The organism is Moraxella sp. CTOTU48268, assembly GCF_032069585.1.
Classification (GTDB): Bacteria; Pseudomonadota; Gammaproteobacteria; order Pseudomonadales; family Moraxellaceae; genus Faucicola; species Faucicola cinerea.
In genome coordinates this window covers 1-57,671 of the sequence record NZ_DAMALV010000004.1, presented here as the reverse complement: position 1 = coordinate 57,671, position 57,671 = coordinate 1, and the positions used below count along the sequence as shown (strand labels likewise).

Here is a 57,671-nt window from a genome sequence, read left to right as displayed (position 1 = left end):
TAGTAAAAATAAAACTTTAAGGATAAACCCATGGAAATCAAAGTTCCCGACTTAGGCGTTGATAGCGCTGAAGTCAGCGAAATTATGGTCAAAGTCGGCGATGTCATCAATGTGGACGATAACATTGTCTTATTAGAGTCTGACAAAGCTTCTGTGGAAGTGCCTGCAACATCAGCAGGGACTATCACAGCGATTAATCTTCAAATCGGCGATAAGGTCAAAGAAGGTGATGTGATTCTCACCATCGACAGTGTAGACAATAGCCAATCAAACACTACACCCGTAGAGCAATCTGCGCAACAGACAGACCAACAAGCAGCCCAATCTCACGAAGCTGGAGAAAAAGAAACTAAAGACGCTAAAGCGACTTCATCGCAAGCGCCGTCTATGGCTGCGTCAAACCAATCACAGCCCACATCTACATCAGCTGAAGCAACTTATACATTGCCAGATTTGGGTGTCGATAGCGCAGAAATTAGTGAGTGGTTGGTCAAAGAAGGCGATACTGTCACTGCTGAACAACCGCTAGTATTGGTTGAATCCGATAAAGCATCGGTCGAAGTACCGGCACCTGTTAGCGGAAAAATTGTCAAATTTTTAGTCAATGCAGGGGATACGGTCACCAATGGTCAAGACTTTATCGTGATGGCCTCCCAATCAGCTACGCAACAGTCATCATTAGCCAGTGACTCATCAGAACAAGCCGCCAGTCAAGCCAATTCAGCGACAAATCAAAATGAGCCACCCGTTCAAACAGTATCTGCCCCTCAATCATCCACGCCCGCTGGTAAACAAACTTTTGGTTTGCCTGATCTCGGGGTAGAGTCGGCACAGATTAGTGAATGGATGGTCAAAGTAGGCGATGAGGTCACAGCAGAACAACCCCTGTTGTTGGTAGAATCTGATAAAGCCTCGGTGGAAGTCCCCTCGCCAGTTGCCGGTAAAGTGGTTGAATTACTAGTTAACCCTGGCGATACCGTCACCAATGGTCAAGACTTTGTCGTGATTGAAGCGCCGGGGTCAGTGCAATCCGCATCAAGTTCAGCATCACAGCCACAAGCGACCACCCATACTGCTCAGCAAGAAGTCGCTAAAACGCAAAATACTGCACCGACTTCAACTAGTAGCGCTACCACAACAGCTAGCCAGTCAAATTCACAGTCAAAACTGTCTGAAGCGCAAATCAATGCCAAAAATACCGCGGTTTATGCAGGTCCTGCGGTGCGCAAACTTACGCGCCAATTGGGTGTTGATGTCAGTGAGGTGACTGGCACGGGCGCTAATGGGCGTATTATCAAAGAAGATGTGTTTGCTTATGTCAAGAATATGATAAAAGCAGTTAGCACGCCTGCAGCAGCAAATAATATCTCTGCGCCATCAGCGGCTCGCTCAGGACTCCCTAATTTACCCGATATGAGTAAAACGGAAATTTGGGGAGAAATTGAGCGCCAAGATTTGACCCGTCTACAAAAAGTCTCAATTCCGCAGCTTAATTACAATACCTATTTGCCACAAGTGACCCAGTTTGATTTGGCAGATATTACCGATGTTGAAAAATTGCGTGGTGACCTAAAAGATGAGATGAAAAAAGAAGGCGTGAGTTTAACTATTCTGGCTTTCATCATGAAAGTAACTGCTTATGCGCTGATGCAACATCCAAAATTTAACAGCCATTTAAGCGATGACAACACCCAAATTATCATCCGTAAATCTGTGAATTTAGGCTTTGCCGTAGCAACCGAGGATGGTTTAACAGTCCCAGTCATTCAACGTGTAGAGCGAAAAGGCATCAAGCAACTAGCGATTGAAATCGGTGAGCTTGCCAAAAAAGCGCGTGATAAAAAACTATCTGCCAAAGAGTTAACCGGCGCGTCATTTACGATTTCAAGTCAAGGCAATCTTGGCGGTACTTACTTTACGCCGCTGGTCAATTGGCCACAAGTTGCGATTTTAGGCATCAGTGAATCTAGTATTCAGCCACGTTGGAATGAGATTAAAGGCGAGTTTGAGCCACGTTTAATGCTACCGTTGTCATTATCGTATGACCACCGTGTGATTAATGGTGCGGACGCTGCGGTATTTACCCGATATATTGCAAAATTACTAGCAGATCCACGCCGCGTGTTGTTATAAATTGCAGCGCAAAAAAACCTAGCGGGTCATCTCCATGCTAGGTTTTTTAATGACCAAAAAAAGCCCTTAGTCAAAACTAAGGGCTTTATGAATGCCAACAAGCTTATTTTTCGGTTTTTGCTAAGAAGAACCAAGTGTCTAAAACCGAATCCGGATTCAATGAAACAGAAGTAATACCTTGTTCCATTAACCACATCGCTAGATCTGGATGGTCAGAAGGACCTTGTCCACAGATACCGATATACTTGCCTTGTGCGTTACAGGCATCGATAGCCATTTTCAGTAGTTTTTTAACCGCTGGGTCACGTTCATCAAATGATTGAGATACGATACCCGAATCACGGTCAAGACCAAGGGTTAACTGGGTTAAATCGTTCGAGCCGATTGAGAAACCATCGAAGTATTGTAAAAACTCTTCTGCTAACAAGGCATTGGTTGGCAACTCACACATCATGATGACGCGTAAACCGTTTTCACCACGTTTAAGACCATTTTTCTCAAGTAGCTCTAATACCTTACGCGCTTCTTCCGTCGTACGTACGAATGGAATCATAATCTCAACGTTGGTTAAGCCCATTTCATCACGAACACGTTTTAATGCACGACATTCTAATTCAAAGCAGTCACGGAAATTTTCTGACACATAACGGCTGGCACCACGGAAACCGAGCATTGGGTTTTCTTCAGATGGTTCGTATAGTTTACCGCCGATTAAGTTTGCATATTCATTCGATTTAAAGTCAGACATACGTACGATAACTTTCTTATCTTTAAAAGCGACCGCTAGGGTTGAAATACCTTCAACTAATTTATCAACGTAGAAGTCAACCGGTGAAGCATAACCTGCCATACGCTCTTGAATCGCTTGTACGATTTCGCGTGGTAGGGTGTTCATGTTAAGCAGTGCCTTTGGATGCACGCCAATCATACGGTTGATGATGAATTCTAACCGTGCTAGACCCACCCCTTCATTAGGGATTTGGGCAAATCCAAAGGCGCGGTCAGGGTTACCGACGTTCATCATAATTTTAAATGCCAAGTCTGGCATTGACTCAATTGAGTTGTTTTGGATTTCAAAGTCCAATTGACCTTCGTAGATATAACCGGTATCACCTTCTGCACAAGATACAGTGACTGCTTGACCATCGGTCAATAGGTCAGTGGCGTTACCACAACCCACGATGGCAGGGACACCCAATTCACGCGCGATAATTGCCGCGTGACACGTACGACCACCACGGTTAGTGATGATAGCAGCCGCACGTTTCATGACGGGTTCCCAGTCTGGGTCAGTCATATCAGACACAAGGACGTCACCTTCTTGTACTTTATCCATTTCATGGATTGAATTGACCACGCGTACAGTACCTGCGCCGATACGTTGACCAATTGAACGACCTTCACAGATGACATCGCCTTTTTCTTTAAGGATGTAACGCTCCATGACATTTTGACTTTCACGGCTTTTTACTGTCTCTGGACGGGCTTGCACAATGAATAATTTGTTACTGTCACCATCTTTTGCCCATTCGATATCCATCGCATGACCATAATGTTTTTCGATGATTAACGCTTGTTTGGCAAGTTCAACCAATTCTTCATTGCTCAGTGAAAATTGGTTGCGTTCTGCTTTGTCTACTGGGACTATTTTGACTGATTTGCCAGCTGAGTGCTCGTCTGCATAAACCATTTTTTGTTGTTTGCTGCCGAGGTTGCGACGGATTACCGCAGGTTTGCCGGCATTTAATAAGGCTTTCGAAATGTAGAATTCGTCAGGGTTCACCGCACCTTGCACCACCATTTCACCCAAGCCATAGCTTGCTGTGATAAATACCACGTCATTAAAACCACTTTCGGTATCAATGGTGAACATCACACCTGAAGTGCCTGTCTCTGAACGTACCATACGTTGTACGCCAGCTGATAACGCAACACCTGCGTGCTCAAAACCTTTGTGAACGCGGTAAGCGATGGCGCGGTCATTATATAAAGAAGCAAAGACTTCTTTAATAGCAATCAAGATATTGTCAATACCACGGATATTGAGGAAAGTTTCTTGTTGACCAGCAAATGAGGCGTCTGGTAAATCTTCGGCAGTCGCTGATGAACGAACCGCAACAGCGATGTCCTCGCCTTGGCTCATCTCGGCAAAGGCATCACGGATTTCTTGTTCTAGATCTTTAGGCAACTCTTGCTCAATAATCATGTCACGGATTTTTTTGCCCGTGGCAGTCAATGCCGCAACATCATCCACATCCAGACCTTGAAGCGCGTCTTTGATTTTGTCTTGAAGACCTGTACCGATTAAGAATTTGTTAAAAGCTTCAGACGTTGTTGCAAAGCCACCTGGTACGCTTACCCCTAAATCTGTTAGGTGACTAATCATTTCACCTAATGAAGCGTTTTTACCGCCTACTTTGTCAATGTCGTTTTTGCCTAACTTGTCGAGTGAGATAACTTGTGCGTTCAAGGTGATAACTCCGTGAAATAAAGATTATTTTGAAAAGATTATAACGGTATTTCGTAGAAAATTCATCTTAAAAAATGATTTTCTAGCAAAAAATTTATAATTTTAAAAAAACTGTCAGCGATTAACAATTCAACTAAAATTTTGCTTGGATATCTTTGAGTTTAAGGGGATAAAAAATGTAGATAAGCCTTTAATGACAATAACTAATGGCTAATTAAGGCAAATTAAGCATCGATTTGTTAGATTAAAGCCTACAAGTCACGTATAATAACAAACTCTCGACCTGTAAGACAAACGCCTGTAAGACAAATGCCTCTGAGACAAACGATAGTGTCTGCGCTAATAACGACATTAATAGAGGACATTCACTGCCAAAAACGCAGTGAATGAGTGAGGTTAACCCCAATGTCAGTAGTGTCAGTTTAAACCAGTGTTAATTTAAATTAGTATGGACGCTTCTTGTCATTTTTTTGGATAATTTTTCATGACCATTGAGCAAATCAAAGCCACGATTCAAAATAAAGACGCCTTAAATTTTGCAAATTCGCAGTCGTTGCGAAGTGTGTTTTTTATCTCTGATGGTACCGCGATTACGTCTGAAACCCTAGGTCGTTCTATTTTAAGCCAATTTCCCACGGTACCATTTGAGACCCGGGTTATTCCTTATGTTGACACCCTCGATCGCGCCGATGAAGCGGTCAATCAAATCAATCTTGCCCACCAACGTGATGGGGTAAAGCCGCTAGTCTTTGATACCATCGTTGACCCTGTGATTCGTGAACGAATCAATGGCGCAGATGCCTTTAACTTGGATATTTATGAAGGCTTAATCAGTAAAATTGCCGATGAAATCAAAGTACAACCTGCACCGCATACCGGTCATGCGCATGGGGATGTCGATTCTGAGAACTATAAATCGCGTATCGATGCGGTGCATTTTGCTTTAGACAATGATGATGGCGCGCGTACCACCCATTATGATGCGGCAGATATTATTTTGATTGGGGTGTCACGTTCGGGCAAAACGCCCACCTCTTTATACCTAGCGTTGCAATTTGGTATTCGTGCGGCAAATTATCCGTTGACTGAAGATGATTTATATGAAAATTCGTTGCCCAAAGCGTTAAAGCCCTACCGTGACAAACTGTTTGGTTTGGTGATTGACACCGATCGACTGGTAAAAATTCGTAACGAGCGCCGTGCGGGTAGCCGCTATGCAAGTTATCAGCAATGTCAGCAGGAGTTGCGCGCCATTCAAGGTATTTATATTTCTCAAGGGATTCCAAATATTGATGTATCAACGATGTCGATTGAAGAAATCGCGACGCGTATTTTACAGATGACGGGGTTAAAACGCCGAATTGGTTAATGTAATCTCTTAACATACGGTTGGTTTGTCGTATTTTATATTTAATTTAAAAATTTTTTATTCATTATCAAGGCTTAAAATATGGGAGCTAATATGCCAAAAAAACGGATTAATGACAAAGTCACTCAAATTCCCCCTACAAACAATGACAACGAAAACATGTGTGATTCCAATACGCAGTCAATTATTGAGCACCAAGAAAATATTACCGAAATTTTGGCAAAACCAACCAAAACTGAAATTTCGGATTCTGATAAAAAAGCCAATACCGTCAGTATCAGTGAAGACGATGATAAGGTAAAACATTTTGATGATGCATCGGTGCATTTTGATTTGATTAGCCCGCTGGATAACACCCGTATCAATTTAAAGCGTTACAAGCGTCAAGATGCCGTTAGCCATGCCTATGATTATGATGCTATTGTGATTGGCGCAGGACCCGCGGGTGAAGCAGCAGCGATGAAAATCGCCAAATCTGGGCAAAAAGTTGCCGTGATTGATCCACGCAAACAAGTGGGTGGTAACTGTACGCACGTAGGCACAATTCCAAGTAAAGCATTGCGTCAGTCAGTGTTTAATATTATCGGTAATCGCCGCGATCCTATCTTAAACCAAGGCATTGACTATCACCAGATTCCACTCAATAAAGTATTAACCAAAGCGCGTGAAGTGGTACGTAATCAGGTGGAAACGCATACCCGTTTTTATGAGCGCAATCAAATTGATTTAATCAATGGTTGGGCAAGTTTTAAAGATACCCATACCATTCATGTTGATATGAGTGATGGTACCGAGCAAGACATTACCTTTGAACAAGCCATTATTACTGTGGGTAGCCGTCCTTATCGCCCAGATTTGTTAGATTTTAGCCATCCTCGCGTGTTTGATTCCGATAAAATCTTGCAAATGGATTATGTGGTACAGCGTATTATCATTTATGGTGCAGGTGTGATTGGCTGTGAATATGCGTCTATTTTTACCGGTCTTGGCTATAAAGTAGATTTGATTAATACCCAAGAGCAGTTGCTGAGCTATCTAGATGATGAGATTTCTGACGCATTGTCGCATGACTTCAGACAATTTGGCGTGTTGATTCGCAACAAAGAAGAAATTGAACGGCTAGAAACTTATGATGACTGCGTGATTTTATATCTAAAAAGTGGTAAACGCATCAAATCTGACGCTATTTTATGGTCAAACGGTCGCTCAGGTAATACCGACAGTCTCAACCTTGCCGCCATCGGACTCACCGCAAACAGCCGTGGTCAACTTAAAGTCAATGAGCATTACCAAACCGATATCCCAAATATTTATGCAGCAGGGGATGTGATTGGCTGGCCATCGCTTGCATCGGCAGCTTATGATCAAGGACGCTGCGCCGCTGCTTATATGGTGGGCGATGAAAACGCACAACCTGTTCGCAGTGTGCCAACGGGTATTTATACCATTCCTGAAATTTCAAGTATTGGTAAAAACGAACAAGAATTAACGGCCGAAAAAGTGCCGTATGAAGTGGGGCAAGCTTTCTTCAAACACCTTGCCCGCGCACAAATCATCGGTGAGCGTAGTGGGGTGTTAAAAATACTGTTCCACCGTGAAACCTTAGAGGTTTTGGGTATCCATTGCTATGGCAATCACGCCTCTGAGATTATTCATATCGGACAAGCAGTGATGGAAAGTAAGGGCAGCAATACGCTAGAATACTTTGTCAATACTACCTTTAACTACCCAACGATGGCAGAAGCCTATCGCGTTGCTGCGCTCAATGGTCTTAATCGGGTGTTTTAATGGCGCAAATTAATGTAAAGCTACAACCCCAGTACGTAAAATTACAACCGCAGTTGCAACAAGCGCTCTCTGAGTTAAAGTTGCCACTATCGGATGAGCAGCAATTACAGCTCCTGTACTATCTACAGCAGCTGTTATTTTGGAATAAAGCGTATAATTTGACCGCTATCAAAGATGACCAACAAGCGTTAATCAAACACATCTTTGATAGTTTGTCGATTGTGCCATTTTTGCCAGCCGGTGATTTGCTAGATATTGGGACGGGCGCGGGTTTGCCAGCAGTGATAGTTGCCATTTGTCAGCCACAACGTACGGTGACAGCACTCGATAGTAACCAAAAGAAAATTCGCTTTATCAAACAAGTCGCCAGTGAAATGGGGTTAAAAAATCTAACACCGGTTGCCAGTCGTATTGAAGCGCATGCAGGTACTTATCAAGTCATTACCTCAAGGGCGTTTGCATCACTGGTGGATTTTGTCACCCATAGTCAAAGCAAATTGGCAGACAATGGTATCATTTGTGCCATGAAGGGGGTTGAACCTGTTGATGAGATTCAAGCCCTTCAAACTGAGTGGCAAATTAACACCCAAGTGTTAACCGTGCCAGAGCTCTATGAATCACGCCATTTGATTTATTTGCAAAGATAAACACCCCATTTCAGCCAGTTTTACCGGTATTAGGGTTTGAAAAACTGGCTGTTTTTGACTACAATTTTCAACCTTTTTATCAACACATTGCGAGACAGTTCATGGATATTTTAGCCATTGCTAATCAAAAAGGTGGGGTGGGCAAAACCACCACCGCGGTTAATTTGGCAAGTGCACTGGCACATCGCCGCAAAAAAGTTTTACTGATTGATCTGGATGCGCAAGGCAATGCGACCACGGCATCAGGGCTGGATAAACGCGAGTTAGAGTACAGTATTGCTGATGTGCTATTGGATGATTTACCAATCCATGAGGCGATTGTCAAAACCCCAAATGGGTTTGATATTGTCGGTGCCAACAATGAATTGTCAGGCAGTGATCTGCATTTAAGTCAAAAGCCTGAGAATCATGCAATTTTGTCAAAAGCCATGCAGCAGCTCGCTGATATGCCTGCCAAAAACGGCCGCGCGCCGAAACCTTATGAGTTTATCGTGATTGACTGCGCCCCGAGTTTAAGTTTACTTACCATCAATGCTATGTGTGCCACATCAGGGGTGATTATCCCAATGCAATGTGAATATTTTGCATTGGAAGGATTGGCGGATTTGTCGCAAACCATTGAGCGTTTGAAGTCGCTAAACCCAAAACTGCATATCCGCGGTGTGTTAAGAACCATGTTTGACCCGCGCAACACCTTGGCAAATGATGTCTCTATGGAATTGATTGAGCATTTTGGTCCGATTTTATTTAATACCATTATTCCCCGTAATATTCGTCTAGCAGAAGCACCGGCGCACGGCATTCCTGCGCTTGATTATGAGATGAATTCAAAAGGCTCACAAGCGTATATTCGCCTTGCCAATGAAATTATCAAGCAAAGTCGCCAATTTCAACTTGCCTAAATTAAGCTGTTTAGGCACTTTTTTTGTTAACTTGTTGGCAAGTGCGCACTGGCAAAAGCAATGAAACTATTTTTCAAGCTATGGCGAATCTGCTAAAATAGCCAGTTCAAAAATGGCGGCATTGGTTTAATTTTTTTATCAGTCATTTTTAACTATTTAATGGCATTGGGAATTTCAACATGGTTAAAAAGCGTGGATTGGCATCAAATCGAGGACTTGATGCGTTACTCGGCTCAATCAAAACAGAAAAATTGATTACCGGTAATCTAATCGATGCGAGTGTTCGAGCCTCTGTCGACGACGCTAAAAGCGCTGAAAAAATAAATACTAAGTCAACCGATGATGGGCAAAATGTCTCAGATGATGAATCATCCAAAGCTAGCGCCACTATAGCCGTAGCCAAAAAATCGCCTACAGCGGCGGTAACCCCCAAACCATTTACCCCAAAATCCACCAAAACACTAAAGTCCAGTAGCCATAACGCACCCATCAATAATGATGCCAATGATCATAGTAATGTCGCTGGCTTAAATTTGATGCATATCAATGTCGCGTATTTGCAGCGTGGCAAGTATCAGCCGCGCATTGATTTAGACGAAGATGCCTTGCAAGAGTTGGCAACCTCTATCAAGCAGCATGGCGTGATGCAGCCTATTGTGATTCGACCCTTAGCCAAAGTATTGCCCAATTCCCCCATTACCCATGAAATTATCGCGGGTGAGCGTCGCTGGCGTGCGGCGCAAATTGCAGGTTTAACCCATATACCCGCCATCATGCGCCCCATGTCAGATGACTTGGCAATTGCCTTGGCATTGATTGAAAATATACAACGGGAAGATTTGAGCGTCATGGAACAGGCTGCCGCATTGCAGCGTTTTCATGATGAATTTGGCATGAGTCATTCGCAAATTGCGGATGTTGTGGGTAAGGCGAGAACAACGGTTTCTAATTTGTTGCGTTTGAACCAATTACATGACGATGTCAAACAGGCGCTAAACGAAGGTCAGATGGACATGGGGCATGCCAGGGCATTATTGGCGCTGTCACCCAAACAGCAGCCTGTTATTGCCAAAAAAATTATACAGGGTCAACTGACCGTCCGTCAGACTGAAGCCTTAGTCAAAGACATTTTAAATCCAAAAGCGCCGACACAAAGCCAAGAAATTGATTATGATAGGCTGCGACTGAACCAACACCTCTCTGAACAACTCGGTGCCGTGGTAAAAATCAAAGGCTCTTCAAAAGGTAAGGGCAGTATTGAGATATTTTTTCACAATGAAGAGGAATTACAAGCTTTGATTGTGCAGTTCCAGTCGCAACTTGAGCATTAATCTTGCGCATTAGATTAGTTTTCTCAATTTATTAGTCATTGACATGCAAAGGCAGTATAACGGATGTGGGAATTAGTTAAAGCAGGCGGTTGGTTGATGTGGCCCATTGTCCTATGTTCGATTTTGATGTTGATTATCATCATTGAGCGCGCGATAAAACTTAAAGTCAGTACAGTGACACCCGCTCATCTGCGTGAACAATTGATGCAGCGGCTGATTGAGCAGGGCGACATTGATCGTGAATCGCTTGAGAATGTCAAACTCAATTCGCCTTTGGGTGATATCCTCGCTTCTGGACTCATGAATCGCCAGCATGGGATTGATTCAATGACCATGCATATGGAAAATCGAGCCAGTATTACCATCCACCAATTAGAAAAACATATCAATATGCTGGGTACCATCGGTGCTATCGCCCCATTGTTGGGTCTTTTAGGTACTGTATTGGGGATTATTTCATCCTTTTTAGCCATTACCGAAGGCGCAATGCAAGATCCGACCATGCTGGCAGCTGGCGTATCGCAAGCGCTGATTACCACAGCGGGGGGTATGCTGGTTGCGATACCTGCGGTGATGGCGTACCGTATTTTTCAGCGCCGTATTATTGATATTAATGCGGCGTTTGAACAAGAAGCGGGTTTGATGATGCAAGAATTACTGGACAATGGTCTAATCACGCCTCGTTAATGGCGTGTAGCTGTGTATAAGAGTCAAACCATGCGATTTCGTAAACCTACGGTCGAACCTTTAGAAATCAATCTTACCCCAATGATTGATTGCTTACTGTTTTTGATTGTTTTTTTACTGCTGTCGACCACCTTTAACCATTTTAGTAAACTCAATATCATTTTGCCGCAAGCAGAGGGCGTACCGATTACCGAGAAAAGCAAACGTATTGAAGTCGCGGTGCAAAAAGATGGTAGCTATCTGGTCAATGGCATTGCTTTATCTGGCAATGGCGAAGCTGAATTGACGGCGATGATCCGCCAAGAAGCAGGTGAAGACCGAAAGCAGCTATTTGTTATCTCTGCTGATGCCGATACCAGTCACCAATCGGTGGTTAAAGTGATGGATATAGCGGGTAAAATGGGCTTTATGAATTTAAATATCAGTACCGTGATACCCGCCACTTCGCTCGATAGTAATATTGCCCCAGATGCCAAATAATTTTTATTGTTCAATTTGCTGATACAATAGCTATTAAGTCGTTCTTTTATATATTGAGATGCCATGACTGTTTCAAAACCTTCCAATGCTCACCCACGTTGGCAGACCTATCGAAGATTGCTAGGTTATCTCAAGCCGTATTGGTGGGCGATGACGCTAGTCGTTATTGGCTTTACCTTAAATGCAGGCACCGAAGTCGGCATTGCCAAGCTGGTCAAATTCATTATTGATGCGATTAATGAACGTGATCAAGCGCATATCAATCTTTTTCCAGCCTTAATCGTGTTGTTGTTTTTACTGCGAGGTCTTAGCTCATTTTTGGGTAATTACTTTAGTGCAGTGATTTCACGCAATGTCGTCTATCAGCTGCGTATGCAAGTGTTTTCAAAATTGCTCAGATTACCCAGCCAATTTTATCTCAACCACAATGCCGGTCAGATTTCTGCAAAATTAATCTTTGATGTCGAGCAGGTGACTGCCGCGGGTACCGATACGCTCAAAACCTTGTTACGCGATGGTTTAACCGTGATTGGGTTGTTGGCGTTTTTGCTTTACAGTAATTGGAAATTAAGCCTGTCGTTGTTTGTGGTATTGCCGCCAATTTTATTGTTGGTTGGTAAAGCCAGTAAACGCTTTCGTAACCTGTCGCGCGGTATTCAAAAGTCCATGGGTGAAGTCAGTCATATTACCAATGAAGTCATCACAGGCTATCAAGTGGTCAAAAATTATGGCGGTCAGCAAAACGAGCTGACGCGGTTTAATAACGCCTCTTTAACCAATCTGAAACAAGGGCTAAAGGTGGTGGTGACCAATAGCATCAATACGCCATTAATTCAATTATTGATGGCGTGTGCGATGGCGGTGGTGGTATGGATTGCGTTAAGACCCAATGTATTAGGCGACACCACCGCAGGCGAGTTTATCGCTTATATCAGTGCAGCAGGGCTACTGAGCAAACCCGTGCGCTCGTTGACCGATATCAATCAAGGCTTACAAAAAGGTTTGGCGGCGGCGGATTCTATATTTGAGATGCTTGATGAAGCCGAAGAAAAAGACACAGGCAAGATTGAAAAAACCCTGACCGGTAAAATAGTACTTAACAACCTAAGCGTCACTTTTGAGGATGGAAAACAAGCGCTCAATAACGTAAATTTGGTGGTCAATCCCGGTGAAACCGTGGCATTAATCGGTCGGAGTGGCGCAGGTAAAACCACGTTAGTCAACTGTCTGATGCGTGCGCTAGAGCCCACAAAGGGCAATATTTATCTTGACGATGTCGCTATCGAAGATTTGACATTGCATTCACTGCGTAGTCAGATTGCCAGTGTCAACCAACAAGTGGTACTGTTTGATACCTCTATCCACAACAATATCGCCTATGGCGAATTATCTAACCGAACTTCAGAGCAAGTGATTGATGCCGCAAAATCAGCCTTTGCGCACGATTTTATCATGCAATTGCCGCAGGGTTACCAATCAAAGATAGGCTCACAGGGTCTGCAGTTATCTGGCGGACAACGCCAACGCTTATCCATTGCACGTGCCCTGCTAAAGGATGCGCCTATCTTGATTTTGGATGAAGCCACAAGCGCGCTAGATAACGAATCAGAATTTTATATTCAAAAAGCGCTGGAGCGCGTCATGCATGGCAGAACCACCATCGTTATTGCTCACCGATTAACCACCATCCAAAATGCCGATAAAATCGTGGTTATGGATAACGGTGAAATTATTGAAGTCGGTACTCACGACAGTTTGCTAGCAGCGCAAGGTATGTATGCCAAGTTGTATGAGCGTCATTTTGAAGAGGATATATTGTCAAGCTAATGCAACAAACTCTACTACAGGCGTGGCGCAACAAATCTCTCTGGCTATGGTTGTTATTGCCCGTGTCTTGGTTGTATGGGTTGGTTTTTTGGCTCAATAAAACTATGTATCGATTAGGGCTAAAACCCGTTTATTATCCCAACGTGCCCGTCATTGTAGTGGGCAATATCACGGTTGGCGGTAGCGGTAAGACGCCGCTAATCATTGCGGTGGTAACTTACCTGCAGCAAAAAGGGCTGACGGTCGGCGTCATCAGTCGTGGCTATGGCGGACAACCCAAGCTCATGCCTTGTATCGTGACAGCAAATTCAAAGCCCAGTGACGTTGGTGATGAGCCGTGTCTGATTGTCCAGCGTACAGGTGTGCCAATGGCAGTCTGTCCAAACCGGGCTCAAGCAATTGAGTTATTGCTTGAGCAATTCCCAAGCATTCAACTTATTTTGGCGGATGATGGACTGCAACATTTTGCCTTGGATAGGGATGAAAACTGGATTGTCGTCGATGCCGATCGCGGCTTTGGTAACCGCCAGCTATTGCCCACAGGCTTTCTGCGCGAACCGATTAAACGCCTGTATCAGCCCAATACCACCGTCATATTTCATCAAAGTGATTGGCAGGATACGCAGACTTTAACCAATTTTTCAAATAGCCTAAGCAAAAATTGCCATAGCCTATCACCCGATGTTCGCATGCGTTTGCTACAAAAACCGCTAGTACCTTTATTTAAAACGCCTTTATTTAAAACCTATTCGCAAAATAGCTTACCTGCCCAACAAGTGATTGCCATGACGGGGATTGGATTGCCGCAGCGTTTTTTTAATAGCCTAAGTGAATTAGGATTTGACATCATACCGATGCCATTGAATGACCATCACACTTATAGTTTGCAAGATTTTGCCAACTTGCCAAAGTTACCGATTATAGTCACCGATAAGGATGCGGTCAAATTGCGTGTCATGTTCGCCCAAGGTCATGAGAAAAATGACATTGCAACAAACATCTGGGTGTTACCGGTAGAAGCTGAATTATCACCCGCCTTTTATACGTTAATCGACCAACAAATCGGTAAATTGGTTACCCTTGCTGACAATGCTGACAATGCTGACAATGCTGACAATTAAAAAACTCGTAGGAAATACAATATGTTAAAACATTTGGTCATACCAGCCCGTCTAAAAAGTACCCGACTACCCAACAAACCGCTGTTAGAAATTCATGGCAAACCGATGATTCTATGGGTGATTGATCGTGCCAATGCGGTGAAATCGGCGGGAATTGCCGATGATATTTTTGTGGCAACAGATGACGATAGCATCGCTAAACTGTGTCAAGACTATGGGGCAAATGTCATGATGACTGACCCCAATCATGCTTCTGGCACTGATAGGCTTGCTGAAGTAGCCAGGCTTCAGCAATGGTCAACTGAAGATATCGTGATTAATATGCAAGGCGATGAACCACTTGTGCCTGCAGGACTTATCAAACAAGTGACTGAGCTACTGCTACAAAAAAAAGATTGCGTGATGGCGACTTTGGCTGAACCCATCCAAAGCGTTGAAGAGTTTTTACGGCCATCGGTGGTCAAAGTCGTCAAAAATGCCCACAAGGAAGCCTTGTATTTTAGCCGAGCGCCGATTCCTTGCGATCGTCATACAGTGTTGACCGACCTGCCAATCAATGATGAAAATAGCGCGCCAAAAAATGCTTACCGACACCTAGGCATCTATGCTTATCGGGTCAGTTTGCTACAACAATTTAGTGTTTGGCAGCAAGGCGAGCTAGAGCAGCTTGAATCATTGGAACAATTGCGTATTTTGGAGCAAGGCATGCGTATCGCCATTGATATCGCTTCCGAATTGTTGCCGCCCGGTGTAGACACGCAAGAGGATTTGGATCGGCTCAATGATTTGACGTTATCAGAATTATTGAAATAATCAAAAAGCCCAAGTTAATCTTGGGCTTTTTTGTGTTTTGCGTTTTTAGGGTTTTGATTAGCTATTTAAGCTAAATAAATCAAGCCCTTTCACCAAAGATAAGGATTTGAGGCGGGCTTGTTGGTCATAAATATTACAAGTGACAATCAATTCATCAGGGCGGATAGTTTCAAGAAAATGCTCAAGTTTTGGTTTGACACTGTCAGGTGTACCGACAAACGAGATTGCCAACGACGATTCAACCATATATTTCTCTGCAGAGGTCCAAAAAGCATCAATATTCTCAATCGGTTTTGGCATCTGTGAGGGTTTACCACGGCGCAAATTGACAAAACTTTGCTGTGCTGAGGTGAATTGGTAAGCGGCTTCCTCATCGGTATCGGCCAATAGCAAGTTACTTGCTACCATCACATAAGGTTGTTGCAAGTAGCGAGACGGCTTGAAATTCTCACGGTACAATGTCACCGCTTGCGATAACATCTGCGGCGCAAAATGAGACGCAAATACATAAGGCAAGCCTAATGCAGCAGCAAGACTGGCACCAAATAAAGACGACCCTAAAATCCACACAGGGACATTCAAGCCATTAGCCGGCATGGCAGTCACTGTCTGACTATCGAGCGGGTCAAAATAATGCATCAGCTCTTGCACATCTTGCGGGAAGTTTTCAGCATCATTCATGGTGCGGCGCAAGGCACGGAAGGTTGCCCCATCCGTACCAGGGGCACGGCCGACGCCAAGATCGATACGTTCGCCATACAAAGTGGCTAACGTACCAAACTGTTCTGCAACCACTAAGGGCGCATGGTTAGGCAGCATGATACCACCCGAGCCAATTCGTATCGTTGAGGTATGAGCGCCAATGTGAGATAGCAACACACTGGTTGCAGTACTGGCAATGCCGCGCATGTTATGGTGCTCAGCCAACCAATAGCGGTTAAACCCTACTTGTTCGGCAGTTTGGGCAACAGTCACCGCTTGCTTAAGCGCGTTTTTAGCGTCACTGCCTTCAGGTACAGGAACAAGGTCTAAAAATGAAATAGGGATTTGTTTGGTCATCTTTGTCATCACTGTAGTCATCATAAAAAGAATAGTAGTCCCTTTATAATGGCGAATCCAAAAAAATCAATCACCCAAATTGTTGCTGACAAATATCAATGAAAGCTTTGCCAAAATTACGGATATCCCCATCGACACGGGTGGCTATCCACGTCACATGTTTTCCAAAAATCTTCGTTGGAATTTTGACAAGATTGCGATAATGCTGACCTTCAAATGCCATTTCAGCAATCGTGCCCACGCCCATACCAATACCGACATAGGTACTAATCACATCGGCATCCAAAGCAGTAAGTACAATATTGGGCGTCAGTTCTGCCGCGCTAAAGGCTCTATCAATCGCACCACGACCCGTAAAACCGCCGTGATAAGTGATAATCGGATATTTCGCTAAGGTTTGGATATCAATCTCAGTGCGATTCTCAAGCTCATGTCCCACGGGCACAATCACATGATGATACCAATCATAATAGCGAATACAGTGTAGATTATCGTGCGCAAGCAGCGATTCAGTTGCGATGCCAATATCGGCTTGACCTTGTGCTACCATATTGGCAATCGACTCAGGGTCAGCTTGATGTAAAATCAGATGGACATTGGGGAATTGTTGTTTAAAGCGCTGTACCACCCAAGGTAACACATAACGTGCTTGGGTATGCGTCGTGGCAATTGATAACTCACCCTGATGGGGATTTTGAAAATCTAAAGTTAAATTTTCAATCGACCGTACTTCCACAAAGATTTTCTCAATATGCGGTAGTAGCAGCTCACCGATAGGGGAGAGACCCACCAATCGTTTACCTTGACGTACAAAAACTTCTGCCCGAAGCTGACTTTCGAGCGCGGCAATATGCTTACTAAGACTGGATTGACTGGTGTGTAATACTTTGGCAGCTTGGCTCAGATTGTAATTATTAATCACAGTCTGCCAAACGGTTTCAAGTTGTTTGAGTTGGATTTGTAAATAACGTTGATTGATGACAACATTGATTGCCATAAAATGACCTTAATAAAAAAACGAAATAAAAATGCTCGCTATAAGCGCTTGATTGAAGTTAAATCTTAACAAAACTAGGCATTACCGCCATATCTGTGTTAGACACCGCGCCTGCCATGCTACTATCGACTACAGATAAGCTTTCATTATCAACGACCGTGACATGACAGGCATTATTTTGCTGATAGATAGCAATCGGCTATTGCATAATTTGCCCCAAAGCCGTCAACAGCTAACAACTGACAAAAAGGTTGAAAGTCATCGCAGGGTGTCAAGTATAGCATATTACCATAAAATAGCAGGTTCAAAACCTAGCTGCTTACGTCAGGCATATTTAATAGGCTTAAAATTTAAAAAATTGAAATATGACAAGTCTGCAAACATTGACTTAGTTATTGATTCAGTTGCAGCGCCAACTTGTTTCAGATATCGACGTTTCAGACAGCCATAATAATTTTAGTTTGTCTAGACCTAGAAAACCGCTACAATAGCAAGATTTTAATGAAGTTTTGTGGTAAATCGTGCGTGATGAGTGAGAGGTAACATGCAAATATCAAAACAACCTGTGTCAAACGACCAAGCGGCGCTACCAAGCGAAAGCTCAACAGGCACAAAAAAGTCTTGGGGCGAAGCCATCAAAGCCTATATGGACAAGCGCGCTTGGGTGATGTTGCTTTTGGGTTTTTCTTCAGGGTTGCCTTATCTATTGATATTTTCTAGTTTATCAATTTGGCTCAAAGAAGCAGGGTTTGATATCAAAATTATCACCATGTTTAGTTGGGCGATGCTGGGGTACTCGTTTAAGTTTGTTTGGTCGCCACTCGTCAATGCCGTGCCGATTCCATTGTTAACCAAAATGTTGGGACAACGCCGTAGTTGGCTGGTTGTGGCACAAATCGTGGTTGCCTTTGCAATTTTTATGCTTGGTAGTTTCAATCCTACCAGTGATGTTGTACTTGATTACATGGCATTTTTTGCCGTGTTATTAGGTTTTTCAGCGGCGACACAAGACATCGTGATTGATGCCTATCGCATTGAAATTGCTGAAAAATCCATGCAGCCCGTACTCTCTGGTATGTTTATGGCAGGCTACCGAATCGGTCTGATTGTTGCAGGGGCGGGGGCGCTGTTCTTGGCAGAATATTTTGGCTCGACCAAAGCCACTTACAACTACGCTGCTTGGCAACAAACCTATTATATTATGGCATCTTTGATGCTAATAGGGGTTGTCACCACCCTTTTGATTAAAGAACCCACCGTCACCCGTGAGCAGCATGAACGCCCGATGTCGGATTATTTTCAACTGTTTTTACTATTTTTAATTTCAGTGATTGCGCTGATTGCCAGTTTTATTGTCATCGGTCACGTGCTTCCAGAGACTGAGTCAAAATTTTTGGGCTTTATTTATGAGAGTATTAAATTTATTGGCGCTGTTGTTATTGCCATTGGCACCGCTTTAGTGTTATTAAAAGCCAAAATCATCAAAAAGCAAGTCGCGGTTGACATGTGGGTCGCGCCGATTCAAGACTTTTTCATTCGTTATGGTAAAAAAGCCGTATGGCTGATTTTATTGATAGGCTTGTATCGTATTTCAGATATTGTGGCAGGTACGACGTCAAACTTGTTTTATGTCAATTTAGGCTTTAGCAAAACCGATATCGCCTTGGCGGTCAAAACCTTTGGGATGGGGATGTCAATTGTAGGTGGCATTCTAGGGGGCTTGCTTGCCGAGCGTTTTAAAATCATGAATGCTATGTTGATTGGTGCTATTTTAGCGTCAGCCAGTAATTTATTGTTTGTGATTTTGGCGGGCAAGGGTCATGATTTTTTTTATATGTACTCGGCGGTGATGTTTGATAATCTCGCATCAGGTTTAGCAAGTGCCATCTTCGTCGCCTTTTTATCGGTATTGACCAATATTCGCTTTAGCATGGTACAGTATGCACTGCTTAGTTCATTGATGACGTTAACACCAAAAATTTTAGGTGGCTACTCAGGTGCGATGGTAGAAACCATGGGGTATCCTGCTTTCTTCACCTTTACCGCATTGATTGGGATTCCTGTGCTGTTGTTGATTTATATGGTAGATAAGCATGTGATGAGCCAAGATGCGACAAGAGGCGATAACATCACCCATGAATAACCCAATGTCATCTTACACCATTCAATCATTGTTGGCTGTGCCAAGCACAGTTGAAAAACACATCCGCAAACAGTTGCTGGGTGAGTATCTTCATGTAGGGCAAACTTATCTTATTACCCATGATAGCGAAATGGTAGCTGCAGCAATAGCCACTCAATATTTTGCAGCGCTAGATGAGTTGATAGCCGGTAAACCATTCGCTTATGTAGTAGGTAAACAAAGTTTTTGGCAGCATGATTTTTTAGTCAATCAGCATACTTTAATACCGCGTCCTGATACCGAGCGGTTGATAGAGGCGGTGCTTAATCACCATAAAAATAGCCTAAGCAAACCAATGAATATTTTAGATTTAGGCACGGGGTCAGGTTGTATTGCCATCACGCTGGCAGAGGAATTTAAAAATTCATCCGTTAGCGCAGTAGACAAGTCACCTGAAGCACTGAAGGTGGCAGTACAAAATGCTAAAAGACTAGGGGTTAATAATATCGCGTTTTTTGAAGGCAGTTGGTATGAACCCTTTGTGACAACCCATGCAGATGAAAGCAATAAATTTGATATCATCGTATCTAATCCACCTTATATCGATCCCAACGATCCCCACTTGGCAGGCTTAACCGATGAACCTATTAGCGCGCTAATCGCGGATAATAAAGGTATGGCGGATATCTGTCATATTGTCAAAACTGCGCCACAATTTTTACAGCCTCATGGGTTATTAGCGATTGAACATGGGTATGATCAGGGTGAACAGGTTAGGGGCGTGTTTTTATCAAATGGTTTTGACGAGGTAATTACCGTCAAAGACTATGGGAATAATGAACGGGTAACGCTAGGTGTACTAAATTAATGGGCTAAAATAGCCTAAGTAAATATGTGAAATTTAACTACTATGTCAAAACAAACAGAATTAACCGATGCAGAAATGCTACGCTATGCCCGCCAAATATTGCTAGAAGGGTGGGATATAGAAGCACAAACGCGGCTAAAAAATAGCTGTGCGATTATTATTGGCATGGGTGGGTTAGGTTGCCCACTTGCAGAAACCTTGTGCCGTGCTGGCATTGGCAAGCTACTGATTATTGACGATGATACGATTGATGAGAGCAATCTGCAGCGGCAGTCATTATTTACCCCTAACGACATCGGTCAATCTAAAGCGCTGGTAGCCAAAGCTAAATTACATGAAATCAATGCATTTTGTGATGTTATCGCCATACGAGCACGTTTAACAGCAGATAATTATCAACAAATGGTTGAACAAGCAAAAATAAATAGCCTAAGCAAAATAATATGCGATTGTACCGATAACTTCAAAACACGAGACCACATTAATACCATCGCTGTCAAGTCAAATTTATCATTATTATCAGCCTCCGCCATTGCGCAAACCGGGCAACTGGCATTATTTACGCCGCAGCAGGGTTGCTATCATTGCTTATTTCAAGGGGCAGGGGATGATGAGCGAACGTGTGCCACTAGCGGCGTACTTGCCAGTACCACCCAAATCATCGGCAACCTTCAAGCCCAAGCGGCTTTAAGTTTTTTGGGACTGGGCATCAATCCTATAGCGCAAACGTTATTGCTATGGAACGGCAAAACCATGAATCTTAAAAAACTTCACTATCGTAAAGACGCTAACTGCGAGATTTGTAGCCAACCATCCGCTATCACAGACGTCATGTAAACTAGAGTCAATCATGCAAAAAAATCACTTTTTGAAAAAATCCTTAAATGTCATTCAGCGGGTCGGCAAGACGGCAACCGTTGCTGGCAAAGCAGGTCTGCGTATCGCCCAAGGTGAAAAAATAACCCCAACGCTGCTGCGTCAAAGCTTTGAAGAGTTGGGTACTACCTATATCAAAATCGGTCAGTTTATTGCCAGTACCCCGTCCATCTTTCCCCGCGAATATGTGACAGTATTTCAAGGCTGTCTGGATCAAACCACGCCCATGCCTTATAGCTATATTGAAGGCGTCTTAAGAGAGGAACTGGAAAAAGATGGGCAGACATTGGAAGATATTTTTCAAAGTATTGAGGTCAAACCGCTAGCGTCTGCATCCATCGCCCAAGTCCACAGTGCTATTTTAAAAAATGGCGATAATGTGGTGTTGAAAGTGCAAAAACCTGAAGTAGATACCATCATTCAAACCGATTTAGGCATGATGGTTGGGTTGACTAAACTGATTGATAGTATCGCACCATCGTTAAAATTTGCCAGTATTTCACCCATTATTGATGAAATCCGTTTGCGTATGGCAGCAGAAACGGACTTCTTACAAGAAGCCAAAAACATTGATGATTTCCAAGATTTTTTGAAAAAAACCGATAATCATAAAGTAGTCGCACCCGATGTTTATCATGATATCAGTACCAAAAAAGTACTTGTCATGACACGGTTTTTTGGGGTGTCGATGATTGATGATGCCGCCATGCGTCAATATTGCAAGTACCCAGCACAGGTGATGACAGATACTTTAAATACGTGGTTTTCTAGCTTGATGCTGTGCAATAGTTTTCATGCCGATTTGCATGCAGGCAATTTGATGTTATTGACCGATGGTCGTATTGGCTTTATTGATTTTGGGATTGTAGGCAAACTTGAACCCAAAGCCTGGCAAGCCAGTATGGGAATGATGGATAGTTTTGCTAAAGAAGACTATCGCGGCATGGCGCATTATATGGTTGAAATGGATATGACCCATGCGCGAGAGCAAGTCAATGTCGATGTCCTTGCCCAAGATCTTGAATCATTGATGAAAAAAATCTTGGCGGAAGATAGTTTGTTTATGGGAAAAACCATTGACCAAACCATGCCAAACCGATTAAAAGATCATACTGATGAAATCAACCAAATGTTGCTTGAAATGGTGGAAGTCGGTAAACGCCATGGTATTCATTTCCCAAGAGATTTTGCGCTACTGACCAAGCAACTGTTATATTTTGACCGTTTTATGAAAGTACTTGCCCCTGAGATGGATATGTTTCATGATGCGCGGATTAAAATGGCATAAACACGCGATGAATTAATCCTCTTTGCGCTGTAGCCATGTTCTAAGCCAAGTTAAAATCGCTTGGTGATGTTTGATACATAAGCTCAGCGCCTTCAAGTCTGCTTTTAGGGTTTTTTGTTGGCGCTGTAGGCTTTCTAACATCAGTTGAACCACCAACTCTGTCACCAGATCTGAGATATCATCAATATTGCGCTGACTAAGTTCCTTAAAAAACCGCGCCCAATGCTTAATAAGTTTGTTTTGCTGCTCTGATGTCAAGCCCGCCAGTATAAAATGTGCTTTGGCATTAATTCGCTCGTAAGTTGACCATTTTGGGTTATCAAAATCCTGCAATCTTGACTGAATGGTTTGAATCCAAGTAATCAACTTCAATAATTCTTCATCGGCAATGGCTTGCCAAGTTAGGCAGCAACTTTCATCATAGTTTTTGCAGGGCGTATCCATGGCATGAGTGATACCCTCAGTGTCACCCGTTAAATTTTCGTCCAATCGAATAGGTGCTGTTGCTTTGGTAGATGGGTGTTTCGGTTTAAAAACATTAGCCGCTTCGCTGCGCTGATAAATATCGCGGATGACAGATTGGCTAATACGGTTATTTTCCAGACTGCCTAACAGCTCTGGTTGAAACAAAAAACACAACTGCAGATGCAGTTGTACCGTCAATTCGCTATCAAAATTGAGCAGGGCATCTTGCGCTTGCCGTGCTTGGTTTTTTCGCCCCAATCCCATTTTGTTCTTGATGTCTTCACGCAGCAACCAGCCATAACTGCCTTTTGGCAGTTTTTGGGTCAGCGCAGAGAGTTGCTGCAAAATCTTGCTGCGGTTTTCAGGGGTATTGGTAGGATATTGACGCGTCAGACTTGAGTACAAATAGGCTGATAGGGGAACGGCTTGGGCGATTTGTTGCTGCATCGCTAACAAACCATGCGCTTTGACATAACTATCCGGGTCATGATTATCTGGCAGTGTCAAAAAATGCAATTCCTTGCCATCAGTGAGCGCAGGCAACCCAACTTCCATGGCACGCCAAGCGGCTTTTTGTCCTGCACTATCACCATCAAAACTTAAAGTAAGTATGGGATTAAATTGCAGTAATCTTTCGATTTGTGATTGCGCCAGCGCTGTTCCCATAGAGGCAACTGCGCCATATACGCCCGCTTGATGAAGGCTTATGACATCCATATAACCTTCAACCACCAGCCAGTCTTTGGCTTTGGCTTTGCGACCTTCAAAAAGACCATACAACACGGCTTGTTTATGAAATACCGGTGAATCTGAAGAATTGATATACTTGGGCTGCTCATCATCGGATAGGGTGCGACCGGCAAAGCCAATTACGCGCCCTTGTTGGTCGCGAATGGGAAAAATCACCCGATTGCGCAGCAAATCAAAATCACGCCCATTTTGCGAAGTGCGTACCAATCCCAAGATTTTTAAACCTTCGATATCTCGGGGGAAGGCTTCCTCAAGATGTTGCCAACCGTTTGGGGCAAAACCTAAGGCAAATTCTTCGATAGTGTGCGGCGTCAAACCACGTTTGAGCAAATAATGTTGGGCAAAGCTATTTTGCTGTAATTGATGCTGATAAAACTGGCATATTTGGGTCAGTAAGTCGTATAAACTTGATGAACTATCCTGTAGGCTGTTATTAGTCAAGTCATCAAAGGGTGAAAACCCACTAACGCTTGCGTCATCATAATCAGCAAAAGGGATGAAGCTTGCATCTAAGTTATCAGACGTTTGAAAATCATCAAAAGCGTCTATCCACAAAGACTCTGCATCGTCAATAGACGGACGCTCGGCAACATCTGATTCAGAGAGGGCTTGAGCGGGACTTTGAGCCAGATTTTGATGAGATGATGCCCTTGCTTGCGATACAGCAGGTTTGGATGCAACGGGTGTTTTTTTATAGGTATGTGATTTATTGACAGGTTCTTTGGGCAACTCAATCCCCGTTTGACGGGACAGTTCTTTGAGCGCTTCGCCCGCGGTGAGGTTTTCATACTCTTTTAAAAAGGTGAGCGCATTGCCTGCGACACCACAGCCAAAACAGTTATATAGCCCTTTTTGCGGATTGACAAAAAATGAGGGCGTCTTTTCTCCATGAAAAGGGCAACAGCCTTTGAATTCATTGCCCGAACGTTTGAGCTCCACATGCTTGCCAATAATCTTGACGATATCAGCATTGGCAATGATTTGATCAATGATGGCATTGTTACTCATGGTAAAAAGCGCATTTCCAGTTAAAAATTAGCTGATTGAAAAAAAATAGCTAGGATAAACCTAGCTAATGTTAACAGGGTTTATAGATTATTTGACTTGACTGGTATTGTCAGGTGGCAGACCCAAGCCAATTGTAGTCTCACGTGGTCTTGTCGGTGTTTCATCATTTGCCGTGGTAGCCGGACTTGGCAGGCGCATTGCCGCAGCTTGCTGAATTGAGGTCTGAATCACTTGCGGCTTGGTGTTGCCTGAGTATTGACCCGACTGCTGGGCTAGCCCTTGAACAGCAGCATTTTGTGAGCTTTGACCCAACACGCCCAATGTGGCTTTATTTAACCAGTTTGAACCGGTACGGGTATTATCAAGTCTGACGTTGCCACGCGCATCAATCAGACCAGGATAGTTGATACGAAGGAGTTGTTTATATTGATTGGCAGTATCGGTCATTCCCAGTTTGTCATAGCTATAGGCGATGGTTGCAATAGACTCTGGAATCGCTTCGCTTTGTGGATAGTACTGAAACACCCATTTGGCACGATTGGCGGCTGCCACATAGGCTTTGCGTTTAATATACCAGCGCGCTACATCCATCTCACTTTCTGACAATTGGTTATAAATATAACGCATACGTAGCGCAGCATCTGGGGCATACGCACTATTGGGAAAGCGATTAATCAATTGCTGAAAGTTATTAAACGCAATGCGCGAATAGCCCATATCACGGTGTGCAGGATTAAGCTTGGTGTACTTCATCACGCCACCTGATGCCGCCTGCATATTTGAGATGCCGCGAACATAGTACGCGTAGTCAACTTGCGGGTTGGATGGGTAAGACTGGATGAAACGATCAGCACTGGCAATCGCATCCAAATAGTCACCATGTTGGTACTGCGCATACATCAAATCAAGTAACGCTTGCTCGCTGTAATCACCCACAGGATAGAAAGTCCGCAAATCGTTCAACTGGCTAATTGCTTTAGCAAGGTTGCCTTTTTTGATATTGTCAGACGCCGCTTGGTAGTAGCCTTGTTCGCTTTTTTCAGCTTTGGTCGCGACGACTTCGTCTTTGCCACCCAACAATTTTGAATTTTTTAGCGTTTGACAGCCAGATAAAGTGGTCAAAGCCAGAGTAATTGCGGTGACACCCACAACTTTGGAAAGATGATGCATACAAACCTCAAATCTATTGCAAAAATATTTGCCCATCATAATACTTATTGTTCAAAACTGAATGCAAAATATTGTATTAAAAATTTCACTAAGTCTATCACGAAACGTTATACTTTGTGACCTATCCGCGCATATTAATTTTGCAAATCCCTATACCCTAAGTCTGAACTGTTTATGACCACGCCAATCGCCTCACATCCAATCGAATCAAACATTGAATCTATGACTCAAAACAACACCAATCAACTCGAAGAAGAATGGGAAAACCTGTCACAACCACACCCAAGCACTCAAACCCTGCAGATCCACGATGCTGGCAGTCATCAAATTATCCAAAATTATACAGTCAACTCTGAGCAAATAGGGGAGCGCATTGATAAAATTGCTGCCTTGGTATTTAGCGATTATTCGCGTGAGCAAATTAAAAATTGGCTTGAGTCAGGCGAACTAACCGTAAACGGCGCAGCGCAAAAACCCAAATATCGTCTTAAACCCAACGATGTACTAATGCTCAAAGCGAATTTGACCGCTCAACAGCAAGATTTGCCCGAGAATATCCCACTTGATATCTTGTATAAAGATGAGGCGGTGCTGGTCATCAATAAGCCAGTAGGCTTGGTCGTTCATCCTGGCGCGGGCAATGGCTCGGGTACGCTAGTCAACGCGCTGCTTTTTCATTATCCTGACAGCCGCACGCTACCTAGAGCAGGATTGGTACATCGCATCGATAAAGAAACATCGGGTTTAATGGTGATTGCAAAAGACAGTCAAAGCCAGTTGCATCTAATTAATCAGCTTAAAGACAAATCCGTGTACCGGCTTTACCAAGCAATTGTGTTGGCGTCCGCGGCTGAGCTTGCCCGCCATCGCACTATTGATGCACCCATTGGTCGCCATCCGACCCAGCGCACCAAAATGGCGGTGGTGGGTAGTGGTAAACCTGCTGTTACCCATCTTGAGAAAATCACAGCGATAAGCGACGCTGTCTCATTGGTCAGCGTCCGTCTTGAAACAGGGCGTACCCACCAAATCCGCGTACACTTATCAAATTTGGGCTTCCCATTGCTCGGAGATCCGCTATATGGCGCTGCGCGTAAAAATGCAATATTGTTAAAAACCTTGGATGACGACCAAAAACAAATCGTACAACAGTTCCAGCGTCAGGCGCTACATGCTTATGAGCTTGGCTTTATCCACCCAAAAACAGGCGAGCCTATTAAAGTGCAAGCACCCTTGCCCGAAGACATGCAAAAATTACTCGACACCCTAAAGCCCTAGCAAAGCCATAACTTTTTACCGTACTACTATTTTTAGTCAACTTATGACCAATACCCAAGTTATCAGTGCCGAGTCCTTTTTACGATTTAATGGAATAACCGATTAAGGATTAACAATAATAGCCGGTGCGGTCGTGACAGGCACGGTGGTCATTGTCGCTACCGCGGGCGTTGATGCGGGTAGCAATACAGGGGTTGTCGTGGTAGTAGAAACAACCGTAGCAGGTTTTGACACGGTTACTGTCGCGCCTGAGCCTGTTTGTACCGTCACTGGGGTGGTGGTATTGACATTCGATGTTGATACTACAGTTGTACTAGGCAGTGTTGTAGTAGGTGCTGTTGTTACCACAGGGGCTGTGGTAGTGACGACAGGCGTAGAGGTAGATGTAGAGACAGTGCGATAAGTCGGCGTCGTGACAATTTGTGTCGGGTAAAACGGCATACCATCAACGATGGTAAATCCATTGGGTCGAACCATTACCGTATCGCTAGTGCCATCGATATGTTGATTGACAATTGTTGTGGTTTTTGGTGCCACGCGGGTCGTCGTTACTGTTGTCGTTTTCTTAGCGGCGGCTTTAACGGTGCGCGCATGACTGGGCGTTGCCACGGCACTCATGGCAATCATCGCAACTGTCGCGGCAACGATTTGGGATTTTTTTATAGCGGTCATCATCATGTTGTGTTTCCTCAAAAATATACACCGAATTGATAAAATTATTATGCGCATATTGTTGATAGAAATATAAGTTATAAATGTAAATAACACGCAAAATTTGCAATTTATGCGCTAACTGCTGTGAAAAAATGTAACTCCATGGGTCAATTAATTCATCAAACGAGCCACTTTGACAGGCTTGAATTTTTGCTAATTTAAGCGCTTAGACAAGCAAAAAAATAGGCGTGACGGTTGTTTTATTGGGTTACAAGGTTTATCCTTATCCGTTGACATTGAATATTTGGGCAATGCCACGTTAGCGTAAATTTTTTAGCAGTCAAACTTATCAATTAAATGTAGGAGCTATTCATGTTTTCACATGTAGAACCGTATGCGGGTGACCCGATTTTGGGGTTGATGGACAAGCATAAACAAGACCCACGTGCCGACAAAGTTAATTTGGGTGTGGGTGTATATTTTGATAATGACGGTAAATTACCCGTCCTCAACTGTGTGCAAAAAGCTGAAGCACAAATCGCTAATCCACCAAAACCACGTCCCTATCTGCCAATGGACGGTCTGCCAGGTTATCGCGCTGCTTGCCAAAACCTATTGTTTGGTAAAGACGCACAAGTATTAAAAGACAAACGTGTAGCAACCACAGCGACCATCGGTGGTTCAGGTGCACTAAAAGTCGGTGCTGATTTTATTCATGCTTGGTTTCCACAAGCCAAATGCTATGTGTCTGACCCAACGTGGGCGAACCATATCGGCATTTTTGAAGGGTCTGGTTTTGCGGTGGGCAAATATCCCTACTATGATGCAGCGACCAATGGCATCAAATTTGATGAGCTGATTGCCTTTTTAAACACCTTACAAGCCCATGATGTGGTGTTGCTGCATCCCTGTTGTCATAACCCAACGGGCGTTGACTTGACCCAAGCGCAATGGGATAAAGTCCTTGAAGTGGTAAAAGCGAAAAACTTGCTTGCCTTTATGGATATTGCCTATCAAGGCTTTGGTGAAGACATGGATGCAGATGTCTATGCGATTCGCAAAGCAGTGGACATGGGCTTGTTGTTCTTTGTCAGTAACTCTTTTTCTAAAAATCTATCACTGTATGGCGAACGCGTTGGCGGTTTATCTGTGGTGTGTAAAGACGAAGCACAAGCCAAAGCGGTACAAGGTCAACTGCAGTTCAATATCCGCCGCATTTACTCAAGCCCACCTTCGCATGGCGGTCACGTGGTTGATATCGTGATGAATGACGAAGCGTTATTCAATGAATGGGTACAAGAAGTGTATGTGATGCGCGATCGTATCAAAGACATGCGCCAAAAACTGCGCGACAGTTTAGAGGCCAAATTACCCGGTCGCAGTTTTGAATATATCACCAAGCAAAACGGTATGTTTAGCTATACTGGTCTCACCCCTGAGCAAGTAGCGCGCATTATCAAAGATTTTGGTATCTATATGGTCGCTAATGGGCGTATCTCGGTTGCCGGTCTAAACGCTAGCAATATCGACTATGTAGCCAATGCCATGGCAGAAGTGTTAAAAGACTAAGCTTTTTAAATGCGCTTATTAAATAAGCCTGTTAAGACACTAAGATAGCTTAAATCATCAAAACCCTTAACCGCGTGTTAGGGGTTTTTTATGACTTATGGCTTACGATTTATAACTTATGGTATATGACATATGATTAACGGGGCGGGGGAGTATTTAAGCCTGTCTTTGTAAGATTGTAGAAATATTTTTGAGGGTTGTTAATCAAATCCCCACAAAAAACCTTGCTTTTCGTATCGGCTTTTGCTGAGATACCGATTACAATAATTTTTATAAAAATAGGATATCTTTATGGTCGCCCACAACCCCATACCCAATTTTCAAAACCCAGCTGAGTCTACGCCGCCATCCATCCCGCAAGCCCTCACCCCCCAGTTTCGAGAAATCGACTATGGCAATAACGTTGCCCAGCGTACCCTGTGCGTTTTGGTGTTGGATTTGTCAGGCTCAATGGCGATACGCTCAGGCAATGGTGACAAACGCCGTATCGATATGCTCAATGAAGGGATTGAAGCGTTTTATCATGATTTGATGAAAGATGAAACAGCGCGTAACCGTGTACGTTTAGCCATTGTTATCGTGGGCGGGGTCAATGACACTGCAGAGCTGATGATGGACTGGACGGATGCGATTGATTTTTTCCCCATTAAATTTCGTGAAAATGGCATGACGCCGCTCGGACAAGGGATGCTGTTGGCGCTCAATTTGATTGAGCAAGAGCGTATCAATCTACGCGATAACGGTATCAATTATACCCGTCCTTGGGTTATTGCCATGACGGATGGTCTGCCCACCGACAGCCAAGATGTGTGGCAGGCGGCTATCAATCAATGTCACCAAGCCGAGCAAAATAATCAATGTATTATTTATCCGATTGCCATTGATGCGGGCGTGCAAGAAGTTAAGATGCTCAAGCAACTGTCGATTTTAACCCCGCCCGTGCATCTCAACTCCGTTAAATTTGTCGAATTTTTTGTGTGGTTGTCCGCGAGTCTTAAGACCGTCTCACAATCTGCGCCTGGAGAAACCGTGCAATTAGGGAGCATCTCACCGTGGGCGACCATTCAAAGTTGATGGTAAAGACAATCACCTTCAACGCTCATAATAATAAAAAACCTAAAAAATTGGGGATAATGATGAACCAAACCACGGATTTGTTAGCGCAATCATCAGTCCAATCATCTTGGCAAATGTATGGCGCATCCAGTATTGGTAAATCCCATATCGACAGCAACCTGCCCAATCAAGACAGTATCTATTTGCAAAAAACCCAAGACGGTATGGTCGCCGTGGTATGTGATGGGGCAGGCTCGGCAAAATTTAGCCAAGCGGGGGCAGCGTTTTTTAGTCAATCGATTGGAAAAATGCTGCTCAGTCTCGGTGTTAGTCGCAGTGTCAGTAGCAGCGGCATTGCGTTTGATTTAGGACAAGTCAAACAGCAAATTATCGAGCAATTATCACAAATACGCCTCGACCTGCAGTCACAGCTGAACGCCGAATCGAGCCTAAGAGATTATCATACCACCTTTACTGGGCTGCTCATCCATTCAAATCATCAAGCGCTATTGGTGCAAATCGGCGATAGTCCCCTCATCACTAGCCAATTTGTTGTCCGCCATCCTCACGTTGATTATTTTACCAACTTGCAAGTGTACGGGGATGATAGCAAGAATGAATACGTCAATGAGACGCATTTTATCACCCAAGACAATTGGCAATCCTTTTTAAGGGTTGAGCCCATTGATTTATCGCAAGTGGATTGCCTTGCACTGATGTCGGATGGCTGTGCGGACTTGGTATTTGAAGGCGCAAGTGTTACGCCCAAAATTTACCGCCCTTTTTTTGGCAACTTGCTATTTAATTTAACCCAAAGTCAAAGCTCACAGCAGGGCAGCGCGATTATTGAACAGGCGCTTGGCAACCCTGCGACCTATCGATTAACCGGTGATGATAAATCCTTGGTGGTTTTATTAAAAAATCAACAGCATTATCAAAACCTTGAACCGATGGTTGAGGGGCAAAATGAAACCCTAGCGACTGAAATCATAGCGACCGCACCAAACAACTCTACGGTTTGGCATACTGATGCTGTCAATCAAAAAAATACCCGCGTCACTAGCACGCCTGATGACGTAGCATTTAATGACATAAGTAATAACATCAATAACATAGCGCCTAACCCAAAGCCGCACGCCAGTGTTGTACATACTGCTCCTGCAACGCCAGCGGCCACAACGTCACAGGTGTTGCCCCCTTCGCAGTCCGTCAGTGACTCAACCAGACAGCGGCGTAATACCGCTATGATGGCTGGCGCCGCGATGCTCATTGGCACAGGTGTATTGGGCTGGATAAATAAAGATCGATTGCTGCCGACGCAAACTGTCAACAATGCCAATACTGCGGCATCGGTGGCGAGCGCAACGCCCACCTCGGCTATAACGCCCCCACTGACCGCGCACGCACTGGGTGATTCCTATGCCATTGATTTGAGCAAAGCTACAACGGTTACCGATAGTGGCAATCCGAGCGATGATCCCATCCTAAAGGTAATAATAGCCAGCCCGCAAGGTGGGTCTATCGATGTCATCGAGCAAAAATCTAAACCAACAAGCAGCGCTAAAACTAAAAACAACAATAAAAACGAAAACAAAAATAGTGTGAATCAGGCCTTATTATCCGCCACTGTTACCACGTTAGTCGCTAATAAAAACCCATCGGCTGCAACGGTTGCCAGTGGCGCAGCGAGTACAGCGTTGCAAAACCAACATACCGAGACTGAGGCTAATTTGACCGATTCACAATTTAACAATCATGCTGTCAAACTTGCGGCTAAAGCGAGCTGTTTGCCAGTTACCGATGCCCATGATTTGACAAATTTAGGGGTCACCATCCAGCCCACGATGAATTACTACAATTGCCAAATTAGCTTGCCTATCAAATCGATGACGAGCCAAATAGCGGGGTTAAGCAAAAAGACGGAAATCTTGGATAGTCTGACGCTCGATAAAGGGTTGTCAGAAGTTTTAACCGGCTCTATCACCAATACTGCAGCTACTGCCTCTACGGGTTTGCCTGTTAGCACAGTCAGCGATTCTAGCGGCAATCAGCAAATACAGCTATACTATTTGGGTATTACTGACCCAGTAAATCATATGAGTGCCACTGCTAGCACCGCTTTACCCGCCTCATCTGCCCATCTGAAGAGATAGTCCATGCCGTATTTAATTGCAAACAATCAGCGTATCACCATTGATTTGCCTATCTCTCATGAGATCGGCTCTGGCGGTATGGGCATTGTCTACCGTCTTGGTAATTTGTTAGGCACGGGCAATTTGGTGGCAAAAATCTTTAAAAATCCCACCGATCCCAAAAACCCCAGCCTTGCCAAACTACAAGCCATGATGGCGCGCCCGCCTGAGCATATTTATGAAGTGATTAATGGGGTAGGGTATACCCAGTTTGCTTGGGTGAGACATCTGATTGTCGGCGAGCATGACGAACTTATTGGCTATGCCATGCCAGAGCTGGATTTTGATAGGTCGTTATCGCTCAATCCTTTTATGTACCCAAGAGAAGCAGCAAAACTGACCGCATATCAGCAGAGTCTCAATTATCGTGTGCAGCTATGTGCCAATATTAGCGCCTTGATGGCGGATTTACATGGTCATGGGCATGCCTTTATTGATTTTAAAGAAGCCAATATGCGCCTGATGCCAGAGCCAAGTACGGGCATGGATGATGATTATAAAGGCTTTATCGTTGGGTTTATCGACTGTGATAGCTATCGTATTACTGCCAGTGATGGCAGCGTTTATCCAAGTCCTGTCATCTCACCTGAAATGACCAGTCCTGAGTATCATGAACACAAAGATATTGGTTTATTGGATGAAAAACACGACCGTTTTGTACTGGCGATTGAGCTGTTTAAAATTTTAAACAATGGTATTCATCCATTTTATTTTATTCCTGTGTCAGACCGATTAAAAAATGCGGCCCATCGCAACACCGACCAATTTATCAAAGAGCGGCTATATGCTTATGGCTTGCAGCCAAATTCAGAAATTGCACCGCTAAAAAACAGCATTCATGTGTGTTGGGATGACCAAACTCGTGCGATGTTTGATAAAGCGTTTTTATCCACCCATGCAACTGATCGCCCAAGCGCCGCCGAGTGGGAAAACCATCTACGCGGATTGGTTCAACACCGCCAGTTTAAAGTGTGTGAAAATTATCCCAATGATGCCAGCCACATTCATTTTGTTGGTAAACCCTGTCATCGCTGTCTGTTTTTAACCGTACCCAATAACCCGTTAACCACGCCCGTGACACCTGTACCCGCAATCAGCGCTGCAGCGACAACCAGCGTCTGGCAAACCACGCCCACCCGTGGTTCTGTAGCGTCCACTGCTGCAAATCAGCCAAATCATCAGCCAAGCGCGGCTTTGACCGGTTTGATGGATGATGAAACATTGGCAACTAATCGTCGGCTTGAGCAATCGCTCAATACTCAGGCAAGCAGTCACAGGGTCACACCGAGCCAGCCCATCAATATAGTCAATGCAAATGTAGTCAATGCAGGGGATGCAGTCGATGACGCTAGCCAAACACCGGATACTTATTCAATGGCGATGCCAGATACAATGACAAATACGATGACAGCACCCGCGCATCACACTGATACTACACAGACGACACCCACTTCGCCACCGCATACCACTGTCACCGGTGAGGTATCTGTCAAAAAGTCCTCTAAAGGGTGGTTGATAGCGATGATTGCTGCCCTAGTAGCAATCGGTGGCTATGGCGTATCAAGGTTAAAATCCGCCCCAACACTCACAACATCTCAATCAGCCACTAACAATCAGTCCGATAATACCAAAGCGGCAAGTACCGATGACAATCCACAAAAAAAACCCAAAAGCCAAAATAGTTACACTACCATCATCAAATCGCTGCCGACTGCAAAAGCCACTATGACGCAAGCGCTTAAAGCGCAAAATGGCTTTTTTTCTTCTTCATCGCAAACTAGCGTAGCCAAGCTGTATCAAGACACGCTCGGTATTAGCCCTGAGTTTTTTGATAACGTAGTCAAGGTGGGTGAGTTTGCCGAGCCATCGCTCAAACAGCTGCAAGAGCTGGGTTACAGCCAAGATATCAATGCGACAAAGCAATACTCGCTTGAAGCCTTTCGCAACGCGGATATGGGCTATTTTAAACAGCAGCCCATGAATAAAACGCTCGCCAAACAACTCAATGAAGCGGCAAAAAGCTATTACTGGCGCAAAAAAGACCCAAAAGCCGCCGTTTATCTTCAAGCGCAAGCAGTGAAATACAATCCCAACCAAGGCGAATATGTCGCCAATTTCGCTTATTATTTATTTAAAAACAACTATCCTTATAGCAAATCTTTTTTGCTTTATGCGCTACAAACGCCGCGTGATAGCAGCAAATACCCCAATACTTATATGATTGAATTGGCAGCGGCAATGGCACTGCAAGCGGGTGATGACAAAGGCGCAGTGGGGTCGTTATTGGCACAGTTTTATACCACGGACGATCAACAAAAACGTTGCCAAAACATGTTAAATTATCCGCAAACCTATCCAGAACTGGTACCCATCGCCGAGAAAGTGTTAGCCATTATCGACCAGCAAAACAGTAGCGGCGCCAATCCTGTACCTGCTGAGTGCTTGCCGCCATACAACTGGGTGGTTGGATCGTCAAATTAGTTTATCAAATTGAAAATATGAAAATAGGGTAGTAAACATCTATGATTATTGTCTGCCAACAATGTGGTCAAAAATTACCAAAAACTGCGGTTATGTGCCCAAATTGTGGCAGTCGTCAGTTTGCGCAACAATCTGATAATCATACTCAGCCGCCAAGTGCCTATAATGCCTATGACGCGCCTCAGACCTCTCAGGTGACCCAGCCAGAACATTCTACTTGGCAAAGTTATACACCAAATCCATCTGCAGGCAATTATCAACCGACCGATATGCCAGCTGTGCAGGCTAGTCAACCCATGCAGCAACCTGCTCAAGCAATCTATGCGCAGCCTAATTATGAACAGCCTGATATTGCTCAGGCGTCAAATCCACCCGCACAACCCACTGACTATGCGACTTCTTATGTCGCTCCTGCAGTGCAACCCCAACAACCTAGCCAATACCCAACACCAGCAGTCAGTCAACTCCCTTCGACCGCGCTGCAGACTCGTAAGCCGGCTTATACCATGCTGTATGCAGGTTTTGTGCGCCGCGCATTGGCGTATCTATTTGATTTAGCGTTAGTGAGTTTATTATTGGGATTGGCTTACCAATTATTGTTGCCGCAGATTTTACCGCAGCTTGGCATTCGTGGGTTTACCGATAAAACGCTTGCCTTGATAGCGTATGGATTTTATTTGTTTTATATGACGTTATTGACCTGTTTGGGACGACAAGCAACGGTGGGCAAGGTGATTATGGGTATGTGGGTGTTTGGTATGCAGGGTCAACGGGTTAATTTTTTCCATGCGCTGATTCGAGAAACGCTCAAACTGATTTTGCTGCCATTTGGTTTTTTGATGTGGTTTACCGCCCGTAAACAAACGCTGCATGATTTAATCGCACGCACGGTGGTGTTGTATGACCCCAATTAATTTTTAAACAGGGATAGCAATAAAAAAGTTAATCAATTTGGAAAACCCCATGCTAAACATAGTGAGTCGTACAAAAGCCAGCAAAAAACCCAACGCCAAAGCGCAAACGTTGAGCGAAATCATGATTTTAGCGGTGGTATGGCTCCTGTTAATTGGGGCGTTTTTACTGGCAGATTACGCCCATTCGCCCAAACTGCAGCGTTATCAACTCGAATTGATGAGCTATACTGAAGGCATCGCCAAACCGCAACTGCTCAGCAAGTATTGTGGCGACAACGTTATTACTAATCTGTATGACAACCGTAATGACCCCAACTATGGCATGACTCAAGCCTGTGCCCAAGCCAGTCAGCCCACACAATTAATGAGTGAGGCAAAGCAACATTTTGCCAAAACCCAACAATCCTTAGCGGCCGCATGGCAAGCCCAAGGCAAACAGCAACGCCAAACCGAGCTGGTTGAAAATGAAACCGAAGTGAATTTGGGTGGCGACAAACTCAGCAATCGCCAAGATTGGCTACACCTTAATGCTAGTGGGCAACTCGATAGTTTAAACAACCTAATGGCGGTGAAAACCGATAAATTATCCCCTGCCGACCAAGCCAATTTTGCGGTGTCATTGCTTGCGGTCGCCGATGGCAATCGACGTTTTGCCTACAATCGCCTGTTTAGCAATCAGCCTACTATTGCCAAACTGTTAAATCAATCAGCAAACGATGTTGCTAGTATCTATGACGCCAATAACAACCAACAAAAAGCCCTGCAAGCGAACAATTTACTGCCGTTAATTGGTACGCCCAAACACTTAGGCATGCTCACTCAGGTGTGTATTTGGTCGTGGGTGACGTGGGGCTTGCTATGGCTGTCGCGGCGTAAGCATTGGCTGGAAGTATTACCGATAGCCATCACTGTGTGGGGGTTGGTCATTGCCGGCGTTAGCCATACGGTGATATTGCCGATGATGGTGGGGGGCGTACTGTTTTGCGTCGGCGTGCTACTGAGTGTATTGACGATTTTTTCACCCATGCATCAGTAGATGGAAAAATTCCCCGACAACCGTGCCATGCTATCATCCGCGTGGATTTATCCGTTGTTTGTAGGCTTTGTGACCTTTGGCTTGATGATTTTATTTGATTTAAGCACCCGTAGTTATTTGTCACTGCGTTATATTTTTCTCAATCATTTCAAAGATTTGTTTTGGTGTTTTGTGTTTATTAGCCTGGCTCGCCCGATTAGTAGTTTGCTGAGTTGGGGGCTAAAAACGATGGTCGCCAATAACTTACTACACAGCAGTTGGGGTAATATCAAATCGGCGATGACTAAAGCGCGTGTGTGGCTACTTGCCTTTGCGGTGGGCTATCTGGGCTTGGCAGTTTTTATTCACAGTGACAGCGCGAAAGTCGCTGAACTGTCAAAGATTTGGCTGATGGTGTTTTTGGGCGTGTTTTTGGCGATTAACCAACGCGGTTTGATTAATCATCTGTTTTTCCGCTCCAAAAAAATGACCCTGCTGCTTGCTTTTGCGGTGGTGTTGCCGTTTATCGCGCTGGGTATTGCCAATGAAAAAGGCACCATGCTGGTATTTTTGTTTTTGTTTACCTTTTTGGTGGGCGTGGCGCTATCCAACAAAATTTTCCAAATGGGCGGACGGGGTTATATTTTGGGCGTGTTGTCAAGTACCGCGATTTTGCTTTTGCTGATGATGGTATTGGTGAATTTAAGCGGGTTTGATGCGCGCACTGCCGAGCGGGTTAATGCGTGGGTCAATCCGTTTGTGGCGAGCAACGATCAGATGGCGATTTTGCATTGGTTTCGCGATAGTGTGCCAATGATTGGCTATGGGTTTGGCGATATTCCGTGGTGTGGTTATCATTTGTCGGGCTGTCAGGGCGTGCCGCTACAGATGCAAAGTGACTATACCATTACCTCGGTGATGGCAGTGGTGGGTATCGGGGCCAGTGTGGTGCTGATGATGGTGTATTTTGCGTGGCTTGCGCTCATTGCCCGTCAGCAGATGGCGTTCGCCAGTGAGCAGATGAAATCACGGCTGTTGTCGGGTGGTTATTTTTTGCTGGCGTGGGTGATTTTGCTGTGGGTGGTGATTACAGTGTTTCAGGCACTTGTCACCATTTCGGGGAATTTAGGGATTTTACCGCTCACGGGGGTGACGTTGCCGTTTTTAAGTTATGGCACCAGTAATTTATGGCTCAATAGTATTATGCTCAGTTTGGCGCTGTTTCAGCCAAAGTTGATGTTGGACGGCAATAAACCGTATGCTCAATAACTTATCCAATTGTAGAAACGTCAAATTTTAGTAAGGCTTGCAGAAATTAAAGGTTCAAAATGACCGAAAACCAGACCCCGAAAGACGAAAACAGTCAAGAAACTATGAACAGTGGCAAGTTAGAAACTGTCCAAAACATAGATTTGGACAATCCATCACCGACTGATAGTATCAATGACTTAGATGATCGCGAAACTGCGATGCCTAGCAACTCGTCTAAAAAAGCCAAAACAATTAAAGATGACAGCCGTCCTGCCAGTTTTCGGGTTTCTCAAGCGCTTTACAAAACCATTTTGACCAACTTACAAGTGATTTTGGTGGTGTTTGTTGTCGGTCTTATCGGCTGGGTGGCGTGGTATCTCTCGCCCTTAACCGCCTCAAATACCACGTACAATGCAGAGGCGAATGAAAACGCCGTGTCACTTGTCGTTGACAACCTGGGTATGGCGGATGTGGTCAACCAAGCCAATAGCCAAAATACTAATACCCAAAGTGCAAACGCTAATCTATCAAGTTCGGTTAACGCCACGCCTGCCAAAACGTGCGATTTAACTCAGCCAAAAAACCAAGCCCGTTTTACCGACAGTATCAACCGAGTCAATCAAAGTCTGCTCAGCTTGTATCAGCAAAAACGTCTAGCCAACCAATACCAACTGCAAACTGCCAGCCTTTGGCAACAAGCCTGTGAGCAACATATCAACGAAGACGCGTTAGCCTTTGCGCTAAAAACGCTTGCCAGCCCTGAGCGATTGTTGCAGCTACAATGGCGAGAACAACAGCCCAATCGCCGCAATCAAAACGACCCCAATGTCGCCCATATGCCAACCAATTGGCTCACCCAAACCAACCCTTGGTATGGGCTACCGGGCTGTGTGTACATCAAAACTGCCAAAACGGCAGACAATCAGACAGGCTACCTGTACGTCGATAATCGTGGCAATACCACTGACACAGGTGACGTTGACCCATTAACCCAGCTTTGTAATAACCCTAGATTGATTCCGGTGTCAGTCAAATCCTTATTGGCTAAATCATTGACGGGGGCGGCGACTTTACCCAATGCACCAGCGTCTGACCCAAACAATGCTTTTACTAAAACCAAAAACGATATTCAAAACCAAGCCAATGGCGTGCTGCAAACCCTACAAGACAAACCCACGCAAGACCCGAAAAAACGGATTGCCTCCACCAGCAAAACCGAGGTTGCTTTACCGACCAATCTAGGGTTGATGTATAGCGAATTGTCCAACATCCACGCCAGCCATTTTGACCGTCAGTTATTGGACGCTTATCAAAGCTACCAACAAAAAAATGATCAACGCAGCTGGTGGCAAAAACTCACGGCACCGCCAATCAATAGTATCAACGTCGATGGCTCGAATATCAAAATCGGCTACAACATGGCGTTAACCTTGGAGCCTGCCGTACAGACCACCGCCCAGCAAGTAGCGGATTGTGTCACCAATAGCCCCAATGGCGCGGACTGTAATAGCGTGCTGTCGCCTGCGTTGCAAAACGTCGCCAATGGCATGTATGAGAACGCCTTGGTACGCAGTATCGGTATCGCGGTGATTGATGTCAAAACCCAAGGGGTGCTTGCCCTTGCTAGCGCTGACTCCAACTGCTACCGTGCCGATAATGGCGATACCACAATTAAGCCCACAGGTTGCCCGATACTGTGGAAAAAAGACTGGAGCAAGCAAAATCTCATGAACCATGCGTTATACCAAACCGTGTACCCAGGTTCGACCGTTAAAACCGTACAAGCATTGGCACTGGTGCGAGCCAATCCACGGTTTAAAAATATGCAAACCCCTGAAGCACAATATCTCAAACAAGTGATAGCAAGCTCATCTACCGAAAAAGTGGCGAATTTTTTATATTGTCAACGCACGACCAGTGCGATGTCATTGCAACGTGACCGACAAGGCGTTTGCCAAGGTATGCCCGCCTTTAAAAAAGCCAGTGATGACATGGGCTGGAGTGTGAATTGTGCCGATAAAGGGGGAGTGAATTGCGGATTTAAAGATTTACTGTTTGGTAAAGCCTATAATAGCGACCCGATGCTACAAAGCCGCTATTTTTCAGGTGTACTGCTCACCGATGGTAAGCAAGATTACACCACCAAACAATTACAATTTACCGAAAGCCAAGTGGCAAGCTGTGTCAAAGCCAATGGTGGACGTATGAACGGGGCGTGTCGTCAAGGGGGCGATATGCTCAATGCCAGCATGAACCAAGTGTTTGGCGCAGGTAATGCCAAAACCTCGGTACTGGGTGTGTCGGATATGTTTGCCAATCTGCTGATTGCCGATAATGGCGCGACCCAGCGTCGCGGCGTGCATTTAATTGAGGATTTGTGGGGCGTCAATCAAATTCCGCTGCGCCCTAAAGCCTGGCGAGGCGATGCCCAAAGTCAAGAGACAATGACCACAGCTACCAGCCAACTCGGCGCCATGCCACTGGGCATCAACCAATCTGACGCCCGTGGTGCGCTCAATTTATTATCAGGTACGCTGCTAGCAGGCACAGGTTTGGGCGGCGGCAACGGCACAGCTTTTGCTGCCTGTAACCAAGCGATTGGTAGCTGTACATGGACACAGGGCGTGATGGTGGGCAAAACAGGCACACCCGGCTTTAATTATCCCACCCGCCAAAACGGTCGTAGCTTCTATACCCCCAATGTCACCGTCAGTATGGTGGCAAATCTGTGTAACAATGCGGACATTCGCGCAGGCAAAACTCAGCCATCGGTGGCGTGTTATGCTCGTCCGTATAAATGGTTTGTCTATGGGCTAAAAGATAAAAATGGCAAATGGGATAAAGCGGTAGCGGTATTGGTTGAACGCAACTGGACTAAAAATGGCTTGGTCGATGACCCCCGCGATGGCATTAACCGAGCGGTACAGGCAGGCATGGTGTTAGCCAAACAGATGTATCAAAGCTCAGCGATTAGCCATCCTACCAGCGCCAACCCAGTGGCTAGTCCAGTGACTGAGGCTGAGCAAGCTGTTAAAAAAACACAAACCCATCAATAAAAAATTTCACCATTAAGAGTAAATTATGGCTTACATCACCACCAATCACCGTTTTATCATTGACGACAAACACCCAAGCGATGTGTTTGATGAAATGGAAAATTTCTTTAGCCTATACACCACCGCCATTGATGACTTACAACGGGTGAGCGTTCAGCTCTCGGTGCCGACGAGTTTTGATATCATTGCCAATAAGAAAATGGCAGAAAGCTACCGACAATTTACCCAATCGCTTAAATACACCATGCCTGATATTCATATATTGCCGATTAAAACCCATGCCGTCCAAACAGCGGATGACGACGACACAGCCAGCGAAGCAGATAATTCGGTCATTTTGTTGATTCAACGGCTTGACGGCTATGCCCTAGATGACGAAGACGAAAAAACCAGTCTGTATCCCAGTCTATATAGAAGTGTGTTAGGGCGACTGATACCACGATTTGCCGAAGAAAAATCTGCTACAGGCCACTACCCTGAACGCGCCCCAATCACCTTGCCTGAGCCTATTGGGCAACCAGCACCTTCAGCCCCGATAACTGTATCACCGCAGCATCCAACCCAGCCTGTTTCGCCACAACCGCAGCCTACTCAAGCTTATCAAACGCCTGTGCAACCAACAATACCGCCTTCAAACCCCAATCCAGTGCCTGCGGTTGCGCCGATGCAGTCGCCGCTGGTGAATACTGAGCCTATGCCATCTGTATCCTCTAAGCCACAACCTACGAGGGTACAACCGCCAATTCAAACGGCAACAGCCGCGCCCAAGCCGATGGTAACTGTGTTGCCAAACATCCAAAAATCTGCCAAGCCGTACCAAGATTTATTGACCGATGCGATTATGGCAGCGGCGAAACAATGGGTGGATAAATCCCAAGTAATTACTCAAATCACCTTAAAATCCAATGATGGACTGACAACCGCGATGGTGGAGCAATTATTTAGCAGTTTTAACCATGCCCATGAGCCCACCCATACCCCGCATGATGCCATTGATTTGGTATCTTACGGTTATGAAGTATTAAAACCCAATCTTGCCAAAATTGGGGTAACCTTGTCCGACGAAGCGCAATTTGGGTTAAAAGCCAAAGTGCAAGCCACGCCAACTGATATCGCACGTTTGCAAAAAGGTGAGGTATTTAGCAATGAGATTAAACTGGGCGTTAAATTCATGACTCAGACTCAGGTACAGCCAAACTCAAATCATCATATCCCAGCAAGCCCGCCCGCTTTTAGTACTGCTAGTACTTCACCACGCCAAGCGCAAAGCAAACTGCCGCAGTTGAACCAAAATCTGCAGCAGATTGTTTTGACCATAAAATCTGTGGATGGGCTAGGAGAGCGCCAACAAAAAGTACGCGAGTTTCCGATTGTTTTTGCCAGTCGCGAGGCACAAATCGCGCATGCCTTACGTCTATTTGCCGCCAATGACCTAAAGCCTGCCAGTGGCGTGTATTTTGCGATTGTCGAATCTCAAGGGCAGCTGCTGATTGATGAGATTGATCCCAACATCAGCATTACCCGAAACGGTCAACCCATCAACCGACATGATGTTTTGCTGCCCAATGATGTGCTAAGCATTAATCATGCGATAACTGTGCAGTTGTTGTTAACTCAATAAATGGGCATAAAGTAAAAAAGAAGCGATAAAGTGATTTTTTAAGATGATAGATTTAACATGATACAGCGCGGCATGAAACCCAGTAAGTTATATTTACCCCATGATAAGTCGTTTGTGGGTGGGCGGCTTATCGATTATTTGGCAGCGCATTTTTCTCATATCAGTTTGGCAAACTGGCAACGACGATTTGACAGCGGTTTAATTAGCCTTGAGCGTGGTGAGCCGCTCAAACAAGATTCACCCTATTTGGCAGGACAAACTATCTTGTACTATAGGCAGGTTGAAAATGAACCCATCATTCCATTTGAGCCCAATATTCTTCATTTGGATGAACATTTACTGGTGGTCGATAAACCGCATTTTTTACCCGTCACACCGTCAGGTCACTATGTCAGCCAAACCCTACTAGCCAAATTAAGAAATCATCCAGACTTACAGCAGTTAGCCGTGAATGATATTTCACCCTTGCATCGGTTGGATAAAGACACGGCAGGCGTGATGTTATTATCGGTTAATCCAAGTAGCCGCGCTTGCTATCATGCGCTGTTTGCCGATAGACACATACACAAAACTTACCACGCCATAGCACCGACTCGCAGCGATTTAAGTTATCCCTTTCACATTCATTCCAGACTTGAGCGTGGCGAGCCGTTTTTTTTGACCAAGACGGTCGAAGGTGAGCCAAATGCGCACACTATGGTTGAATTGATTGAAAATAACGGGGCGTTTAGCTTATACCGATTAACCCCGGTGACAGGCAAAAAACACCAATTGCGGGTGCATATGGCAAGCTTAGGTATGCCGCTGTTAAATGACAATTTTTATCCCACTGTCAAGCCTAAAGGTACAACCGATTTTGCAAAACCGTTAAAATTGCTGGCAAAATCCATTGCGTTTATTGACCCTATCACCCAGCAAGCAAGGCGTTTTGATAGTCAGCTACGGCTGATAAAAAAATCTAACTGATTGATTTATTTAATTTTTATCATTTCTTTAAGCTGTTCACTGGCAAGTTTGACATCTTTTTGCCCCAAAATTGCAGAAACGACTGCTACACCGTCAATAGACGTTTCGGCAGCTTGCAGCGCTTGTTGTAAGGCGGGCAGAGTGGAGTGATTGATACCACCAATGGCGACAATCGGAATCGTTACCGCTTGTCGTATTTGAGTTAGGCTCGCTATGGTGACTGTTTGGGCATCTTGTTTGGTAGATGTGGCAAACATCGCGCCAACGCCCAGATAGTCTGCGCCGTCTGCTTGCGCTTGGATGGCTTGCTGGGCGGTGCGCGCGGAAACCCCAATGATTTTATCTTTGCCTAAAATTTGCCGAACCACGCCACACGGCAAATCACTTTGACCGATATGCACCCCATCTGCCTCAACTGCGAGAGCGATATCGACACGATCGTTAATCAGTAATGGCACGTTATAGCGGTGGCAAATCGCTTTGATACGCAGCGCGCGCTCATAGAACTCTTTGTTAGCAATCGCTTTTTCTCGAAGCTGCACCAATGTCACGCCGCCCAATATCGCCTGTTCAACAGCTTGTTCAAGCGTTTGCTGTTGCAAGCAATGGCGATCTGTGACCAAATACAGCCGATAATCAGCACGGTTATGCATCATGTTTGCCTTCCCATATCATATTGACATGCTCAATGCCGTCTTCAAGGTAACAGTCACCTTGTATACAAAAGCCGAGCGCTTGATAAAAGTGTATCAGATAAGTTTGAGCAGCGATAAAAATCGGCTGGTTAGGGTAGTATTGCTGGCAAATTTCAATGGCTTTTTGCATCAAATCACGCCCATAATGATGACTCCGAAAATCGCCAACCGTTAACACGCGACCAATCGCGACATAACCCAAATAATGATAATCAGGTGGGATGATCCGCGCATAACACGCCAGATTATTATCAATAAAACCCTGTAAATGCCAACACACCAAGTCGGTATCATCAATTTCTGGATATGCGCAATGTTGCTCTACAACAAACACCTCACAGCGCGCCTTAAAAATACCATACAAGGCTTGTGCTGATAACTGTGGCAGTAGATTGAGTTGAAACGTTAGCATACGAATAAATCAAACGGATTGAACATCTGCATTATTTTAGACTGGCTTGGCTGTCGATAGTATGCCATTTGACCATTTTTTTACCCAATAACGGTAAGCAAAACGAAGGCAATTGGTACGCGCCAATCAGCGGTAAAAACATCGCACCCATAAACGGTGTGGTGATGGTGTACGCCAATAACACATTGCGACCACCGCACGCCAGCGCAGAAATAATGGCGTTTTCATAGCCAAAGCGGCGGTATAAAAAATAGGCAGAAAAGTAAAATACTAACGACAAGGCAGTGCCCAAACCAAACAAGCTTAACGCCTGCATGGGATTGGTGTCAAAGGTATGTCTAAAACCCGACATCAATCCAAGCGGAAACATCATCAGTAGAATAATGTTAAACTTGGCAATTTTTGGATAATAAATATTGAGCGTATCACGGGGAATGTATTGGCGTGCTGCGACCGCCAAAATCATAGGGGCAATAATGTAAATCAACAGCCGCTTAATGTACAGTACAAAGTCTAAATGGGCGTCCTTGCTGCCAAGTAACCACAATATCACCAGTAAGCTAACAGGCATGACCAACGTGGCTGTGATGGTTTTTGCCATGGCTAGCAGTGCATCAAAACCAACTGCATTCACAATGGCGCCCGTACCAAATAGCGGTGCGGTGGCTGACAGACCCGCGATAGCCAACAACAAATCACCACGGACACCCAATAAATAAGCAATCAAGGTCATCGCCAAGCTCATTAGCGCACTTTGAAATATAGCAAACCCCCAAACATATTGGGTCGTCATGCGTCTAATCAGCTGGGTTTGGTCAATGCCCAACAAGGTAAAAAACATCAAGAAAAATAAAATCTGCGGCAGAAGCCCAAGGACAAAATGCGACAAGTCAGGAAATATAAATCCAATCACACCAAACAATGGCATAAAAATTGTACTGTGACGGGCAATAAATCCAATCATGATAAATCCTTGGCGATTTTAATGATAAACAAACAAACGATAAATAAATAATTAGTGAGCATACTACTCATTATTGATTGATAAATGCAAATGGTTTTGCTGCTAATTATCATTTCATCATTAAATTAATCACTGTGCCATACATCTCGTTTTTGACGCCGATAGCTTTTATTTCGCATAATGTATATTATGTTAAATGAGGGCTACCTTATACTAACTTCATAAAAGATTATGAATTACCAAAACCAAATAAATCCTAGTTGATTTATAGGTATTTCTTATATAATATTATTTATATAAGAGACACCGATAAATATATTCATAAATTCATTGGAGTGTGTGAAATGCTTTTAATTAAATCTATTAATACATTTGAGTCAAAGCCAATAAGTTTGCTGATAGACTCAACAACTACCCTACCTTGTTTATATCCAATGCTTTATACCATTGGTGGATTACGTTTTAAAAGTGAATCAACACAACAATCTTATCTAAAAGGGATTAAACAATGGTATGAATTTTGGCAGGAGAAATACCAAGAATCATTTTGTAAATATTTCTATGTGCATAAATCAAATCCAAAATTAATTACTCAAGCTATTGAAAGTTTTATTCTCTATTTAGAAAACAGTAATTCATCTGACATAAAGTTGATAAGATTAGGTAACAACCAATTAATAAATTACAGTACACTTGCATCCCGTCTTAGAGCAGTCTTAGGCTATTTAGATTATTTATTAGACAATTTTAGCCAAGAATATGGGAAACCTTTAAATTCCGAGATAACAAGATATAAATCTATTATTGCTCAAAAAAATAAAATGGTAGCTAATCTCTCGGCTACACATAATAAAAACCACAAGGCTAAAACAAACTTTAAAAGCCTTACTGAGGAAATGAGAAGTGCGTTGTATACCCTCATTAAACCTATGGCAAAAAAACCATTATTTGTAAATAAGGAAACTCAACTAAGAAACTTTCTAATGGTACATTTACTGGTTAATTATGGGTTGAGAACAAGTGAATTATTACTATTAACTTTGAATTCCATTAAAAAAGATATAAAAACTAATAATACTTTTTTGCTGATAGATGATACTCAGGATAAAACCGATTCTCGTAAAATCAAACCGCACATGAAAAACCAGCAGTCAAAAAGAATAATTCTTTTAGAAAAGCGTGATGATGATTTTATTAAAATGTACATTGAAAATATTAGAAGTAATGAATCAAAAAGTAATATGCTGTTTTTGTCCTTACAACCACCCTACTCGCCTATTAGCAAATCAGGATTTAAAAAAATACTGATGAGTATTAATAATGAAATGCAAAAACAATTCCCCCAATTTTTTGATAGAAATTATGTGGATTCTATTGATAAAGTTTCCGCACATATTTTAAGACATACTTGGGCTTATTTAATGCTTAAACATAGCTATGAATCTTACTCAAAAAACCACAATAATGAACAGTCTTTAAATTTAGCTATTGAAAATTTAAGAAAAATGGCTGGATGGTCACTTAATAGTTCTATGCCTTATTTATATGCGAATAGATTTATATCTGAGAACGCTAATAAATTAAATATCCAAAGAATAGGTAAGATAAATTATGAGTAATACTAATCGAGATCTCGCATTACCCAACCCCCTAACATATCGACTATTTTCCTCTGCTCAATTGGAAAAAATAGATAAACTACATATTCCTACTATAGTTAGGTTTATGCTTGCTGATAGACATGATACAAAGTTCATCAATACTACATTAGATAAATGGGAATTTAAATATGCGGGGCTAAAAAATAATATAAGCTTTGAAGAATTTGATGATTTTGAGAAAAAACTAATAAAGTATATTTTGATATGTTACATTCAAATTAATAGTCCATCTAGTCTTTTTCTTCACTTTAATCATATAAGAAAAACCTTAAATCATCTAAAAAAAGAGAAAGATATTTTTTCTTATGGAACTTTAAAAAGTTTACTTATTCATATATCCAAGGAAGAAAATAGTTCTCCAAAATATTATACAGTTAAATTTTTTCTTAATTTAATGATTTCTGAAGGCTTCGAGTTTTTTGAAGAAACTAATGAAAACGAATTGGATATATTGGAAAGACCTTCCCAATTTAATTCAAATCTGTATTACCAACAGTCTGAGGACAGTATAAATAAGCCTATTATCACAATGATTCAAAATGGCTTTACACGATTGAATTCGGAAATCACTGAAGGTAAGTCTATACCAGAAAATACTTTAAAAAACTCTTCTATCCTTGGAATTATTTATACAACAGGCATGAGACCAGTGCAGTTAGCTAAACTGACTGTTGAAGATATAAAAGAAGATACTTGTTCTGAAACAGGAAAGCCTTTGCGTTTTAGCATACTTGTTCCATATGCAAAGCAAGGACGATATAGTCATTCAAAAATTGCTATTAAACTCCCTGAGGAAGTCGCTAGTGTTATTTTCCAATACATTAAACAATTTGCACTCTCAGAAAGTCATCAATTATTTGATTTGGGTGATAATGCTGTTACTTATTGCACAAACGCAATTAATGAGCAGTTATTTGCGTTTTCACCCATAGAATATCAACATCAAGTTCTAAATGGTGAGTTAATTCAAATTAAATATACCAGTTCTCAATTTCGTCATCATGTAGCCTACTCAATGGCTTTGGGTGGTGCAAGTGCAGAAGATATTGCGTACATATTAGGTCATTCATCTTTAGTAACCGCAAGGCATTATATAACTGCCTCACCGAATCTTGCACAAATTCGAGCAATGGCGTTGGGTAGTAATTTACTTTATCAGCAAATGATAGCTATGCTTATGACTGGTGACATAATCAGCCCTGAGCAAGATGTAGGTAAAAATGTTGTAGGGTTTATTAATAATACTATTCATAAAAATATTGGAAAATGTGGTTATAAAACTAATTGTTTTCTTGAGCCAGTAAGAAGTTGTTATGGATGTGTATATTTTCATCCGTATCAAAACGGTAATCATCAAGAAGTTTTAAATAGCGTTCAAAATGAACTTGAATCAATCATACAAATTTCTGATAGTACATATAACTCATCAAACCCCCTCATTACCATTCATGAGGCGACAAAATTTGAAATAAATTCAGTAATTAAACGTTGTGAGCTAAATAATGAGGTAAATTGTGCCCGTGGGTAATTTAGATAAATTTATAAGCGAACAAAAAGATTATTTTGAGCAGAATCTCCATAAAAATGGTGATAAGTTATGGGAAGATAATTTTTGGTTAAAAGGCACTCAAGGTGCAAGTTGGTTATCCGCACGAGGAAAAGCGAGCATTAGATTTGACGAGATAAATAAAGTAAAGGGTTTGGAAAATATCAGTATAACTCAAGATTACCAAGATTTTTGCAAAGCGATGTTGGTTTATAGCTTTCGTAAAGCAAATTCTGTTGCTTCGCCTCAAAAACTCCAATCAGAACTTTTAGTATTAAAACGGTGGTATTATTCTCTCAAAGTTCTCACTGAAACAACCAATCCAATAAAACTAACAACAGAAGTTATAAATCATGCATTTTCCTTACTAGAACAAACTAATAGTGCTGTCAATTTGCCTGACTATGTTGGTGCTTTCAAAAGAATGCAAGACATTGTAAATAAACAAGGAATTACTGCTAGAAAACTAGACTTTGATGTTGGTGTTAAATATATTAATAAGCAAAATCGAACTCCCAAAGCAAGATTAACCAAAGAACTTCTTGAAGATAAAAATATTGATGAGAATAAGCTTAACGCTGAGAAGCTAATCTCAATTCAGACATTTATTAATATTGCTTCACTTAAAAATCTTTGTCAAAACGATGGTGAGAAGATTCTTTTAAATTTTTTATTCTTATCAATTATTACAGGATTTCGTTCGACTGAAACGATTATGCTTAAAACAGATTGCTTAGTTGAAAAGCCTATCTTAAACCCAATGACGAATGAACCAATAATTGTTAATGGCAATCCTCGGTACAATTTAGGAATACAGTATTATGGTGCAAAAGGAGCTGGCAAGCGGATACATTGGGTTGAACCTTCCTCAGTTACACTTGTGAAAAGTATTGTTAAAAGTATTCTACAGATTACTGAACCATATCGAGTGCATTTACGGTATCTAAGAAATAAAAATTTAAAAGATTTTCTACCCCAATCTATTGATGAAATATCTAATGAGTTTATTGAACTAGATGATTTCATTGACCATTTATTTATCTCAAAACAACGCTCACGAGGGCGAGCTGGTAAAAGGGATGCTATTCTCAAAATATTAAAGAACAGAGATATTTTACCTGGTGAAATTATATCTAATGGACAGAGTGAACAAAAATTTTATAGTAAAACTACCTTAAATCGACTTATAGAATCCACAGCAGATTATAATAGTGATGAACCTATTAATAAAAAATTTGATTATGAAGGTGAATTAATTAATATTCCTTATGAGGACTTATTGTTTATAGCACAGCAAGGTAGTACTACTCTTTCACGTACAATCATTCATAAAGCCATTATTATTCCATTGGATATTCATATTATAAATAATTTTCTAGGCTCAGGTAAAAATAAGTCCGTATTTGAAAAATATGAATTGAGAGATAGTAATAAAAATTTTTCCAAAATTTCTAGTCATATTCCTCGCCATAATATTAATAGTTTCCTAGCAATTGCTGAAATATCAGACCATTTACAAACAATGCTTATGGGGCGTGTCGATATTGAACAAAATAAATATTATCAACATCTGAACGTTAAACAAATTAGCCAACAATCTAGCCTAACTACCAAAATTAGAGATAATCAAAATTTTGTAGATTTAATTACTACTACAGATGTAGCTATTCAAGAATATGAAAATGTATTAAACCCTATCGATGCCGTTTTGGAGTACGGTTTAATGCTTTTTAATGATAAAAAAGATTTAGAAAACAATATCAAAAATAATTTGCATACTTTTGATAGCCGTAATGAAATTTCAACTTTTATTGAGCGGTCTATTGATGATAATTATTTTGACGATATTGCTAATGCTTTTAAAGAAATAAGCGTTTCTGAACCTAATAAGGCAAAGGAATTAGTAGAAACCCACGCCTATCTACACCCCCTACCCTTTGGCTCTTGTATGCGTAATATAACCACTCATGGCTGTCCAAAACGGCTGGCGTGTCAGTCAGGCTTATATTGTGTAAATTTCACAGTTACAGGTCGTATGGGTGAGATTGAGACACTTACTAATATCAAGAATAGACTTATCGAGCAAGGCAAAGCCTTTAAAGATGATTGTGAGTTTAAAATACGACTTAAAGAGCAAATTGTAAATCTTGAACAGTTTGAACGAAAAATTATGATATCGCATCGAAATAAAATTCCATTAAATATATATCAACCACTAGATACAGAACTATCTCAACCAAAAACTTTAGCTGAATTATTTTCACTAGAGTACGAAAAAATCAAAACTGAAGATGAGGAAGATTAAATGTTAAGAGGCAAAGAACTTGATGAAGCCATTGAGAATGAACTTAGATTAATGGTAGCTGAAGGGATTGAGCAATCGCCTATCTCAAATACAGCCTTGCACAAAAGATTGTTTGCCAAGGGATTTGTCAAAGGAGGACTTAGCACATTTAGTACTCAAGAACGTAAAGCGTTAATTCAAAAATATACAACTGAACAGCTTTTGCCATTAAATCTAAAAGAAAAAGAACAACAATTATATGTAAATAAAAAAACACGCGAAGCACTTCTCCAAACCAACCAAGCATTAAAGAATAAAGTCAATAAACTTGAAAGTGAGCTTAATCAAAATACAGCAACACTTTTAGAAATTGCTAATCAAGTCAAACTAAGAACCGATATTGAACTGGATGATTTACTTGCCCCCTATCTAATACCTGAGTTAAAAGCAAAAACTAATCTAAAAATGCTTGATAATAGGTAATTCCTTTTTACAGACATCTCAATTACAAAAGCCTGTATTTTACGAATAAGTTATAATGGGTCAAGTTTTGATGACTTTTGGCTTTGCGAAATAACTTTTAATATTTTATCTTTCTAGGACAAGTAGTGTGTTTATATGAAGAATTTACTTTATAGTACAAATTATGGAAAATTATTAGTTGGAGATTCAATTGAAATATCAAAAAAATATTTAAATCGATTTTATAAAGGTAAATTTCAGTTAATTATTACATCACCACCCTTTCCTTTGAATACTAAAAAAACGTATGGTAATCTACAAGGCAAAGAATATAGAGATTGGTTTGAAAGTCTCGCACCTATATTTAGCGACTTATTAACCGATAATGGTTCATTAGTAATAGAAATTGGCAATGCTTGGGAGTTTAATCGACCTGTACAATCTGTACTACACCTTGAAGCATTAATGGGTTTGGTAAACCATCCTACAGCAAATTTACGCCTTATTCAGGAATTTATCGCCTATAATCCTTCAAGATTACCATCCCCTGCGATGTGGGTGACAGTCAATAGACTGCGTGCAGTTGATAGCTATACACATATATGGTGGCTTGCAAAATCAGATTATCCAAAGGCTGATAACACTAAAGTTTTGAGACCTTATAGCAAAGGTATGCAACAATTATTAAAAAGAGGTTCATATAATTCAGGCACTCGCCCGTCTCAGCACTCTATTAGTGAAAAAGGTTTTCTCAAAGACCACGGAGGTAGTATTTCTCACAATTTATTTGAGCTAGAACCAATTGATGAGGATAGAGACGTTAGACTACCACATAATGTATTAAGCTTTTCTAACACCAATTCTAATGATTTTTTTCTCAAACAATGTAGAGAAAGGGGTATTAAATCCCATCCTGCAAGGATACAATCAGGTCTAATTAGTTTCTTTACTAATTTTCTAACTGATGAAGGGGATTTAATCCTTGACCCCTTTGCCGGTAGCAATACATCAGGATTTGTAGCCGAAAAATTAGAACGAAAGTGGATTGGTATAGAGTTGGATGAAAATTATGCTCGTCAATCAATGATAAGATTTGAAGACCCAACTTTAGATACTAAAATTAAAATTAATGATAACTTTATCTCACAATTAGAAGGGAAATAATCATGAGTGACATTAAAGCGGATATTCTAAAAGTAGCAAGTATTGATATTTTCAAAGAAGGAAAAAAAGAAGAATTATTTGTAGGGAGACCATTTGCTATAGATTATGACAAGGCTCAGATTTTAGTAGCTGACGCTTGGAAACACAGAGTAAAGGGTATCCCACAAGGGGCTTTTCTATTAGCTTTTTATGAAGGTGAAAAGGATGTTGAAGAAGTAGTTTTACTTCGGGCATTAAAACCGACACCACTCCCCACTGATAAAGACATGGTAAGCACCATGATTGCGTACTATAAGGAAGGTACACATACTAGTGGACTTTCAGGTGTAGAGCAAGACAGTAAGCTGGATGATTTCACAAGATATGAGTTTAGCTTCTCAGGGCTTGAATGTCGTGTTTTAGGCACTTTCTATACAACTAAAGATTCATCGGGACGTACTATTACAGAATTTGGTGCAGATTTAGAGAACTTTTACTCTGCTAATAACTATAGTGTGTATAAAGCAACTGGTGATGTTTTATCAAAAATTGTCAATCAACGAGAAGGTGACACTATTGCTGGTAATGCTAATGAGGCAAAAATTGGTAAAGTTAGATTTAGCTCAAGTAGACGTTTTCAAAATGATATAACCGAAAAAAGTGTTGATGTTTGGGTTAATCCAAAAGATTTTGTTGGCAAGAGAACAGCGTTATTTGGTATGACTCGTACAGGTAAATCCAATACAGTTAAAAAAATTATTGAAGCCACTGAAAATATATCATCAAAAGCTCCAAATGTACTTTCAAACACTACTACGGCTCAAGAACCTTTTCTTAAAACAAGTGAACCAAGTTTTCCAGTAGGTCAGATAATCTTTGACGTTAATGGAGAATATGCAAATGCCAACTTACAGGACGAAGGTACAGCAATTTATGAAATGTATGGAGAGAAAGTTACTCGATACTCAGTAATGGAAAAACCATTAGAAGATGGTTTTAAAATTATGAAAGTCAATTTTTATGCTGATGTTACCACAGGGTTTGAATTAATAAAAAACTATTTTGACGAAAATAAAATATCAGGCGACTATGTTAATAATTTTACTGCTGTCGATTTAACACCCCCTGAAGGTGCAGAAGCAAAAAGCTCAGAACAGATTAGATATGAGCGTGTTCAAGCTGCTTACTTATGCTGCCTATATAAAGCTGGATTTAAGCCAAAAGCAAACTTTACTGTCAAATTTACTGGTAATAAAGAAATAAACTATTTTAATCACTTTGGACATAAGCCTACTGAAGAAGAAATTAATCAAGCTGAAAATATCATAGTTCCATCAACAGGATTATCTCTAGAAGAAGCATCCACATGGTTTACAAAAACTTGGAAATTCTATAACGACAATGAATTCTTTAAAAAATATGAACAAAAGAAAGGTTATGAGTGGGCAGATGATGACTTAAAAGCTATGATGATTTTTTTATCAACTTATAAATCACCCAATGAAAAAAACTCCGTTAGTGGCTATAAAAAACTCAGAAACAGAGAGTTGTTAGAGTTACATACAAATTCATCAGATGTATCTTTTGAGGTAGAAATACCTCAACTATTAAGAAAGGGGCAAATTGTTATTGTCGATTTATCACAGGGTTCACCTGTAGTACAAAAACTCTTTTCTGAAAGGATTTGTCGTGGTGTATTTAATGATTCTATGTCTCGGTTCGTTAAAAACGAAAATAATAATTTTATCCAATTTTATTTTGAAGAAGCACACAACCTTTTTCCCAAAAAAGATGAAAAAGATTTAACTGATATCTATAACCGTCTTGCAAAAGAAGGGGCTAAACTTAGTATTGGTATGGTCTATGCTACTCAAGAAGTTAGTTCAATTAGCTCTAACATCTTAAAGAATACCCAAAACTGGTTTATTGCTCATCTTAACAATGATGATGAAATGAAAGAGTTGAGAAAATATTATGATTTCTCTGACTTTACTGAATCTTTAATTAAATTCAGCTCTAACAATGATAAAGGCTTTGTAAGAATGAAAACTTATACCAATCCCTTTATTGTTCCTGTTCAAATTGATAGATTCTCAGCTAAAAAGAATTAAGGTAGACACATGGGAACAACTAGTAGAAGTGGTAAGCCGAATGAATGGGCTGCAAAAATAAACCATACCCATATCATCAAAGATGAAATGGTTAATAACTTTTTAAGTAAATGCTCCTTTCCTAAAGAGGTTGAAAATATAGAAGAAATTAATACTTTAGTAGAAGAAGTTGATGACACTATTGAAAGCCCTATCAAATTTATATTAGCAGTTGATGGGGGTTATACCAATATTGAAATCAATAAAAACTTTCCAACTTCGGAAATTGCATTTTTTCAGTTTGGTGCTTTAAATTTTGCTAAACAAGACTTGTTGAATCTTTCAGAAAAACCTTTCATTTTTCCTGAAGATATGCAAAAACTTAATGGTTTGCAACGTTGGAAATTAACTTTACCAATCAAAAATATTAACTATGATAACTCTACATCCCTTACTCACGCCTTTAGGAAGGCATTATATGAGTTTTTCATGGCTGGCGAGCGGATAGATGATAAGTTAATAGAAACCGTAAAATGGATTATTTTTGAGCAGTATTCTACTACTAAGTCAGAAACTTATATACTTGGCTCAAATCCATATAATAAAAATGTAGATGAACCTACAAGAATAGAATTAAAACTTAGTGAAATGTCAAAAGATTATACTTGGGAAACCGAATATGGAGTTATTTATCTAACTGATGTTTTTAGATTACACGAAGCAATTGATGATGATTTTGGGGCATCAGGGGTATTGGGTTATGTAACTAGATTAGTAGAGCAAATGATTCTATTTTACTTCATTCACTTCATCTATAAAACAAAACCAAATATGCTTAAAGAATATCTGTTTATTGCGGATGGAGCATTAAGTTTTGCAGGGCAAACTGCCACCATGCACAAATATGTGCGTAAATTATGTACTTTCTTGCAGAATACGGAAGACTTATTTTTAGTAGGTATAGAAAAAAGTGGAGCATTCGTAGACCATATCTACAAAATCAGCACCGTGGATACCCCAAAAATTTATTCTAATCCTTCATTGATAGAATCCGTACAAAACCTTGAATCAGATAAGGTAGTAACTTCTCAAAGATTTCTTGGGAAAAACCATTATTTGATTCTAAATAACAACTATATGTTCAAGTATATTTTGATTGGTGACGAAAATAAGACATTGTATGGAGACACTTCTTATTATAGTGGTAAGGTACTATTCCATGCAAAAAATGGTCAAAAGATAGTTTTAACTGTGCCAATTAGAAGTGCTAAAATTTATGGGTATAAAAGAAATCCGAGTAATCTTCATGAGTTTTTAGATAACAAACTGGATTTAAATGAATCACCACCAAAAGATGAATACAAGAATTTAGATATCATTTTAAAAAATATTTATCTCTTAAAATGTGATATGTATGATAATTCTATTGTACCAATTGCATTAGCGAACAAGTTAGTTTCGCTTTCAAATGTTCCTAGCCAGATGCTTTTAGATAAATTTGCTAGCGAGGCTATCTCAAAGTGAATATTAAATTTCATCATTTTTTAAAAGTAATGTGAACAAGGGTAGTAAATGAATATATATGATGATTTTTTTAAAGGCATTACGCCAGAAGAGTGGGAATTTTTTGCTACAGATTTTCTTTCATCATTGGGTTATATAGTTATTGAACCACCAGCTAGGGGTGCTGATGGTGGTAAGGATGCTATTGTCGAACTTAATGGCATGAGATATATAGTAAGTTGCAAACATTTTATATTTTCAGGCAATTCTGTTAGTGTCGATGATGAGAAATCTCTTGTAGAAAGAATTATTCAACACAATGCAGTTGGTTTTATAGGGTTTTATTCCACAATTATCTCGCAAGCTTTACAGGATAGATTCATAGGATTGCAGCAAAATTCTAATTATGATTTTAGAGTTTTCGATAAACATCAAATTAGTAATTATATATCGAATATGAATTCTCTTATGATTCAGAAATATGGACAACTATTTAATCATAATTTTGTAAATCCTAATATCTCAATGTATCTCCCATTACCATGTATAGTGTGCGGTAAAGATATACTTGCTGATGATATGCCTCGATTATCTCTAGCAGGCATGGCTTTGAACACTCAAGGTAGGTATATGTAAGGTACTCCCCAATGTCTAGACCAAATAATCACAAAATTAAGATAGAATTGG

The 57,671-nt window shown here is 42.0% G+C and carries 44 protein-coding genes; 35 read left to right on the top strand and 9 right to left on the bottom strand.

Annotated features, from left to right (window positions below):
• The first annotated feature begins 30 nt into the window (after window positions 1–30).
• On the top strand, window positions 31–2,133 hold the full coding sequence (locus tag RT143_RS02235) for a 2-oxo acid dehydrogenase subunit E2 (protein ID WP_313090880.1): 2,103 nt from the start codon (window positions 31–33) through the stop codon (window positions 2,131–2,133).
• 103 nt (window positions 2,134–2,236) lie between these two features.
• Here RT143_RS02235 and ppsA read toward each other — a convergent pair whose 3' ends face one another.
• Complete coding sequence (gene ppsA / locus RT143_RS02230) at window positions 2,237–4,603, bottom strand: phosphoenolpyruvate synthase (RefSeq protein WP_219332893.1); 2,367 nt, start codon at window positions 4,601–4,603, stop codon at window positions 2,237–2,239.
• Window positions 4,604–5,087: 484 nt separating this feature from the next.
• On the opposite strand from ppsA, the gene ppsR reads away from it, so the two are divergent.
• From ppsR to kdsB, 10 genes are all read left to right on the top strand, one after another.
• Window positions 5,088–5,972, top strand: coding sequence for a posphoenolpyruvate synthetase regulatory kinase/phosphorylase PpsR (gene ppsR / locus RT143_RS02225; RefSeq protein ID WP_007116642.1), 885 nt, complete (start codon window positions 5,088–5,090; stop codon window positions 5,970–5,972).
• A gap of 93 nt (window positions 5,973–6,065) precedes the next feature.
• Window positions 6,066–7,760: a Si-specific NAD(P)(+) transhydrogenase gene (sthA, locus tag RT143_RS02220; protein WP_284034033.1), complete on the top strand. Its 1,695-nt coding sequence runs from the start codon at window positions 6,066–6,068 to the stop codon at window positions 7,758–7,760.
• Window positions 7,760–8,407 carry a 16S rRNA (guanine(527)-N(7))-methyltransferase RsmG gene (gene rsmG, locus RT143_RS02215; RefSeq protein WP_313090875.1) on the top strand — a complete coding sequence of 216 codons (648 nt, stop codon included), beginning with the start codon at window positions 7,760–7,762 and terminating at the stop codon, window positions 8,405–8,407. Before sthA ends, rsmG begins: the two co-directional genes overlap by 1 nt.
• Window positions 8,408–8,508: 101 nt before the next feature.
• Complete coding sequence (locus tag RT143_RS02210; protein WP_313090874.1) at window positions 8,509–9,309, top strand: ParA family protein; 801 nt, start codon at window positions 8,509–8,511, stop codon at window positions 9,307–9,309.
• A 179-nt stretch (window positions 9,310–9,488) separates the two neighbouring features.
• Window positions 9,489–10,640: a ParB/RepB/Spo0J family partition protein gene (locus tag RT143_RS02205; protein WP_313090872.1), complete on the top strand. Its 1,152-nt coding sequence runs from the start codon at window positions 9,489–9,491 to the stop codon at window positions 10,638–10,640.
• Window positions 10,641–10,703: 63 nt separating this feature from the next.
• On the top strand, window positions 10,704–11,327 hold the full coding sequence (locus RT143_RS02200) for a MotA/TolQ/ExbB proton channel family protein (protein ID WP_313090869.1): 624 nt from the start codon (window positions 10,704–10,706) through the stop codon (window positions 11,325–11,327).
• Between the two features lie 30 nt (window positions 11,328–11,357).
• Entirely contained in the window at window positions 11,358–11,807 is a 450-nt protein-coding gene (locus RT143_RS02195; protein WP_313090868.1) for an ExbD/TolR family protein, read from the top strand.
• Window positions 11,808–11,870: 63 nt separating this feature from the next.
• Window positions 11,871–13,634: a lipid A export permease/ATP-binding protein MsbA gene (gene msbA / locus RT143_RS02190; protein WP_313090865.1), complete on the top strand. Its 1,764-nt coding sequence runs from the start codon at window positions 11,871–11,873 to the stop codon at window positions 13,632–13,634.
• Window positions 13,634–14,755, top strand: coding sequence for a tetraacyldisaccharide 4'-kinase (gene lpxK, locus RT143_RS02185; protein ID WP_313090864.1), 1,122 nt, complete (start codon window positions 13,634–13,636; stop codon window positions 14,753–14,755). Before msbA ends, lpxK begins: the two co-directional genes overlap by 1 nt.
• A 21-nt stretch (window positions 14,756–14,776) precedes the next feature.
• Window positions 14,777–15,568: a 3-deoxy-manno-octulosonate cytidylyltransferase gene (gene kdsB, locus RT143_RS02180; RefSeq protein ID WP_313090862.1), complete on the top strand. Its 792-nt coding sequence runs from the start codon at window positions 14,777–14,779 to the stop codon at window positions 15,566–15,568.
• Window positions 15,569–15,625: 57 nt separating this feature from the next.
• On the opposite strand, the gene RT143_RS02175 is transcribed toward kdsB, so the two are convergent.
• Both RT143_RS02175 and RT143_RS02170 read right to left on the bottom strand, forming a co-directional pair.
• Window positions 15,626–16,627, bottom strand: a complete 1,002-nt coding sequence (locus RT143_RS02175) for an LLM class flavin-dependent oxidoreductase (protein WP_313090859.1) — start codon at window positions 16,625–16,627, stop codon at window positions 15,626–15,628.
• A 70-nt stretch (window positions 16,628–16,697) separates the two neighbouring features.
• The gene (locus tag RT143_RS02170; RefSeq protein ID WP_007115284.1) at window positions 16,698–17,624 is read right to left on the bottom strand and encodes a LysR substrate-binding domain-containing protein; all 927 of its coding nucleotides are present in this window, start codon (window positions 17,622–17,624) and stop codon (window positions 16,698–16,700) included.
• A gap of 163 nt (window positions 17,625–17,787) precedes the next feature.
• Between RT143_RS02170 and RT143_RS02165 the strand changes: the two genes are divergently transcribed.
• The 5 genes from RT143_RS02165 to RT143_RS02145 all read left to right on the top strand — a co-directional run bounded on the left by RT143_RS02165 (window position 17,788) and on the right by RT143_RS02145 (window position 22,778).
• A complete protein-coding gene (locus RT143_RS02165) occupies window positions 17,788–18,075 on the top strand; it encodes a hypothetical protein (RefSeq protein WP_313090858.1) in 288 nt (95 codons plus the stop codon).
• Window positions 18,076–18,168: 93 nt separating this feature from the next.
• Window positions 18,169–19,767: an AmpG family muropeptide MFS transporter gene (locus RT143_RS02160; protein ID WP_313090856.1), complete on the top strand. Its 1,599-nt coding sequence runs from the start codon at window positions 18,169–18,171 to the stop codon at window positions 19,765–19,767.
• Window positions 19,760–20,614 (top strand): peptide chain release factor N(5)-glutamine methyltransferase, encoded by an 855-nt coding sequence (prmC, locus tag RT143_RS02155; protein ID WP_313090854.1) that lies wholly within the window; start codon window positions 19,760–19,762, stop codon window positions 20,612–20,614. Before RT143_RS02160 ends, prmC begins: the two co-directional genes overlap by 8 nt.
• 42 nt (window positions 20,615–20,656) lie before the next feature.
• A complete protein-coding gene (locus RT143_RS02150) occupies window positions 20,657–21,451 on the top strand; it encodes a HesA/MoeB/ThiF family protein (protein ID WP_313090852.1) in 795 nt (264 codons plus the stop codon).
• A gap of 13 nt (window positions 21,452–21,464) precedes the next feature.
• Window positions 21,465–22,778, top strand: a complete 1,314-nt coding sequence (locus RT143_RS02145) for an ABC1 kinase family protein (RefSeq protein WP_313090850.1) — start codon at window positions 21,465–21,467, stop codon at window positions 22,776–22,778.
• A gap of 12 nt (window positions 22,779–22,790) precedes the next feature.
• Here RT143_RS02145 and RT143_RS02140 read toward each other — a convergent pair whose 3' ends face one another.
• Together RT143_RS02140 and RT143_RS02135 are read right to left on the bottom strand one after the other, a co-directional pair.
• Entirely contained in the window at window positions 22,791–25,001 is a 2,211-nt protein-coding gene (locus tag RT143_RS02140) for a DNA primase (RefSeq protein WP_313090848.1), read from the bottom strand.
• Window positions 25,002–25,088: 87 nt separating this feature from the next.
• Window positions 25,089–26,171, bottom strand: coding sequence for an outer membrane protein assembly factor BamD (locus RT143_RS02135; RefSeq protein ID WP_313090847.1), 1,083 nt, complete (start codon window positions 26,169–26,171; stop codon window positions 25,089–25,091).
• A gap of 174 nt (window positions 26,172–26,345) precedes the next feature.
• On the opposite strand from RT143_RS02135, the gene RT143_RS02130 reads away from it, so the two are divergent.
• Window positions 26,346–27,449, top strand: coding sequence for an RluA family pseudouridine synthase (locus tag RT143_RS02130; protein WP_313090844.1), 1,104 nt, complete (start codon window positions 26,346–26,348; stop codon window positions 27,447–27,449).
• Window positions 27,450–27,551: 102 nt separating this feature from the next.
• On the opposite strand, the gene RT143_RS02125 is transcribed toward RT143_RS02130, so the two are convergent.
• Window positions 27,552–28,127, bottom strand: coding sequence for a hypothetical protein (locus RT143_RS02125; protein WP_313090842.1), 576 nt, complete (start codon window positions 28,125–28,127; stop codon window positions 27,552–27,554).
• Window positions 28,128–28,475: 348 nt separating this feature from the next.
• On the opposite strand from RT143_RS02125, the gene RT143_RS02120 reads away from it, so the two are divergent.
• The 10 genes from RT143_RS02120 (at window position 28,476) to RT143_RS02075 (ending at window position 44,224) form a co-directional block, all read left to right on the top strand.
• Window positions 28,476–29,672: an amino acid aminotransferase gene (locus RT143_RS02120; RefSeq protein ID WP_076776244.1), complete on the top strand. Its 1,197-nt coding sequence runs from the start codon at window positions 28,476–28,478 to the stop codon at window positions 29,670–29,672.
• 291 nt (window positions 29,673–29,963) lie between these two features.
• Entirely contained in the window at window positions 29,964–30,746 is a 783-nt protein-coding gene (locus RT143_RS02115; protein ID WP_007115297.1) for a vWA domain-containing protein, read from the top strand.
• A 62-nt stretch (window positions 30,747–30,808) separates the two neighbouring features.
• On the top strand, window positions 30,809–32,881 hold the full coding sequence (locus tag RT143_RS02110) for a PP2C family serine/threonine-protein phosphatase (protein WP_313090838.1): 2,073 nt from the start codon (window positions 30,809–30,811) through the stop codon (window positions 32,879–32,881).
• 3 nt (window positions 32,882–32,884) lie between these two features.
• Window positions 32,885–35,401 carry a hypothetical protein gene (locus RT143_RS02105; RefSeq protein ID WP_313090837.1) on the top strand — a complete coding sequence of 839 codons (2,517 nt, stop codon included), beginning with the start codon at window positions 32,885–32,887 and terminating at the stop codon, window positions 35,399–35,401.
• A gap of 41 nt (window positions 35,402–35,442) precedes the next feature.
• Entirely contained in the window at window positions 35,443–36,315 is an 873-nt protein-coding gene (locus RT143_RS02100) for an RDD family protein (protein WP_313090835.1), read from the top strand.
• Between the two features lie 49 nt (window positions 36,316–36,364).
• Complete coding sequence (locus RT143_RS02095) at window positions 36,365–37,351, top strand: hypothetical protein (RefSeq protein ID WP_313090833.1); 987 nt, start codon at window positions 36,365–36,367, stop codon at window positions 37,349–37,351.
• A complete protein-coding gene (locus tag RT143_RS02090) occupies window positions 37,352–38,599 on the top strand; it encodes an FtsW/RodA/SpoVE family cell cycle protein (RefSeq protein ID WP_313090830.1) in 1,248 nt (415 codons plus the stop codon).
• A gap of 59 nt (window positions 38,600–38,658) precedes the next feature.
• Window positions 38,659–41,637, top strand: a complete 2,979-nt coding sequence (locus RT143_RS02085) for a penicillin-binding transpeptidase domain-containing protein (RefSeq protein ID WP_313090828.1) — start codon at window positions 38,659–38,661, stop codon at window positions 41,635–41,637.
• 25 nt (window positions 41,638–41,662) lie between these two features.
• Entirely contained in the window at window positions 41,663–43,258 is a 1,596-nt protein-coding gene (locus tag RT143_RS02080) for a hypothetical protein (protein ID WP_313090826.1), read from the top strand.
• Between the two features lie 57 nt (window positions 43,259–43,315).
• Window positions 43,316–44,224 carry a pseudouridine synthase gene (locus tag RT143_RS02075; RefSeq protein WP_313090824.1) on the top strand — a complete coding sequence of 303 codons (909 nt, stop codon included), beginning with the start codon at window positions 43,316–43,318 and terminating at the stop codon, window positions 44,222–44,224.
• A 5-nt stretch (window positions 44,225–44,229) separates the two neighbouring features.
• Here RT143_RS02075 and thiE read toward each other — a convergent pair whose 3' ends face one another.
• From thiE to RT143_RS02060, 3 genes are read right to left on the bottom strand one after another with little or no spacing between them, the layout of a single operon-like run.
• On the bottom strand, window positions 44,230–44,880 hold the full coding sequence (thiE, locus tag RT143_RS02070; protein WP_313090822.1) for a thiamine phosphate synthase: 651 nt from the start codon (window positions 44,878–44,880) through the stop codon (window positions 44,230–44,232).
• Entirely contained in the window at window positions 44,870–45,331 is a 462-nt protein-coding gene (locus RT143_RS02065) for a GNAT family N-acetyltransferase (protein ID WP_313090821.1), read from the bottom strand. Before RT143_RS02065 ends, thiE begins: the two co-directional genes overlap by 11 nt.
• Before the next feature lie 31 nt (window positions 45,332–45,362).
• Window positions 45,363–46,295, bottom strand: coding sequence for a lantibiotic ABC transporter permease (locus RT143_RS02060; protein WP_313090819.1), 933 nt, complete (start codon window positions 46,293–46,295; stop codon window positions 45,363–45,365).
• A 344-nt stretch (window positions 46,296–46,639) separates the two neighbouring features.
• Between RT143_RS02060 and RT143_RS02055 the strand changes: the two genes are divergently transcribed.
• The 8 genes from RT143_RS02055 to RT143_RS02020 all read left to right on the top strand — a co-directional run bounded on the left by RT143_RS02055 (window position 46,640) and on the right by RT143_RS02020 (window position 57,620).
• Entirely contained in the window at window positions 46,640–47,914 is a 1,275-nt protein-coding gene (locus tag RT143_RS02055; protein ID WP_313090817.1) for a site-specific integrase, read from the top strand.
• Window positions 47,907–49,484 (top strand): site-specific integrase, encoded by a 1,578-nt coding sequence (locus RT143_RS02050; protein WP_313090816.1) that lies wholly within the window; start codon window positions 47,907–47,909, stop codon window positions 49,482–49,484. Before RT143_RS02055 ends, RT143_RS02050 begins: the two co-directional genes overlap by 8 nt.
• Window positions 49,477–51,807 carry a hypothetical protein gene (locus tag RT143_RS02045; protein ID WP_313090814.1) on the top strand — a complete coding sequence of 777 codons (2,331 nt, stop codon included), beginning with the start codon at window positions 49,477–49,479 and terminating at the stop codon, window positions 51,805–51,807. The genes RT143_RS02050 and RT143_RS02045 overlap by 8 nt, the downstream gene beginning before the upstream one ends.
• Window positions 51,808–52,269, top strand: a complete 462-nt coding sequence (locus RT143_RS02040; RefSeq protein WP_313090813.1) for a hypothetical protein — start codon at window positions 51,808–51,810, stop codon at window positions 52,267–52,269.
• 135 nt (window positions 52,270–52,404) lie between these two features.
• Complete coding sequence (locus RT143_RS02035; protein WP_313090812.1) at window positions 52,405–53,412, top strand: DNA-methyltransferase; 1,008 nt, start codon at window positions 52,405–52,407, stop codon at window positions 53,410–53,412.
• Between the two features lie 2 nt (window positions 53,413–53,414).
• Window positions 53,415–55,502 (top strand): ATP-binding protein, encoded by a 2,088-nt coding sequence (locus RT143_RS02030; protein ID WP_313090810.1) that lies wholly within the window; start codon window positions 53,415–53,417, stop codon window positions 55,500–55,502.
• A 9-nt stretch (window positions 55,503–55,511) separates the two neighbouring features.
• Window positions 55,512–57,005, top strand: a complete 1,494-nt coding sequence (locus RT143_RS02025; protein ID WP_313090809.1) for a NurA domain-containing protein — start codon at window positions 55,512–55,514, stop codon at window positions 57,003–57,005.
• A 48-nt stretch (window positions 57,006–57,053) separates the two neighbouring features.
• The gene (locus RT143_RS02020; protein WP_313090808.1) at window positions 57,054–57,620 is read left to right on the top strand and encodes a restriction endonuclease; all 567 of its coding nucleotides are present in this window, start codon (window positions 57,054–57,056) and stop codon (window positions 57,618–57,620) included.
• The last annotated feature ends 51 nt before the right edge of the window (window positions 57,621–57,671 follow it).

Excerpts from the sequence above, each read along its gene's own strand:
- RT143_RS02120 (WP_076776244.1), top strand. The coding sequence starts at position 28,476 with ATGTTTTCACATGTAGAACCGTATGCGGGTGACCCGATTTTGGGGTTG.
- RT143_RS02035 (WP_313090812.1), top strand. The coding sequence starts at position 52,405 with ATGAAGAATTTACTTTATAGTACAAATTATGGAAAATTATTAGTTGGA.
- RT143_RS02160 (WP_313090856.1), top strand. The coding sequence starts at position 18,169 with ATGCAAATATCAAAACAACCTGTGTCAAACGACCAAGCGGCGCTACCA.
- RT143_RS02065 (WP_313090821.1), bottom strand. The coding sequence starts at position 45,331 with ATGCTAACGTTTCAACTCAATCTACTGCCACAGTTATCAGCACAAGCC.
- ppsR (WP_007116642.1), top strand. The coding sequence starts at position 5,088 with ATGACCATTGAGCAAATCAAAGCCACGATTCAAAATAAAGACGCCTTA.
- RT143_RS02115 (WP_007115297.1), top strand. The coding sequence starts at position 29,964 with ATGGTCGCCCACAACCCCATACCCAATTTTCAAAACCCAGCTGAGTCT.
- thiE (WP_313090822.1), bottom strand. The coding sequence starts at position 44,880 with ATGATGCATAACCGTGCTGATTATCGGCTGTATTTGGTCACAGATCGC.
- RT143_RS02140 (WP_313090848.1), bottom strand. The coding sequence starts at position 25,001 with ATGAGTAACAATGCCATCATTGATCAAATCATTGCCAATGCTGATATC.
- RT143_RS02200 (WP_313090869.1), top strand. The coding sequence starts at position 10,704 with ATGTGGGAATTAGTTAAAGCAGGCGGTTGGTTGATGTGGCCCATTGTC.
- RT143_RS02090 (WP_313090830.1), top strand. The coding sequence starts at position 37,352 with ATGGAAAAATTCCCCGACAACCGTGCCATGCTATCATCCGCGTGGATT.
- RT143_RS02130 (WP_313090844.1), top strand. The coding sequence starts at position 26,346 with ATGACCACGCCAATCGCCTCACATCCAATCGAATCAAACATTGAATCT.
- RT143_RS02205 (WP_313090872.1), top strand. The coding sequence starts at position 9,489 with ATGGTTAAAAAGCGTGGATTGGCATCAAATCGAGGACTTGATGCGTTA.
- RT143_RS02105 (WP_313090837.1), top strand. The coding sequence starts at position 32,885 with ATGCCGTATTTAATTGCAAACAATCAGCGTATCACCATTGATTTGCCT.
- lpxK (WP_313090864.1), top strand. The coding sequence starts at position 13,634 with ATGCAACAAACTCTACTACAGGCGTGGCGCAACAAATCTCTCTGGCTA.
- RT143_RS02080 (WP_313090826.1), top strand. The coding sequence starts at position 41,663 with ATGGCTTACATCACCACCAATCACCGTTTTATCATTGACGACAAACAC.
- RT143_RS02060 (WP_313090819.1), bottom strand. The coding sequence starts at position 46,295 with ATGATTGGATTTATTGCCCGTCACAGTACAATTTTTATGCCATTGTTT.
- sthA (WP_284034033.1), top strand. The coding sequence starts at position 6,066 with ATGCCAAAAAAACGGATTAATGACAAAGTCACTCAAATTCCCCCTACA.
- RT143_RS02170 (WP_007115284.1), bottom strand. The coding sequence starts at position 17,624 with ATGGCAATCAATGTTGTCATCAATCAACGTTATTTACAAATCCAACTC.
- RT143_RS02175 (WP_313090859.1), bottom strand. The coding sequence starts at position 16,627 with ATGACCAAACAAATCCCTATTTCATTTTTAGACCTTGTTCCTGTACCT.
- RT143_RS02040 (WP_313090813.1), top strand. The coding sequence starts at position 51,808 with ATGTTAAGAGGCAAAGAACTTGATGAAGCCATTGAGAATGAACTTAGA.
- RT143_RS02135 (WP_313090847.1), bottom strand. The coding sequence starts at position 26,171 with ATGCATCATCTTTCCAAAGTTGTGGGTGTCACCGCAATTACTCTGGCT.
- RT143_RS02020 (WP_313090808.1), top strand. The coding sequence starts at position 57,054 with ATGAATATATATGATGATTTTTTTAAAGGCATTACGCCAGAAGAGTGG.
- RT143_RS02195 (WP_313090868.1), top strand. The coding sequence starts at position 11,358 with ATGCGATTTCGTAAACCTACGGTCGAACCTTTAGAAATCAATCTTACC.
- RT143_RS02150 (WP_313090852.1), top strand. The coding sequence starts at position 20,657 with ATGTCAAAACAAACAGAATTAACCGATGCAGAAATGCTACGCTATGCC.
- RT143_RS02055 (WP_313090817.1), top strand. The coding sequence starts at position 46,640 with ATGCTTTTAATTAAATCTATTAATACATTTGAGTCAAAGCCAATAAGT.
- RT143_RS02075 (WP_313090824.1), top strand. The coding sequence starts at position 43,316 with ATGATACAGCGCGGCATGAAACCCAGTAAGTTATATTTACCCCATGAT.
- RT143_RS02085 (WP_313090828.1), top strand. The coding sequence starts at position 38,659 with ATGACCGAAAACCAGACCCCGAAAGACGAAAACAGTCAAGAAACTATG.
- prmC (WP_313090854.1), top strand. The coding sequence starts at position 19,760 with ATGAATAACCCAATGTCATCTTACACCATTCAATCATTGTTGGCTGTG.
- msbA (WP_313090865.1), top strand. The coding sequence starts at position 11,871 with ATGACTGTTTCAAAACCTTCCAATGCTCACCCACGTTGGCAGACCTAT.
- rsmG (WP_313090875.1), top strand. The coding sequence starts at position 7,760 with ATGGCGCAAATTAATGTAAAGCTACAACCCCAGTACGTAAAATTACAA.
- RT143_RS02100 (WP_313090835.1), top strand. The coding sequence starts at position 35,443 with ATGATTATTGTCTGCCAACAATGTGGTCAAAAATTACCAAAAACTGCG.
- kdsB (WP_313090862.1), top strand. The coding sequence starts at position 14,777 with ATGTTAAAACATTTGGTCATACCAGCCCGTCTAAAAAGTACCCGACTA.
- RT143_RS02025 (WP_313090809.1), top strand. The coding sequence starts at position 55,512 with ATGGGAACAACTAGTAGAAGTGGTAAGCCGAATGAATGGGCTGCAAAA.
- RT143_RS02145 (WP_313090850.1), top strand. The coding sequence starts at position 21,465 with ATGCAAAAAAATCACTTTTTGAAAAAATCCTTAAATGTCATTCAGCGG.
- RT143_RS02125 (WP_313090842.1), bottom strand. The coding sequence starts at position 28,127 with ATGATGATGACCGCTATAAAAAAATCCCAAATCGTTGCCGCGACAGTT.
- RT143_RS02030 (WP_313090810.1), top strand. The coding sequence starts at position 53,415 with ATGAGTGACATTAAAGCGGATATTCTAAAAGTAGCAAGTATTGATATT.
- RT143_RS02095 (WP_313090833.1), top strand. The coding sequence starts at position 36,365 with ATGCTAAACATAGTGAGTCGTACAAAAGCCAGCAAAAAACCCAACGCC.
- RT143_RS02050 (WP_313090816.1), top strand. The coding sequence starts at position 47,907 with ATGAGTAATACTAATCGAGATCTCGCATTACCCAACCCCCTAACATAT.
- RT143_RS02110 (WP_313090838.1), top strand. The coding sequence starts at position 30,809 with ATGAACCAAACCACGGATTTGTTAGCGCAATCATCAGTCCAATCATCT.
- RT143_RS02235 (WP_313090880.1), top strand. The coding sequence starts at position 31 with ATGGAAATCAAAGTTCCCGACTTAGGCGTTGATAGCGCTGAAGTCAGC.
- RT143_RS02210 (WP_313090874.1), top strand. The coding sequence starts at position 8,509 with ATGGATATTTTAGCCATTGCTAATCAAAAAGGTGGGGTGGGCAAAACC.
- RT143_RS02165 (WP_313090858.1), top strand. The coding sequence starts at position 17,788 with ATGACAGGCATTATTTTGCTGATAGATAGCAATCGGCTATTGCATAAT.